Raw genomic sequence first — 55,536 nt, forward strand, 5'->3', positions numbered from 1 at the left:
TCCCGCCTTCGAGCAGATCACGAGCCACCTCGCCAAGCTGCGCAACCGCAGTCGCGGACAGGTCTCGCTCCCCGTCGTCATCCGTATCCCCTACGGCGGCGGCATCGGCGGCGTGGAGCACCACTGCGACTCCTCCGAGACGTACTACGCGCACACTCCTGGCTTGCGCGTCGTCACCCCCAGCTCGCCGGCCGACGCCTACCGACTGCTGCGGCAGTCCATCGACTGCCCGGACCCGGTGATCTTCCTCGAGCCGAAGCGACGGTACTGGGCGACGTCGGACGAGCCGCTGCGCAGCGACGGTCCCGGCCTGGATCGGGCCAGGGTGCTGCGGCAGGGGAGCGACGCGGTGATCATCACCTACGGCGGCACCGTCGCCACCGCGCTGGCGGCCGCCGACGCCGCCGAGGAGGAGGGACGCGACATCGGCGTCGTCGACCTGCGCACGCTGGCTCCGTTCGACGACGAGACCGTCGCGGCCGAGGTGAACCGGACCGGGCGCGCCGTCGTCGTCCACGAGGCTTCGGGCTTCCTCGGCTACGGCGCCGAGGTGGTGGCGCGGCTGACCGAGCAGTGCTTCCACCGGCTCGAGGCGCCGATCAAGCGGGTCACCGGATTCGACGTCCCCTACCCGCCGCCGTCGCTGGAACGTCATCACCTTCCCGGTGTCGACCGCATCCTCGACGTGATCGACACGCTGCAGTGGGACGACAGCCGGGGCGACCATGCCTGACTTCCTGCTGCCGGACCTCGGCGAGGGGCTCGAGTCGGCCGAGGTCGTCTCCTGGCACGTCGCCGTGGGCGACACCGTCGCGGTCGACCAGCCGATCGCCGAGGTCGAGACGGCCAAGGCGGTCGTGGAGGTCCCGGTGCCCTTCGCGGGCACCGTCACCGCGCTGCACGCCGCACCCGGTGAGCGGATCGAGGTCGGCCGTCCGCTGATCTCGGTCGAGGCCGTCGGTCTGCGCGAACCCGGAGCCGTGACGCCCGATGGTGCCGGCCGCAGCGGGAACGTCCTGATCGGTTACGGCACGCCGGCAGACGAGCCGCGCCGTCGTCGTCGCCTCACCTCGGTGCCGACCGCGGCGTCGGGAGCTGCCGCGCCGCCGGTCGCTGCCGCGACGCCGGCCGGGACCTCCCCGTCGACCGCCGCCCCGGTGCGCGCGGCCGGACCCGTCCCGGTGATCTCGCCGCTGGTCCGGCGGATGGCGCGGGAGGCGGGCCTGGACCTGCGCAGCCTGCCGGTCTCCGGCCCGGACGGTCTCGTGCGCCGGGCCGACGTCGAGGCGGCCCTCGCCCTGCGGGTGCGACCGGAGCACTCGATCGAGCCCGAGCCTGCGCCCGCGCCGGAGGGCACCACCCGCACCCCGATGCGCGGCGTCCACGCGGCGATGGCCGAGATGGTGAGCCGCTCCCGGCGGGAGATTCCCGAGGCGACGGTCTGGGTGGACGTCGACGCCACGGCGCTGCTCGCGACCCGTGACGCGCTGCGCGCGCGGCCCGAGACCGGCAGGGTGGGGGTTCTCGCCCTGCTGGCCCGCTTCGTCGTCCTGGGGCTGCGGCGCTACCCGCAGTTGAACGCCAGTGTCGACGGCCGCGACGTCCTCACTCACGACGCCATCGGCGTCGGCTTCGCTGCGCAGACCGAACGTGGCCTCGTCGTGCCAGTCGTACGGGAGGCAGAGGCGCTCTCGCTGCGGGGCCTGGCCGAGGCGCTGGCGGCGAAGACCCTCGCCGCGCGAGAGGGCCGGTTGACCCCTGCCGACCTCAGCGGCGGGACGATCACCGTCAACAACTACGGCGTCTTCGGTGTCGACGGCTCGGCGGCGATCATCAACCACCCCGAGGCGGCCATGATCGGCATCGGCCGTGTCATCGACAAGCCGTGGGTGGTCGCCGGCGAGCTCGCTGTCCGGAAGGTCGCCCAGCTGACCCTCGCCTTCGACCACCGGGTCTGCGACGGGGGAGTGGCGGGCGGCTTCCTGCGCTACGTGGCCGACTGCGTCGAATCGCCGGTGGTCGCCCTCGGCGACGCCTGAGCCGGCCGCTGGTTTGCCGGTTCGGCAGATGCAGGTAGGACACCGGGTATGAGCGGCAGCGACGACGAGAACGACTCCACCGGGCGCCCTCTGCTGCCCGAGGAGGAGCAGGCCGGCAGCGACGACGCCCGCCGGCAGGCCGAGGTCATCCTGGAGGACTCCGAGGCCAGGACCGAAGAACCCGAGCGCGCCCGTCACGAGTCGAGCCAGACGCCCGATCCGGGCGCCGCCTGAGTGACCGGTTACGGTACCGGGCAGCCGCCGATCCGAGGAGCCGTTTCGTGGATGCCTTCGCCACCGCCGTGCTGGACCGCGACCTCGACGCGATGGCCGAGCTGCTCGCCGACGACGTGATCTTCCGCAGTCCGGTGGTCTTCCGGCCGTACGAGGGCAAGGCTGCTGTCCTCACCATCCTCGGCGCGGTGATGCGGGTCTTCGGCGAGTTCCGCTACACGCAGCGGCTCCGCGACGACGAGGGCAGGCATGCGCTCGTCTTCCAGACGTGGGTGGGGGACCGGGCGGTGCACGGCTGCGACTTCCTCACCGTGGACGGCGACGGCAAGATCATCGCTTTCGACGTGATGGTGCGGCCGATGTCCGGTGCGACGGCACTGGCCGAGGCGATGGCGCGCGAACTCGCCTGATTCCCGGTGCAGACCCGCCGCCGGAAGAGCGCGGGATGTGGATTGTCCGAATCGAGCATGCGGCTTGCGGTGAGCGGTCTCAGCGTTTGATAACGAAAAGGTAACGGTAGCTAGTTCTCCTCAGGTGTGACGTCTTGCCAGACGATGCCGCTGGGGACCGCGCCATTCGGCCGGCCCCCCACCCAAGGAGTAGTTGTGTCGCTCATCCCCCGTCTGCGACGTGGCGCCCGCCATGTCGTCATCGCTGGCGTATCCCTGTTAGCGCTGACATCCGCCCTGCTCTTCCTCGTCGCGCCCAGCTCGACTGCCCTGTCCCTGGAGTCGAAGGCCGCCGGTCGCACCGCGAGCAATGTCGCTGTCGTCTACGGCAAGCTCGTCAACGCCTCCGGCAAGCCGGTGAAGAACGCCAAGATCACGCTGTCGGTGAAGAAGGCCGGTCACCGCAAGACCGTCGCCAAGTTCACCACGAACAGCAAGGGCGTCTACCGCAAGGTGCTGCAGAAGCCGAAGAAGGCCACGTACCTCATGTCGGTCTCGGCCAAGGTCGCCGGCAAGGTCTACCGCGCCTCCAAGTCGATCGCGATCAAGCCCGGTAAGTCCTACCGGCTCGACGGTCGTCTGGTGAAGCGCAACCTCTTCAACTTCCTGCCGATCTCGACGTACTGATCGCCTCTCGGGAGCAGCGGACCACCCCATCCGCTGCTCCCGGTGGCCGGTCCGCCGCCCCCCACCAGGTAGGAGCCCCCCATGTCTGCTCTCCCCACGACCACGCAACCGCACGACCTCCGTCCGGCTGCAGCTCTCCCCACCGCATCCCTGCCCGCGGCAGCGCCGTACACGGCTTTCCGTGTCACGGTCCTGGTGGGAACCCGCCCCGAGGCCATCAAGATGGCACCGGTCGTCCGCGCGCTCCGCGCCGTCCACGCCGACGTCCGCCTGCTCGCCACCGGCCAGCACCGCGAGATGGTCGCCGATCTTCTGCCCCGACTCGAGACGCCGGCCGACTGCGACCTGGACGTCATGCGGACCGCGCAGGCCCTGCCGTCGCTGACGGCTCGGGTGCTGGAGTCCGTCGCCGAGGACCTCGCCGTGCACCGTCCCGACGCCGTCCTGGTGCAGGGCGACACGACCACCGCCTTCGCCGGTGCGCTCGCCGCGTTCTACGCCCAGATCCCGGTGGGTCACGTCGAGGCCGGGCTGCGCTCCGGCTCGCTCGTCGACCCCTTCCCCGAGGAGGCCAACCGGCAGCTGGTGGGACGGCTCGCGAACTGGCACTTCGCCCCCACCAGTCGCGCCGCGGCAGCCCTGGTCGCCGAGAACGTGCCTGCTTCCGGCCTGGAGATCACCGGCAACACCGTCATCGACAACCTGCAGTGGGTGGCCGCCCGCGGGCTGGGGACGTCCGCGTTCGCCGGCAGCTCCGACGGCCGTCGTCGAGTCCTGTTGACGATGCACCGGCGCGAGAACCACGGCGCCACCATCGGCAACCTCGCCGCGGCAGTCGGCCGGCTGGCACGTCAGCACGACCTCGACGTGGTCTTCCCCGTCCACCCCAACCCGGCGGTGCGGGCGGCGGTCCTGCCGGCGCTCGGCAACAACCCCGCGGTCCGCCTGCTCGAGCCGCTGGACTACTTCGACTTCTCGGCCACGCTGCGCGACGTCGACCTCGTCCTCACCGACTCCGGCGGCGTGCAGGAGGAGGCCCCCTCCTTCGGCAAGCCGGTCCTCGTCCTGCGGAACACCACCGAACGTCCCGAGGCGGTCGAGGCGGGCTGCGCCCGGCTCATCGGCACCGACCCGGCCGTCCTCGAGGCGACCGTCGATCACCTGCTGACCGACGCCGCCGCGCTGGCCCAGATGTCGCACGTCGCCAACCCGTACGGCGACGGCCACGCCTCCGAGCGCATCGCCGAGCGCCTCTGCGCCGATCTCGTTGGCGCCGACACCACCGACCGCACCACCGAACGCGTCGCGTAGTCGCGCGGCCCGAGGAGACTCACGTGACCATCGATCTGACCTGGGCGGGCTGGTTCACCAGCATCGTCGTCCTCTACTACTTCGCGCTCTTCCTCATCTCGCTGCGCCGCCCGGAGCCCGCGCCGGCGCCCGAGGGCTGGACCGAGCCGCTCATGATCATCGTCGTCCCCGCTCGCAACGAGGAGCAGGTCATCGGTGACACCGTGGCCAACCTTCGCGACCTGGACTACGCCGGCGAGCACCGGGTGCTCATCGTCGACGACGCCTCGACCGACGCGACCGGGCAGATCGTCGCCGCCCACGCGGCGCAGGACCCGCGCGTCCGCCTGCTGTCGCGGACCGCGGCGCAGGGTGGCCGTGGCAAGAGCGACGTGCTCAACCACGCCTACCGCCTGATCCGCGACGCCGCCGCCGACGGCGACCCGTGGCTGGCCGGGCACGGCGCAGACGAGATCGTCTATGCGATCGTCGACGCCGACGGCCGGCTGGAGCGTGACAGCCTGACGGTGGTGGCGCCGTACTTCATCGACGCCAGCGTCGGCTCCACACAGGTCGGCGTGCGTATCTACAACGCCGGCGACAGCGCGCTGGCGCGGATGCAGGACATGGAGTTCGTCGGCTTCACCTACCTGGTGCAGATCGCCCGCGACCGGATCGGGTCGTCCGGTCTGGGCGGCAACGGGCAGTTCACCCGGCTCTCGGCGCTGGTCACCCTCGGCGACTCGCCGTGGAAGATGACGGCCCTCACCGAGGATCTCGACCTGGGGCTGCGGCTCATCGAGGCTGGTTGGCGCACCCGCTTCTGCCACCACACCACGGTGGCGCAGCAGGGCCTCACCAGCTGGAAGCCGCTGCTGCGCCAGCGCACCCGCTGGATCCAGGGCCACTACCAGTGCTGGTCCCACATCCCGAAGCTCTTCCGCGCCAAGGGCGCCAACGTGGCCGGCCGCCTCGACCTGATCACGTACCTGTTCCTGGTCGTCACCGTCGTGGTCATCAGCCTCGGCATGGCGGCCTCGATCGCCAGCAGCCTGGGCCTGATCGACGTCACGTCGTCGTTCCTGTCCTTCGTGCCGGACGGCCTGCCGCTGCGGGTCACCTCGCTGGTGCTGAGCATCCTGCCGCTGGCGACGTTCATGCTGACGTATCAGAAGCACTCGCGTCACCCGTACAAGTGGTGGGAGATCCCGGCCTTCGCGATGACCTTCTCTGCGTACTCGTACGTGTGGATCGTCACCACGCTGCGCGCCTGGACCCGCATGCTGCTGCGTCGCAACGGCTGGGTGAAGACGCCGCGGATCGGCGCGACGCCGACGGCGCCCGAGCCCGCGCTCGCCGGCAGCGCCTCGTAGCGCGCCGCCGCACCGCACCGCCGACTCCTGTCGCCGGCCGTCTCTCGGTCGGCGGCAGGAGTCGGCGTCGTTCGTGGTCAGGTTGCCTACAGGTCCGGTCGGCCAATCTGGGGCCCATGTGTCATGTCACGAGCGAGTCCCACCGGCATCGGCAGCCTCCGGCGGTGATCGGGTGAGCCCGCACCTCACCTGGCTGGAGGCCGGTGTCGTCGGCGCGATGCAGGGTGTGGCCGAGCTCTTCCCGGTCTCCAGCCTCGGCCACAGCGTGCTGCTGCCGGCCGTCGTCGGCGGGTCGTGGTCGCGTGACCTGGACGTCAGTGCCCCGGAGTCGCCGTATCTGGCCTTCATCGTCGGGCTGCACGTCGCCACCGCGTTGGCGCTGATCGTCTACTTCTGGCGGGACTGGGTCCGCATCGTCACCGGGCTGGTCACCAGCATCGCGCGGCGCGAGGTCCGCACTTCGGACCAGCGGCTGGCGTGGCTGCTCGTCCTCGCCACGATCCCGGTGGGGCTGGTCGGTCTGGTGGGGGAGCACTGGTTCCGCACCACGCTGGCCCGGCCGGTGCCGACCGCGCTGTTCCTCGTGGTCAACGGACTGGTGCTGCTGGGCAGTGAACACCTGCGCCGTCGGGAGCCGGCGGAGTCCGACTACGTCGACGAGCGCGTCTCCGGACCGCAGTCGGACGAGCGGCTGGCCACGATGAGCGTCGGACGTGCCGTGGCGATCGGTGCGACACAGATCGCCGCCCTCGCGCCGGGCATCTCCCGCTCGGGCATCGCCACCGTCGCCGGCATGCTGCGTGGCCTCTCCCGCGAGGACGCCGCCCGCTTCTCGTTCCTGCTCGCCACCCCGGTCATCCTCGCCGCCGGCGTCCTCAAGCTCGGCGACCTCAGCGGTCCGCTGGGGGACGGGATCCGGGGACAGGTGCTCTTCGGGTCGCTGCTCTCCGGCGTCGGGGCCTACCTCTCGGTCCGCTTCCTCACCCGCTACCTCGCCCACCGCTCGCTGCGCCCCTTCGGCGTCTACTGCGTCGCCGCCGGGGCGGCCGCTCTGGTCTGGTTCGCGGTCCGGTAGGTGGTGAGTCGGCCGAGCCGCGTCCGGCAGGCGAAGTGGACGGCCTGGTCCAAGCGCGTCCAGCTGACCGATCGGTTGCCCGAGTCCTTCGCTGCGGTGTTGGAAAGGGTGTTCTGTGTGGCAGACCCAGTGCTGGGTGGGGAGTTGGCCGAGGACGCTTGCTGGTCGCCCAGCGATGGGGCATGGCGGCGGCTTGAGCGGGGAGACGCCACGGCCCGCCGTCCTACGCCGGGGTGATGCTGTCGAGGAGCATGACGACGTGGCGGTGGATGACGTCCCGGACCGCCTCCTGTTCGTCCGGAGTCGGCCGTGAGGCCCGGATCAGGTCGAGGTAGACGGTCGCGTAGATGACGTGGGCCATGTCGGACCGACGCTGGTCGTCGAGGTGCGGGTGGGTGAGGGCCAGCACGTCGGCGATGGCGTGCTCGGCGTCGATGATGTCGCGGCCGGGGTCGGCGGAGGCGCCGGCGGCGGGACCGAAGAGCACCTCGCGCTGGAACGTGGCGGTGTTCTGCGGGTGCTGCTCGGTCATGAGCAGCAGCGGCTCGATCTCGGCGAGGATTGCCTCCAGCGCCGAGGCGCCGTCGCCGGCGAGGCGACGGGCCGTGTCGACGCCTTCGGCGAGGGTCGTGCGCATGACGGCGACGAAGAGACTGGCCTTGGTCGGGTAGTGCAGGAAGACCGTTCCCGCCCCGACGTCGGCGGCGTCGGCGATCATCTGCGTGGTGACCCCGTCGAAGCCGTGACGTTGGAACAGCTCACTCGCGGCGGCGAAGATCCGCGCCTGCCGGTCCGCCTTCGCCCGCGCGGTCCGGCTGCCGGCCGGTGCTGTCGTCACGCCGATCACATCCTGTCTCGAAGTTCATGAGTGGACTCAGTTCTGAGTATGCTCAGTTGTGATCCGGGGAGCGAGCCGAGCTCCCTGGCGGCGAAAGGGTGTCCCCGCATGCGCGGTCTTCGAGCTGATCTCAAAGATGCGGTGACGCCGCGCGCCTTCGCCATGGTGGTCGCGGTGTTGTTGCTGCAGTTGGGCTTCATCCTGTCCTACGTGGGTGCCTTCCACGCGCCGAAGCCGCAGCACATCACGGTCGGCATCGTCGCCCCCGCGCAGCAGGCGCCCATGCTGGTCGAGCGACTCAACGGCCTGGACGGATCCCCGCTCTCCGCGCGAGCCGTCGACTCCGCGGCGAGCGCGCAGCGGCAGATCGCCGACGGTGACCTCAGCGCCGCTCTCGTGGTCGACAGTTCCGGTGCCACGGACCGTCTGCTCACCGCCTCGGGTGGGGGAGCCTCCGTGGTCACCGCCGTCGAAGCCGTCTTCGACCAGATCGAGCACGCTCAGAACCGCACCCTCGTCAGCCGGGACATCGTCCCGCTGCAATCCGGTGACTCTCGGGGACTGACGGGCTTCTATCTCGTCGTCGGGTGGATGGTCGGCGGTTACCTCGTGGCGTCGCTGCTCGGCGTCGCCGGCGGGGCACGTCCGGCCACCCCGCGCCGCGCCGCCATCCGGCTGGCCGCCCTCGTGCCCTACGCCGCGGCGTCCGGGCTGGGTGGCGCCATCGTCGTGGGTCCGGTCCTGCACGCGCTCGACGGTCATCTGCTCGCGCTGTGGGGTGTCGGCACCCTCGTCGTCCTCGCCGCCGCGGCCGCCACCACGGCACTGCAGGTGCTCTTCGGGATCATCGGCATCGGCGTGGCCGTGTTGCTCTTCGTGGTGCTCGGCAATCCCAGTGCCGGCGGCGCGTTCCAGCCCGACCTGCTGCCGCCGTTCTGGCGGGCCATCGGCAACGCGTTGCCCAACGGTGCCGGCACCGACCTCGTCCGCCGCATCGCCTACTTCCACGGCAACGGCATCACGGGCCACCTGCTCGTCATCTCGGCCTGGGTGGTGATCGGCGTCGTCGTGGCCCTGGCCGCTTCTCGTCTGCTGCACGACCGCGCTCGGAACGGGCAGCTGTCGGACGAGACAGCGGCCAGCGGATCGACCGGGACGAGCTGACGTCCCGCGACAGAGAGCAACCGGGATTGCGGCTGGCCGGTAACGCCCGCCTTGTGGCCTTTGCGTTCACCAGGCTCGACAATCTGCGCCTTACTCCCGTCTAACGAGCGCGTCGTTGGGGAATCTTCGCAGCGCATGCCACCGTCGGTGGCCATCCCTGAGGGAGATCCGCCATGCAGCTCGCCGGCAGTCTGACCCTGATCGCGCTCGGCGCGATCCTGAAGTTCGCCGTGACCGACAAGGTCAGCGGCATCGACCTCGGCGTCGTCGGCATCATCCTGATGATCGTCGGTGTCATCGCGCTCCTCGCCGAGCTGGCGTACTGGGCGCCGCGTCGGCGCCGCGTCCGCGTCGTCGAGGCCCCTCCCACCGCCGTGGTGCGCGACCCCTACGGCCCTCGCTACTGACCTCTGGACGGACCTGCATCAGTCAATCTGCATCTCACGCCGCTGCCCGGGTGACGATTCGCGACTCGCTCTGCCCTGCGGGGTGGGGGCGGGTCGCGAATCCGATCGGGTAGGCATGGGCGATGGGAGAAGCGCCGCACTGGGTCCGCGAGTTACGACCGTCTCAGCCGGTACCGATGGTGGCACCGGAGCCGGCGGGGCTCGGGACGCTCACGCAGGCGCTGGGCACCGAACCGGTGGCGTGGGCCGTCGAGCTGGGTCAGGGCATGGCGGCTCACATCGCCGACCGGATCCCGGAGCTCGCCGTCGACGGCATCGTGCAGGACGTCCGTCGTGGGTGCGAGACGGTCGCCCTCGGGGTGCTGGGCACGCTCGCCGTGGACGCCGGCTTCGATCCCGGCACGGCGCTGGGTGTGCTCTCCGGACCGCCGGAGCTCGTCGCGCGCGGAGTGGGCAGTGACGTCATGGTGCACAGCCTGCAGCTGGCCCACGGTTTCGCCCACGCCGCCGTGGTCGACGCCGTCGGCCGGCTGGTGCCGCCGGAACAGCGCTTCGACGAGAGCCGCCGGATCGCCGAGGTGCTCTTCGCCGTCGTGGCGGCGGTGTCGGCGGCGATGATCGCCGAGTTCGACCGGGCCAGCTCCCGCTGGCAGGCCAGTGCGTCGGCGGCTCGCATGGAGGTCATCGACCAGCTGCTGCGCGGTGAGGCGGTGGCAGACGACCACGTCGTCGCCGTGTTGGGCTACGACCTGAGCCGGCATCAGACGGCCCTGGTCGTCTGGGCCGACGACGCTGCGGCCGTGGGCCGCGGCGCGCTCGAACGGGCGGCGTCGGAGACTCTCGGTCGACTCGGCTGCGGTGATCTCGTCGTCCAGCCCATCGGGCGCGCTCGGGTCTGGGCCTGGGGCGGCACCGTGCAGCCGGGGACCGATGTCGACCTGGAGCCAGCGATACCGTCCGGCGTCCGGGTGGCTCTCGGCCGGGGCGGGCCGGGGGCGTCCGGATTCCGGGTGAGCCATCGGCGTGCCCTCGACGCCACCCGCCTCGGGCAGCTCTCCGCCCGCCCCGATCGTCGCCTCTTCGCCTATGACGACGTCGATCTGCTGGTGATGCTGGCCGAGCGACCGGAGCTGCTGCGCGCCTTCGTGGAGCGTGAGGTGGGCGGCCTGCTCGATCCCGCCGCCAACGTCGTGGCGCTGCGCGACACGCTCCGCGTCTACCTCGACACCGGCCGCAGCCTGCAGGAGACCGCCGAACAGCTGCACATCGCCCGCAACACCGTCGCATACCGCGTCCGGCGGGCCGAGGAACTGCGCGGCCGACCCATCGCCGAGCATCAGGTGCAGCTGCGGGTGGCGCTCGCGGTCGTCCACGAGCTGGGAGCCGCGCTGGCGGAGCCGACGCCGAGCTGAACTGGATCAGAAACCAATCCGGAGCCGCCGTTGTGGTTCCTGGTCCATGCCGTCGTGGACGTCGAGCCGCTTAGCTCGTGACGTGCGTGTCACCGCGGTCCGCTCTGCCCTGGCCCCCGGCCGTGCCCTGATCACTGGCGCGAGCTCGGGCATCGGCGAGGCTTTCGCTCGCGCGCTGGCCGTGGGCGGGTGGGACCTCGTGCTGGTCGCGCGACGCGAAGAGCGGTTGCGCGCGCTGGCCGACGAGCTGAGCCGGGCCCACGGCGTGCGGTGCTCGATCGTCGGACTGGACCTGAGCGTCGAACGGGCCGGGCGGCGACTGCGGGAACTGGTCGACGGCGAGATCGACCTGGTGATCAACAACGCGGGGTTCGGCACCCAGGGCCCCTTCGTCGAGACCGACGGCGACGCGCTGTCACAGCAGATCGCGGTGGATCTTCGCGCGGTCGTCGACGTCTGCCACGCCTTCCTCCCGGACATGGTCGCCCGTCGCCGCGGCGCCGTCGTCAACGTGTCGAGCACGACCGCGTTCCAACCGGTGCCGACCATGGCGGTCTACGCGGCGGCGAAGTCCTTCGTGGTGAGCTTCACCGAGGCGCTGTGGCAGGAGCTGAGACCCCACGGCGTCACCGTCTTCACCCTCGCGCCGGGGCCGACACGCACCGAGTTCTTCGATGTCGTCGGTGACACCGCCGCCACGGTCGGCGGCGTACAGCGCATGCAGACCGCTGAGCAGGTCGCCGCGACCGGGCTCCGCACGCTGGCGCGGCGTCACCCACCCCCCACAGTCGTCTCCGGCCTCGACAACGCCGCCACCGCGCGGCTGGCGAAGTTCGTGCCCAGGCGGGTCCTGTTGCCGGCCGTGGCCCGGCTGCTGCGACCGATCAGGTCCGCACGATGACCACCGCACGACCGATCAGGAGGCAGCGATGATTCTGGTGACCAGCGCCGCGGGTGGCGTCGGCCGTCCGCTCGTCCGCGCCCTCGCGCAGCAGGGCGAGAAGGTCCGCGCCCTCGTCAAGAACGATGCCCAGGCCGGGCTCTCCCGGCAGGACGGCGCCGCCGACGTCGTCATCGGCGACCTGCGCGCCCCCGGCGACCTCGAGGCCGCTGTCCTCAGCGCGCACGCGGTCTATCACGCCGCCCCGACCCAGCTCATCGATGAGGTCCCGGTCGCCGAGCGGCTCGTCGCCGCAGCCCGGCTGAGCGGCTCGACCCACATCGTCTTCCACTCGGTGATCCATCCCGACATCGAGGCGTTGACGCACCATCATCAGAAGCTGCGGGTGGAGCAGGTGCTGCGGGACTCCGGGCTGCCGGTCACCGTCCTGCGCCCGTCGCACTACATGCAGAACTACCTCGAGGTGTGGGACTTCCTGCTCGCCGGGTTGATGCCCTATCCGGTCTCTCCCGACAGCGTCATGGGTGTCGTCGATGTCGAGGACGTCGCCGCCGCGGCCGCAGCCGTGCTGCTCCGGCTCGACGACCACGTCGGCATGACCTACGACCTGTCGGCGCAGGAGCTGACCCGTCACGAGATGGCCCGCGACTGGGCCGCGGTGCTCGAGCGTGACGTCACCGCCGTCCGGCTGCCGCCGCGCACCCTGCTCAACCCGTTGGCTGCGGCGGGGGCCCTCGGACCCGCCGCCGCGCGGTCACTCATCGCCACCCGGCTGCGGTCGGCGCCCCAGCTCGCCCGCGGTGTGAAGACGGCGCGCAACGCCCGCGACATGGGCAGCTGGCCGGCCGATGCCCGGCAGAACTACATGCGGATGATGAGCTACTACGACCGGCACGGGCTGCCCGCCGGTGACCTCGACACGCTCCCCACGCTGCTTGGCCGACCCGCGACGTCCCACCTCGACTTCGTCAGGCGCACCGCCGCCCGGCTTCTCGACCAGGCTTAGGGAGGGTGGCCGATTCCTCGGGAATGATGTCGTCGTGCCGGAGCGGTCGTCATCGAGGTTCGCCCGTGACGTGGTGACCATCGGTCGTCAGCATGGTCCGAGGACTGCTGCGTTCGCGGCCGATGTGGATGTCGTGCCGGCTCCGCCGCGGGCCCGGTGCTGTTCGTGGCGTTCTGCGTTGGTCGTCGATCCGCGCCGGCTGGGGCTCTGTGCAGGTGGGGCGCGTTGAGCTCCCCGGCACGGACACCGCTGGTCGACGTCCACGCGCACTTCCTGACCGCCGGCTACGTCGATGCCGCGCGGGCAGCGGGGCACGAGCGGCCGGACGGCATGGCCGGCTGGCCGACCTGGAGCGCTGACGACCACCTGCGGCTGATGGACGAGTGGGACGTCGGTCGAGCGGTGCTTTCGATCTCCTCGCCCGGCGTGCACTTAGGTGAGGACCATGCTGCACGCCTGCTGGCCCGGCAGGTGAACGACGCCGGGGCCGCCATCTGCCGCGCCCACCCGGACCGGTTCGGCCAGTTCGCCTCGCTGCCGTTGCCCGATGTCGACGGTGCCCTCGCCGAGCTCACCCGTGCCCTCGACGAGCTGGGTAGCGACGGCGTCACGCTCGAGACCAACGTCGCGGGTGTCTACCTCGGCGATCGACGTTACGAACCGCTCTACGAGGAGCTGGACAGGCGGCAGGCGGTGGTGTTCGTGCACCCGACGTCGCCCCCGCACGCCGAGCAGATCGCGCTCGGCCGACCACGCCCGATGCTGGAATTCATCTTCGACTCGGCCCGCGCTGTCAGTAACTTGGTCTTCAGTGGCGTTCTCACCAGCTACCGCGACATTCGTTGGGTGTTCACCCACGGGGGCGGAGCATTGCCGTTGTTGGCGGAACGTATGGAGCTGTTCCGCTCGGTCTTTCTCGACGACCCCGCTGACGGGCCGACGGTCCCGGACCAGATGTCGCAGCTGTGGTTCGACATGGCCGGAACCCCCTTCCCGCGGCAGGTCCCGATCATGGTCGAGGCCTTCGGCTCTGACCGCTTGCTCTACGGCAGCGACTACTGCTGGACCCCTGTCTCCAGCGCAGCTCGGCAGGTGGCATCCATCGACAGCGCCCCGCAACCGCGCGACGACTCCTGGCGTGCTCTCACCACGCGCAATGCTCGGAAGTTGTTTGCGCACGGTTGAGCAGAAATGGTGTATCAGGCATGCCGCGTCCTGTTGCCCGACTGCGGTGTGAGGTGAGCCGAGTAGCAGACTCGGTTACCCAGCGTTTACAGACGTGACCTGCGGTCGAAACGGGACGGGCAGAGGCTCTCCCACGACCCGCACCAGTGCGGGGCGCGTCTAGGGTTCCGCCACCGCAGGGTGGGTCTGGTCCGAGAGATGCAGGCGAGACGGCCGCAGCGGTGCGGGGCCTCGTTCCACGGCGGGAGAAAAGCCCGGGAGGCCATACTGGCCCGGGCTGTGGATGCGGTACCGGGCACCGATCGTCGGAGGCCGGCATGACCGCAGTGGTCCATCCACCCACCAGCACCGCACCAGCGTCGGATGCAGACGCCAAGGATCTGCACACCTTCGGCTACGCGCAGAACCTGCACCGCAGCATCGGCAGCTTCGGCTCGTTCGCCGCTGGCTTCTCCTTCGTCTCCATCCTCACCACGGTCTTCCAGCTGTTCAGCTTCGGCTTCGGCTTCGGTGGACCGGCCTTCTTCTGGACCTGGCCGATCGTCTTCGTCGGTCAGCTGCTCGTCGCGCTCTGCTTCTCCGAACTCGCCGCCCGGTATCCGATCTCCGGCTGCATCTACCAGTGGGCCACCCGTCTAGGCGGCCGCTTGTGGGGCTGGACCGCGGGCTGGCTGATGCTGGTCGCGCAGGTCGTGACCGTGGCCGCCGCGGCCATCGCGCTGCAGGTCGTCCTGCCCGCCGTCTGGTCGGGCTTCGACCTGGTCGACAACCCCACCGAGAACGCGGTGATCCTGGGCAGCCTGCTGCTGGTCATCACCACGACCATCAACGCCGTCGGGGTCCGGGTGATGTCGATCATCAACAGCGTTGGCGTCAGCTGCGAGCTGGTCGGTGTGGTGCTGCTCGTCATCGCACTCTTCGCCCACTCCGAGCGCGGCCCCGGCATCGTGCTGCACACGGGTGCCGGTGTCGGCCACGGTGCCGGCTACCTCTGGTCGTTCATCATCGCCGGTCTGATGGCCGCCTACGTCATGGTCGGCTTCGACAGCGCCGGTGAATTGTCCGAAGAAACGCGCAATCCCCGTCGTACCGCGCCGCGGACCATCATCCGGGCCCTCGTCGTCTCGGGTCTCGGCGGCGCGCTCATGCTGCTCGCCACCCTGATGGCCGCCCCCAGCGTCACCGACGGCTCGCTCGGTGATCCGGCCAAGGGCCTGCCCTACGTCCTCACCAGCCGTCTCGGCGACACGCTGGGCCGGATCTTCCTACTGGACGTCGCCATCGCCGTCAGCGTCTGCACGCTGGCCATCCAGACCGCCACCACCCGGATGATGTTCTCGATGGCGCGTGATCACGTGCTGCCGTTCTCGACGGGGCTGGCCACGGTGAACCGCCGCACCGGCACACCGATCCGGCCCGCCGTGGTGGTCGGCGTCCTGACCGTCGCGCTGCTCTACGTCAACGTCAAGAACAGCCTCGTCTTCCTGGCGCTGTCGAGCGTCTGCATCATGCTGCTCTACATCGCCTACCTGATGGTCACCATCCCGCTGCTGGTGCGCCGCCTCCAGGGCGCAGTGCGCGCCGAGGCCGGCCTCTTCTCGCTGGGGCGGTGGGGCGTCCCGGTCAACATCGTCGCCGTCGTCTGGGGCCTGTTCATGGCCGTGAACCTCGGGTGGCCGCGTGCCAAGGTCTTCGGCACGGAGTGGTACCTGCGGTTCTTCCCCGAACTCTTCCTCGGCGGGGCCGTCCTCGTCGGCGCCGTCGCCTTCCTCGCGCAGCGGGCGCAGAATCGGCGCGCCGCCGCTGCCCTCGACCCCGCGCCGGGCGCGGAGGTGACCGCATGAGCTCGCTGCTGACCCACGAGATCCCCGGCGGTGCCGCCTGGTCGGTGCTGTTGCGTGCAGGCCGGCTGCTCCGGCTCACCGCGCAGGCCGACGGCGTCAATTGCTCCACCCTGATCTATCCCGCGCACGACACGGTCGACCGGCTCAACGTGCCGGACACGCTGAAGGCGCAGATGAGCGCCCGGATCGCGGCGCCGATGGTGCTGATGTCCGACCGGGGTCTGGGCCTCGCCTCCGTCGTGTCGTCCACGCTGCCGTGGCACGACGCGCTCTGTGGCCACGGCCTGGACGGTCACGCCGCCGCCTTCGGCGAGACCGACTACCAGCAGGACCGCAACGCCTGGCGCCGGTCGGCCCGCTTCGGACTTCACGCGGAGTTGCTCAAACACGGTCGGGATGCCGACGACCTGCACCCGAGCGTCAACTTTTTCAGCAAGGTCGCGACCGATGACGACGGTTCGCTCGCCTGGACCCCCGGCCACGCCAACAGCGGCGACTCCGTCACGCTGCGGGCCGAAGTCGACCTGCTCGTGGTGCTGAGCACCGCGCCGCACCCACTCGATCCGCGCTGGCAACCGGGACCCGTCCTGGCCGAGGTGCTCGTCGGTGCGCCCTACGGCGACGACGACCCGTCCGTTCGACTGCGACCCGAGAGCGCCCGCGCCCTCGCCGCCGCCAAGGAGGTTTTCGTATGACCGCCACCCTGCCCACCGTCGAGAGCCCGCACGTCATCGACGACGCCGACCTCGACGTCACCGTCGGATCGGGCGACGGCTACCTCGGCCGCATCCCTGCGGGCTCCGCCTTCCGGATCGTCGACCTCTTCGGCAATCAGGCGTGCGACACGCTCTTCTACGACGCGCACGACCTCGGCAACCGCTACAGCGCCATGGACACCGTCCGCGAGCAGGGCAACGTGTACCTGCGTGCCGGCTCCCGACTGCTGTCGCAGCACCTCGACGTGCTCGCCACCATCACCGCCGACACCTGCGGTCGGCACGACACCATCGGCGGCGCCTGCGCCCAGGAGTCCAACGTCGTGCGCTACGGCGGGCACACCCGGCACCAGCACGCCTGTCGCGAGACCTTCCTGCGCTACGGCGCCGCCGCGGGCATCGGTCCGCGTCTGCTCGCACCCAACATCAACTTCTTCATGAACGTGCCCGTCACCGCGGCCGGCGGCCTCACCTTCGAGGACGGGCTGTCCGCGCCGGGCAAGTACGTCGAGATGACGGCGCACCGCGATCTTCTCGTCCTCATCAGCAACTGCCCGCAGCTGAACAACCCGTGCAACGGGTGGGACCCGACCCCGATCCGGCTGCTGCGATGGGACGCGTCGTGACCGCCCTCCGCGCCGCTACCCGCACCGTCACCGTCACCGCGGCCGGCGTGCAGACGACGGTCCAGGATCTCACCGGTCGCGGCGGCCTCTGGGACGTCGGCGTGCCGCCGTCCGGGGCGTGGGACGACCTGTCGTTCGCGCTGGCCAACCGCGCTGTCGGCAACGACGAGACCGCGGCGGGGTTGGAGGCGGTGATGACCGGGCCGGTACTGCGCTTTGCCGAGCGGACACTCGTCTGCCTCGCCGGTGCCGTCCCGGCCGCCACCCTCGACGGCCGTCCCGTACGGCCCGGCGTCGTGACCGTCGTCCCCGCGGGGGGTGTGCTCGATGTCGGTCCCTGCGGCGCGCCGGGAATGCGTGCCTACGTAGCTGTGGCCGGTGGCATCGCGGTGCCCGCCGAGCTGGGGTCGCGCTCGACCTTCCTGCTCGGTGGCTTCGGCGGGTTCGACGGCCGGGCCCTCGAAGCCGGTGACGAGTTGATCATCGGCCGCGCCGAGAACCTCCGCGCCCCGCTGGACGTCGCCCCGGTGCTGCCGTCGCTCACCGACGACTGGCAGCTGCGGGTGCTGGCCGGGCCGCACGGGGCGCCCGAGCACCTCACCACCGACGGCGTCGAGGCGCTCTTCGACACCACCTGGGCCGTGGACCACCGCGCCGACCGGACCGGCATCAGGTTGGTGGGTCCGGCGCCGCGCTGGGCCCGCACCGACGGCGGCGAGGCGGGGTTGCACCCGTCGAACATCCACGACAGCGCGTATCCCGTCGGGGGCGTCATGCTCTCCGGCGACACGCCCGTCATCGTCGGCCCGGACGGCCCCAGCCTCGGCGGCTTCGTCGTGCCGTGCGTCGTCGTGCGGGCCGACCGATGGAAGCTGGCCCAGCTGCGTCCCGGCGACACCGTGCGGCTGGTACCGGTGAGCGCGGACGACGCGGCCGCGGCCAACCGCGAGCGCGACACGCTGCTCGCCGACCCGGCCGCCGCGGTGGCGACGGTCTTCGAACGTTCACTCGCCGGCCGGACGTCGCTGCCCGCGCTCCCGCGTCCTTCGGACGACCGTCACACGGTGCTCGCCGCGGCGCCCGCGACGGGGTTCGCGCCGTCGCTGACCGTGCGGCGCGCCGGGGACCACCACGTGCTGCTGGAGGCGGGCGAGCCCGTCCTGGACCTCACCGTCCGCTTCTGGATGCACTTGCTGGCCGAGGAGCTGCGAGCGGTCACCCGTCCCGGCGTGCTGGAGATCGTCGAGGGCGTGCGATCGGTCCTCGTCAAGGTGGACGAGCGGGTGCTGCCGCCGGCAACGCTCGGGCAGCTGCTGCTCGAGCTGGCCGCCGACGTCCCGGACCCGCGTTCGGTGCAGCTCGACGTCCGTGAGGTGACGCTGCCGCTCGCGCTGGACCACCCGGCGGCCCACGAGGCCATGGCGCGCTACGCCCGCTCGGTGCGCCCGGACGCGCCGTGGTGTCCGGACAACGTCGAGTTCATCCGCCGCATCAACGGGCTGCGCGAGCGCTCGGACGTCTTCGACGTCGTCACCGCCGCGACCTACCTCGTCGTGGGCCTCGGGGACGTCTACCTCGGCGCCCCGGTGGCGGTACCGATCGACCCGAGACACCGGCTCGTCACGACCAAGTACGACCCGGCGCGGACCTGGACACCGCAGAACGCGGTGGGCATCGGCGGGGTGTACCTCTGCGTCTACGGCATGGAGGGGCCGGGCGGCTACCAGCTGGTGGGACGGACCGTCCCGGTGTGGCGGCACGTCCCCGGCTCGCCGGAACGGCCATGGCTGCTGCGGCAGTTCGACCGGCTGCGCTTTGTCCCCGTCACCGCCGACGAGCTGGCCGAGCAGCGTGCGGCCGTCAAGGACGGGGCGCCGCTCCACGTTCGTCCGGCGAGCTTCTCCCTCGCCGAGGTGGACGCCCTCGAGGCTGCGCACGCCGAGGAGATCGCGACGTTCCGCACCGGCCGGCGGGCGGCTTTCGACGCCGAGCGCGACGCCTGGAGCGCACGGTGACGGCGACCCGGGCGCGGGTGGCGACCGCGGTCGACCAGCCGACGTTCATCACTCGCCTCGACCCGGCGGCGTTCCGCGCCGGGGAGGGTCCGCTCGCCGGCCTGCGCGTCGCCGTGAAGGACAACATCGACGTCGCCGGTGTGCCGACGACCGCCGGTTGCCCCGCGCTGGACACCCCGGCGACCGCGCACGCCACCGTCGTGGCGCGCCTGCTGTCGGCCGGCGCAGAGCTGGTGGGCAAGACCAACATGGACCAGTTCGCCACCGGCCTGGTCGGGACGCGCTCGCCCTACGGCGCCTGCCACTCGGTCTTCTCCACCGAGCACGTCAGCGGTGGCAGCAGCTCCGGCTCGGCCGTCGCCGTGGCCACCGGGCTCGCCGACGTCGCGCTCGGCACCGACACCGCGGGCAGCGGTCGGGTGCCGGCGGCCTTCAACGGCATCGTCGGGGTCAAGCCGACCCGCGGGCTGCTCCCCACCACCGGGGTAATGCCCGCGTGCCCGTCGCTGGACTGCGTCTCGATCTTCGCCCGGGACGTCGCCACCGCCCGCACCGCCTTCGAGGCGCTGCTCGGTCCGGACCCGGACGACCCGTACTCCCGGCCCATGCCGGTGCAGCTGCCGGCCGGTGTCGCCCGACGGATGCGGGTGATCGCGGTGCCGGCGGCACCGCTGGACCTCGACGACGAGCACGCCGAGGCGTGGGCGGCGGCTCTGCGGCACGCGGACACCCTCGGGCACGTGGTCCCCGTCGACGTCACCGCGTTCCTCGACGCCGCGCAGCTGCTCTACGGCGGCGCGTTCCTCGCCGAGCGGCTCGAGGCCTTCGGTCACCTGCTCCTCCAGGACGGCCCGCAGCTGGATCCCGTGGTCCGGTCGATCGTGTTCTCCGCCGCGGACCTCCCGGCGACGCGGGTCTATGCCGACCTGCGGCGACTGGCCGAGCTCGCCGCGGCGGCCGCGACGGTGTTCCTCGGGGCGGACGCGCTGCTGCTGCCCGTGACGCCGGGCCATCCGACGCTGGCGCAGGTCGCGGCTGATCCCGTCGGGGCCAATGCCCGGCTCGGCAGGTTCACCAACATGGTGAACCTGCTCGACCTCTGCGCCGTCGCCGTGCCGGCCGCCCCACGGCGCGACGGGCTGCCCTTCGGCGTCCAGCTGCTCGCCCCCGCCTTCGCGGACCGGCCGCTGCTGGACCTCGCGTCCCGCTGGACCGGCGAAGCTCAGCCGGAGGTGGCTTCTCGCTCACTGCTCGCGGTGGCCGGCGCGCACCTGTCGGGCCAGCCTCGCAACGTCGACCTCGTGGCGGCGGGGGGCGTCCTGCACTCGCGCACGCGGACGGCCGCCGGGTATCGGATGCATGTCGTGCCGGGGGCGTTCCCCCGGCCGGGACTGGTGCGCGCCGGCGGCCCCGTCGAGGGTGTCGAGGTCGAGGTGTGGGATCTGCCGGCCGACGGGCTGGGCGCCGTCCTGCCCACGGTCGCCCGGCCGCTGTCGCTCGGCGAGGTGGAGCTGGCCGACGGCAGCGTGGTCACTGGTTTCGTGGCCGATCCGACGCAGGTGGGGGAGGACATCACGGGGTACGGTTCCTGGCGCGCCTACCTCGCGCGCGCCCGGTGAGCCGAGCGCGGCGACGCGGAGGTGCGCCTTCGGCTCGCTGCCGCCTTCCTCTGACGAGCGCACACCTCTGGCAGCCTCACGACGTGCTCGCGTGGAGGTCGTCGACCGTCAGGATGTCGACGTGCGGGCCGATCGCCGACAGTCGCACCGCTTCGGCGGCACGGCCGACGTCGGCGGCGAAGAGCACGACGGCCAAGGACTCGCGAGCGCGGGACACGCAGACGTAGAAGAGCCTGCGGGTGCGCTCGATCGTCGAGTCCAGACCCTTCGATTGATTCTCGACGTCTTGTGCGGACGGCTCCTTGAGGCCCAGCAACTTGTCGTAGGAATACTGGAAGTGCCGGCCCTCGTCGTCGTCGAGGACGACGATCACCCGTTCGAACTCCGAGCCCTTCGTGCCGTGCTGCGTGGCGTACGGAGACTCCTGGTTGACGTAGGTGTAGTACCCCTGCAGCTCGGAGACGCCGCATTCGCTCATCGCCTCCAGGACGTCGCGTGTCGTCTCGTCCAGGACCACGTCGCCCTGCTCGCCCTCGGGATACAGAGCGGCGGCCATCCGCGGGTCCAGCTCGAGGAGGCCGTGTTCTGCCGCGAGCCGAAGCACGTCACCCAGCTTTGCGTCGCTCGAATGCCGGGCACGCTGCCGCACCTGCGTAACAGCGTCCTTCGCGGACGCCATAGCGGCCTTAAGCTGTCGAGTGGCTTGGCCGGAGCGCAACAGCGGGCTGTGTGCTCGCAGAACGTCCAGAACCGCAGTCGGCCTCGCCTCGGGTGCGAGACAGAGGGGAACGATGACGTCCCGGAAGGGCGTGAGTGGCCACGCGTGACCATCGTCGAAGGCCTGCGCCAGGCTGGCAGACTTGTGGTCATGGAAGGCGGAGTACAGGCCTTCGAATCCGAGCCGCTTCGCGGCCATGCGATGCACGATCATGAGGATCTTGGCGCCACCGTCGTGGTCGCCGCGCGACCAGTTCCCCGCCTGGCTGTGCTCGTCCAACCAGGCGCGTACCAACTCCAATCGCTCGCCACGCTGGTCATCGGCGGGAAGGACGAAACAGAAGGCCTCGCCCTCGGTCTGTTCGTCGAGCCCGGTCTGCTGCTGCAACGAATCGCCTTCGCCACGTACGGCGTTGACACAGGCGAGCACGCGACGCGACGAACGGAAGTTCTCGGGCTTGGCGACCACGCGCCAGCCGGGCTCCCGGGACACCGAGACAACGCCCTGTGGGTAGATCTGCTGCATCGGGTCACCGAAGAATCCCAGGCACATCTTCCCGCCCGCGAGGGACCAGACATGTTTGAGGGACCGCACCACCTCGGGAAAGGTGTCCTGACTCTCGTCCACGAGGATGAAAGGGAACTGGCGCGCGACCAGACGTGCCAGCAGCGGACGTTCGAGGATCAGTTCCGGCGTCATCGTCATGATGTCGTGATGGCCGACGACGCCGCGGCTGTAGTCCGCGCCGATCCCGTAGGTCCAGGCTGTCACGTGCTCGACGGCCGCCCGCTGTCGTCGGCGCTTGGCCAGATCAGCCAGGTCCTTGTCCTTCGTCGTCTCGCGCGTCCGTGGCGAGTAACCGGCCCGCTTCTGCTCGAGCTGCGCGATCAGCTCGTCGACATGTGTCTCCACCCACGCGCCAATATCCCGCTGGAACGGCTTCATCAGCATCCAGAGAAAGCTGTGGATCGTGGAGACCACCGCGAGCGGATCGTTTCCGATCTCGTCATGAATCTCGCGGGCGCCGATCTCGGTGTAGGTAATGCACGCGACGCGCTGCGTCTTGGCCAGCAGGGACGGCCCGCGGGTATGCGTGATGTGGGCCAGTGCCTTCACCAGCGATGTGGTCTTTCCTGAACCGGCGCCGGCGACCACGGTGAACCCGGCAAGTTCATCACCATCCAGGATCTGCCGTATCTCCTCGTCGGCGGCAGTGTCCGGTGTGGCGAGTCTCGACGTCATGGCGCGTCAGACCCCTCGGCCAGCGAGGCGGCGAGTTCTGCCGGTGCGAGGAGTTCGAGCTTCGCCTGCAGCCACCGGAGTCCCTCTGCCATGTACCCCGGGGCCTGCCAATCCTGCCCGGCGGCGGCGATCACTCCCAGCGCAAACGCGGTCTTGTCGAAGCCGGAGTCCCGGACGCGCAGGAAGAGCGCGCGATGGAGGTCGTCGATCGAGAGCTCGGCGGCCTCGGCGATGCGGAGGCCCAGCGACGCGCCCTCGGTGCTCTGCGTCCAAGCGAGGTTCTGCAGAGCAAAAGCTTCCTCCAGAGTCCTCCCCGCCCGTTCCTCGGTCGCGCCTTTCCACGTCACAGGTTCGCGGGTCTGGTAGGCGACGCGAACGAGACCGGCCGTTCCGTCCGCGCGGGGCGGCGCCTTCGCCTCGGGTGGTGCCGCCAGCAGGCCACCGATGCTGTTGATCTTCGGTAGCCACTGCTTCAACGTCGCATTGGAGGTCACGGCCCCCGGTGTCTCGACCTCGCAGGCCGACGATGCGCCCGGCTTGGTGGCAACGACATCCGTCGTCGCATCGGCGACCGCCTTCGTAGCCACGCTGTCCAGGTCGGTGATCACGAGTGTGGGCAGCTCGAGAAAATCGACGAGCTTTGCGAACTTGTGCGCGAACGCACCTCCCACTTCCAGAATGGTGAGGTGGCACGACCGGAGTTCCTGCGCTGACCGCTCTATGACGAGCGGTAGCAAGAGTCGTTCAACGTTGCCCTCGACCAGAACCACGGCGTCGGCGAAGAACAGGTCGCAGTGAGTGAGCTTGAGGTACTGCTGCAAGAACTCCCGGGTCGCAACTTCCTCGTTGTCGTAGAAGGTCGACAGGTTCTTGACGTCGCTGCACTGAAGGCCATCAGGGCCGGCCGATCGGCAGAAGTAGCGGATCGGTGTGAAGCTGCTCTCGTAGATGATGTGGGGCGAGTGCGTCGTGACCACCAGCTGTGTCTGGAAGTCTGCCTCGGCCTCGGGCAAGATCTCGATGATCTTCCGGATGAACACCTGCTGCAGCTGAGCATGCAGATGGGCCTCGGGTTCTTCGATGATGACCAGGTGAATCGGCGGTCGATCCTTTTCGGCCTCGGCCCACGCATAGTGGAAGTCCAGCACCTCCACCACCATGTAGATGAGGTTCTTGAAGCCGAGGCCGTTGTACTGGTCGGGGAGCGTCTGCTCGATCGCCGTGCCCCCGTCGGCTGTCGGCAATGCGTAGTGAACCTTGGCGCCGGTGGTGAGAATGTCATAGGCGTCGAAGGACGCCTTGACGACCAGGCCGGGGTTTGCGACACCGGGATACCCGACCTCGCCGAGGCGGTCCAGGGTGGGGCCGAAGACGTCTGCGAAGTGCCGGGTGAGCTTCTCCTCCGACTCGGCGATCGCGCCGAGGGCATCCAGGTCACTGTCGAGCTTTTGCAGGTTGCGCTCGTAGAACCGACTCAGCCGCTTCGACAGATCCTCACTTCTCCCGTGCGAGTCGAGATCCGAGAGGTGTCGCTGCGCATTGAGGAAGTCGATGCGGATGAGGGAGTCGAGGATGTTGGCCGCCCCGCTGGTGTGGGTGCCGAGGGAGAAGGCGTGCCGGTCATCGGTGAGCACCAGGTCGGCGTCACATTGCGTGGCGTCGAGCGCGAAATACTTGATCTCGTACTCCCGCTGGAGCTGCTTGGTGAGGTAGTCAACCATCGATTGGGGCCACGGCTTGTAGGCAGACTGTGCGTCGCCCACGGCCACCTCGGCCTTGGCGCGCGCCTCCTTGTAGTTGGTCACGAGGCTGGCGCCGTCTCTCGGCGCGTAGACCATGCGTACGCCGACGGGTTCGTCCGCCCAGTCGAGGCTTGTCAGAAGCGGAAGCACGCGATGAAGGTTGTCCTCGTCGACGTCGAACCACAGGTCGAGCGTGATCCGCGGGAGGTCGGCGTCGGCGTCACCGCTCTCGGTGTCGAAGGCGTTGAACGCTGCCCAGCAGTCTGCGGTGAAGTCGTAGATCTGGAATGGTGCCCGTGGCTGCCGGGAGAGGAACAGCTGGAGCAGATGAGTCGCAGACGTCTTGCCGCTGTTGTTGGCACCGACGAAGATCGTTCGGCCCGGATCGAGATCAATCCGTGCATTCTTCAATCGTCGGAAGTTCTCGACGCGAAAACATTTGATGCGCATGACGCCCCCGTAGCCGAAACAGAAAATTGGTGTTCTCCCGCGCCCGTAAGAAGGTGCCCGCCATGTCGGTGGTCACCATGTCCGGCGTCGTCGTCAGGGTCGTGGCCAGTGCACCGCTCTGCCTGAATGAATCGGTGAGGAGCCTATCGTTCGGCGCCGGGTAGCTCTCGTCGAGTGTGCACCAAGCGCATCGCGCTGTTGGGGTGCGCTCCACGTATTCGAGAATGCAGTGGCGTAAGCGGTCGGCGAGGTGGTCTATACCGATTGCTCCGGTCTCGCAGATTCCTCGTGTCAGGGCGCGTGCCTCGGGCTCGCTCACATCTTAATGGGCCAATACCGCCAAGGCGACGCGACAGATCTTCTGCTGTGTAGGAGTGAACGCGTGCTGCAGCTGATCAAGGTGCTGCGGATTCGGGGCGACCAGATCGAGATCGAACCGGCACCACGGGAAGGAGTCGTCGGCGCTCGCAATCGGCTCCACGCTGCGAAGGTCGACGCGTCCTCTGCAGCGCGGCGGCAGCTCGCACGACCGGACCTGTGACCGCGTGGGGAGCGGACGTAAAGGCGGCGTCGGAACCTTGCTCGACCGCGCGCGAGATCGCTGACACCGCTGGTCACCGAGCCGTCGCCGTGTCGTCGTGGGTGAAGCCGGTGGTGGCGGTGCGGAGTTGTGTGGACGTCCGGGCGAGTCGTCGATGGCAATGCGGGTTTGGGACAGTGCAGTGGTGGTGGAGTCGGGGGCGGTGGCGATGGTGAGTTGGTAGTCGCTGATCTGGCGGATGACCTCGCTGAGGCGAGCAATCGCCTCGACGGCGGTGCCGGTCTCGGCCCGGATGGTCTGAACGCGGGTGGCGTTGTCCTCGGTGGCTCGCGCGGTTTCTTGGGCGGGGCGTGCGGTCCGATCACCTCGCTGTACGCAGTTGATCCCGACGGCAATCTGGTCGAGGTTGCCCACTACGCGTGACAACGGCGGAGCGCTGAGCCGCTACGGCTCCTCTCGACGTCCGATCGCATATCCGATGATCCACCCGGAAACGGTCGCGCCGTCTGTCGTCCAAAGGTTGAACACCCGCCGCTTCGCGCACGCTGAACCATGGCCCCACGACGGGCCATCCCGGCGTTCAGACAGGAGCGGCGATGATCAGTTCGGCCAGCCACCGGCCGTCAGCGGCGACGACGGCGTTGCGCGCGGCGCGGGACCATCTGCTCGACGTCCGGACGAGCTACGACGAGGCGGTCGCCACCTTCTCGTGGCCCGAGGTCGGAGAGTCGTTCAACTTCGCCCATGACTGGTTCGACGTCATCGCCCGCGACAACCTCGCGCCGGCGTTGACGATCGTCGAGGAGGACGGCTCCCGCCGGTCCTACTCGTTCGACGAGCTCTCGCGGCGCTCGGACCGTGCCGCCACCCTGCTGCTCGGCCTCGGTGTCGGCCGTGGCGACAGCGTGATGGTGATGCTCGGCAACCAGGTCGAGCTGTGGGTCGCCATGCTGGCCGTCATCAAGGTCGGCGCCGTCGTCATGCCGACGACGACGGCGGTCGGGACGGCCGAACTGGTCGACCGGGCCGAGCGTGGCGTGGCGAAGGCCGTCATCTGCAACCCGGTCGAGACCGACAAGTTCGGCGAGGTTCCCGGCGTTCCGGTCCGGCTCGTCACCGGCGCGGGGCCGCCGCCCGCGGGGTGGCAATCGCTCGCAGCGGCGGACGAGCTGGACGTCGCCCCGCTCGCGCATCCGGGGAACCGCAGCGGCGACCGGTTGCTGCTCTACTTCACGTCGGGCACGACGAGCCGGCCGAAGCTGGTGGAGCACACGCACCGCTCCTATCCCGTCGGGCACCTCAGCACCATGTACTGGCTCGGCCTGCAACCGGGCGATGTGCACCTCAACATCTCCAGCCCCGGCTGGGCCAAGCATGCGTGGTCCAACTTCTTCGCGCCGTGGCTGGCCGAGGCGTGCGTCTTCGTCTACAACTACGGCCGCTTCGACCCCGAGCGGTTGCTGGAGGAGCTCCGTCGGGAGCGGGTGACGTCGTTCTGCGCGCCGCCCACGGTGTGGCGCATGCTGATCAACGCCGATCTCTCCGGCGGCGCCGGCACGCTGCGTGAGGCGATCGCAGCCGGTGAACCCCTCAATCCCGAGGTGATCCACCAGGTGCAGCAGCACTGGGGGCTCACGATCCGGGACGGCTTCGGCCAGACGGAGTGCACCGCGAGCATCGCCAACTCGCCGGGCCAGGAGGTGAAGCCAGGATCGATGGGTCGGCCCCTGCCCGGTGTGCCCGTCGTCCTGGTCGATCCCGTCACCAACGCCGTGGTCGACGGCATCGGCGAGGGGGAGATCTGTCTGGACCTCGACCCGACACCGCTGACGCTGATGACCGGCTACCAGGGCGATCCGGAGCGTCAGGCCGAGGCCACCGCGGGCGGGTACTACCACACCGGGGACGTCGCCTCGCGCGACGAGGACGGCTACCTCACCTACATCGGCCGTACCGACGACGTCTTCAAGGCATCGGACTACAAGGTCAGCCCCTTCGAGCTCGAGTCGGTGCTCATCGAGCACCCCGCCGTCGCCGAGGCCGCCGTCGTGCCGGCACCCGACCCGGTGCGACTGGCCGTCCCCAAGGCCTACGTCACGCTCGTGCCGGGGCACAGCGCGGACGCCGAGACGGCACGCTCGGTGCTGGCCTACGCGCGCGAGCACCTGCCGCCCTATCTGCGCGTCAGGCGGCTGGAGTTCGCTGGCCTGCCCAAGACGATCTCGGGAAAGATCCGGCGGGTGGAACTGCGCAACCGTGAGGTGGAGGTGGCCGGCAGCAGACCGAGCGGGGAGTTCCGCGACGACGACTTCCCCGAGCTGCGGTCCCGCTGAGGTCGTCGGCAGGCTGTCGCTGGAGGTCGACTTCCGGTCCCTCGTCTCGATGGCGGAGCCCATCGCAGCTGCCATGATCGCGAACCGATGACACCCACACCGTTGCGCACCGAGATAGCCGATTCCTGGCGGCGAGTGGACCTCGCTGGCGTCGACCCGGTGGCCCCCTTCCCCTCCCCGGCTGCGGGACCGCCCGATCCGAACTCGGCGCTGCTGCTCAGTGCCGTTCCGCTGCTGGACCAGCTGGAGGAGTCACTGCGCGGCAGCGACCTCTGCACCCTGCTCGTCGACCGAGACTGTCGACTCGTCCGTCGCTGGTTCGACGACAAGCGGGTCCACGACTCCTTCGACCTGCTCCACCTGCGCGAAGGGGCCAGCCTGCTCGAGGAGTCGATCGGGACGAACGCGCTGGGCACCGCACTCGAGACGCGTCAGAGCAGCACCATCAACGGACCGGAGCACTTCGCCGAGGCACTTCGCGCCTTCAGCTGCTTCGGCGAGCCCATCCGCCATCCCCTGACGCGACGGATAGAGGGAGTGCTGGGGGTCTCGGTCCTGCAGCGACGCGCCAGCCCGCTGCTGTCGCCGCTCATCTCCCGGACCGTCCGCGACATCGAACAGCGGCTGCTCGACAGCAGCCGCAGTCATGAGCGGAGCCTGCTGGCGGCGTTCCAGGTCGCGAACGGGCTGCACCGTCGGGCCGTCGTGGCGATCGGGGAGAATCTGGTCCTCTCCAACCAGCTGGCCTCCGACCTGCTCAGCGCCTCCGACGTCGCGATGTTGCGCGTCCTGGCCGAGGACCCCGCCTGTCACCGCGCCGCCGCCGTCGACCTGGTGCTCACCTCCGGTGAGGACGTCACCGTGGCGGTGGTGGGGCAGGCCGGGGACCGGGGTGCCGTCCTGCGGGTCGAACCGCGGACCGCGAGCCCGACCGGCGTGACCAGTCCGACCCGACGCACCGGCCGGACCGGGCAGTTCGGTTCGGCGCTGGTCTCCGGCGAGCCGGGCAGCGGTCGCAGTCATCGGGCGCGCGAGATCGGCGGCGAGCGCCCGACCACGCATCTCGGAGCGGGGGCCGCCCTGCTGGACGGCATCGACGTCTGGGCCCGCGCTTTCACGAGCAGCCGTGAGCGGCTGGGCGCCGTGGTCTGCGTCGACGGCATCGACCTGCTGCCGGATCCGCTGGTGGAACTGATCATCGACAGTCTGGAGTCGGCGCAGGCGGATCGCGGCCGCCCCGCGGCGTCACTGGTGCTGACCTCCGGACCCTACGACGAGCTGACCGGCCGAGCCGCCACCCTGGCGGCACTCTGCGATGTCCGCGAGCAGCTGGAGCCGCTGCGCAACCGCAGGTCGGAGATCCCCGAGATCGCCAGGCTCATGCTGGCCGAGGTCGCCCGAGATCCCTCCGTCCACCTCACCCCGGCCGCCGAGCAGGCGCTGGCCGTCCAACTCTGGCCCGGCAACCTGCGCGAGCTCCGTGCCGTGATCCGGCAGGCAGCGTCGGCCGTGGCCTCCGGGGGCGTGGCCCTGACCGACCTCCCGGCCGAATACCGCTCACTGGGCAGCGTCCGCCCGCTGTCGCCGCGGGACCGGGCCGAGCGGGACGTCATCGTGATGGCGCTGCGGCGGGCCGGCGGCAACAAGCTGCAGGCAGCCCGCGAACTCGAGATGTCGCGGACGACCCTCTACGCCCGACTCCGGCAGCTGCGGATCACCAGCTACTGATCGCGGGACGCCGCGGTGGTGCGCCTGTCCAGAGGCTGAACAGCGAGCCGTCGCTGCGACGCCGAGGCTGGGCCACAGCTCGATGAGCAGTCCCCATCACCTGCGGAGGTTGTCTTGACCATCACCCATGAGCTGCCCGAGGCAGTAGCGCAGTTCCTCGACAGGCCCGTGCACCACCACATCGACGGCGAGGACGTCGCCGCCGAGACGGCGGAGTCCTTCGAGAGCATCGACCCGGGCACCGGCGAATCGCTCGCGACCGTGGCCCGGGGCACCGCTCGGGACGTCGACCGGGCCGTCGCCGCTGCCCGGCGGGCCCTGGACGGCCCCTGGTCCACGATGGGCCCGTCCGCGCGCGGCCGACTGCTGTGGAAGCTGGCGGATCTCATCGAGTCCCGAGCCACCGAGTTCGCGGTACTGGAGTCGCTGGACACCGGCAAGCCGGTGGTCTACGCCGAGGTCGTCGACGTCGCGCTGACCACGGACTGGTTCCGCTACTTCGCGGGGTGGACCACCAAGATCCAGGGCTCGACGGTCCCGGTGAGCGCGGTGGCGACCCCTGGCGACTACTTCGCGTACACCAGTCGCGAACCGGTCGGTGTCGTCGGCGCCATCATCGCCTGGAACTTCCCCCTCATGCTCGCCGCGTGGAAGCTCGCGCCGGCGCTGGCCGCAGGAAACACGGTGGTGCTCAAACCGGCCGAGCAGACGCCGCTCACCGCTGCGCTGCTGGCCGAGGTCATCCGCGACGCCGGCTTCCCCGACGGCGTCGTCAACGTCGTCCAGGGTGACGGGGAGACGGTCGGCGCCGCGCTCGCCGAGCACCCCGGCGTGGACAAGATCTCCTTCACCGGGTCGACCGAGGTCGGGAAGCACATCATCCGGGCCTCGGCCGGCAACCTGAAGAAGGTCACGCTCGAACTCGGCGGCAAGTCGCCCAACATCGTCTTCGACGACGCCGATCTCGCGGCCGCCATCCCCGGCGCCGCCGCCGCGATCTTCTTCAACCAGGGTGAGGCCTGCACCGCGGGTTCCCGGCTCTTCGTCCAGGCCGGGGTCTACGACGAGGTCGTGGCGGGTCTCGCCGCAGCCGCGGGACAGCTGAAGGTCGGCTACGGCCTGGACCCGACCTCGCAGATCGGTCCGCTCGTCTCCGACAAGCAGCTGCAGACGGTGCTGGGCTACCTGGCCTCCGGCCGGGAGGAGGGAGCCGAGGCCGTCGTCGGCGGCGGCCGCGCCGGCGACTCCGGCTTCTACGTCGAACCGACGGTCCTGGTGAAGACCCGTCCCGGGATGAAGGTCGTCGACGAGGAGATCTTCGGACCGGTGCTGACGGTGCAGCGATTCGTCGACGAGGCCGAGGTGGTAGCTGCAGCGAACGACTCGATCTACGGCCTGGCCGCGGGCATCTGGACCACGAACGTCAGTCGGGCGCTGCGCGTCTCGAGCAAGCTCCGCGCCGGCTCGGTGTGGGTCAACAGCTACAACGTCCTCGACCCCGCACTGCCGTTCGGCGGCTACAAGCAGTCGGGCTGGGGTCGCGAACACGGCGCTGCCGTCTTCGATGCCTACACCGAGACCAAGACCACGGTCATCCCTCGCAGCTGATCGTTCGCGGGTCGGGCCGTCGTCCGCGGCGACCCGACCCGCGCTAGCTCCGCCGACGGCTGCTGCCGTCAGCGGTCGTCACGCCGCATGGTCTCGGCGTAGTGGGCGATCGACAGCCCGAAGTGGCGACGCGACACCCGGTTGAGGTGCGAGAGGTCGCTGAAACCCCACCTGGTGGCGAGCTCGGTGAGGGTGAGTCCGTCCGTCCTGCTCGCCAGGTCCTGCGCGCACTGCTCGACGCGGATGCGCATGACCGTGTTCGCGAACGTCGACGGGCTGCCCTCGTAGAGCTTGTGCAGCGTTCGGACGGAGATGCCGAACTGTGCGGCGACCGACGCCGGCGAGGTCTCACCCGTGCGCAGGACACGCGCGACGTAGTGCTCGATGCGTCGTCGCTGCCGGGCCGCGCTGCCACCGACCTCTGCCGCCGCGGGCGGGCGCTCTCCCAGGGCGTGGATCACGGTGGTGAGGGCGTCGCCGACGGAGCAGGCCTGCTCGTCGTCGAGCTCCTCGGCTGCGCTCCAGGCGTTGCGCATGATGTCCGCGACGATGGCCCCGACGCCGTCGCGTGCCGAGAACGACCGCGCCGTCAGCGCATCGGCGAACGGCTCACGCAGCGAGGCCTTCGGAACCCGGAACGAGATGGCGCGCCACGGATCGAGGTAGTCCAGGCTGAACGGCCGCGTGGCATCGACGATGCTGAAGCTGCCCGCGGCCGACAGGCTCGTGACGCCGTCCTGCCGGACGACGCAGCGCCCCCGCACCATGAGATTGACGAAGAGGACCTCGTCGCTGACCCGGCTGACCTCTCGCGGGCCGTGATGGATGGTCTGTTCGCAGGTTGCCAGCTCCGCGCCGTTGGCGTCACCGAACGCGCGGCTCGTCACCCAGCCGGGGAGACCGGGGCGGTGCCACGTGTCGCGCTGTCCTCGCTCGGCGGGCCGCAACGGTGTGAATGCCTCGCAGACCACTTCACGCCAGTAGGCGTACTGCTCTCCGGGACGCCGGTCTGCGGTTGTCCAGCGACGCACTACGACCTCCTGCCCGGCCTTGCCGACCTGCCGTCGAGAATCGAGCCCTTCCTGACACGGCGCCGTCTCCCACGCAAGACGTGGAAGCCGCAGCGTTGTCGAGGCTCAAGGATGCCCCGGGAACCCACCCGATGGGGCTCGGGTTCGATGGCGCGCGCTGTCGTCCCGGGCGTCGTGCGTGGTCGTCCTAGTCGTCACTCCGGCGAGCGGTCGACCCTGTGGTCACCCGACAGACCTCTCGCGTCAGGAGCGTGACATGGCCATCGATTTCACTCTTTCCGAGGAGCAGCTGGGACTGCGCAAGCAGGCTCGCGAGTTCGCGGACACCGTGCTGAGCGGCGTGGCGGCCGCCATCGAACCGCTCAGCAATCCGCTCGACCGCTTCCGCGCCTTGCAGCCCTTCTACCAGCAGATGGTCGACGCCGGCTTCGTCAAGGGACTCATCCCGGTCGAGGACGGCGGCGCCAAGTTCAGCAACCTGCAGTTCGCGCTCGCGTGCGAGGAACTGGCTCGGGTCGACGTCAACACGCCGACGATCGTGCTCGGCTGTGGGCTCGGGCTCTTCCCGATCGTCAACGGCGGTACTGCGGAGCAGAAGCAGCGATTCCTCGCCCCGTTCCTGGACGGCAGCCCGGCGCTCGCCGCCATCGCCTTCAGCGAGGCCGCCGGCGCGGCGAACTTCGACAACCCCGACCCGGCCCACGGCGTGCAGACCTTCGCGACCCGAGACGGGGACTCGTGGGTGCTGAACGGCCGGAAGGCATACACGACCAACGCCTCCGGCTGGGACGACGCCGGGGCGGACCTGATCAGCGTGGTGTGCCGTACCGATCCGTCGGCACCGCCGGCCGAGTCGCTGGCCATCATCGTGGTCGAGAAGGGCACGCCGGGGGTGACGTTCAGCGGTGTCATCGACACGATGGGGCACCGGGCGACCAACTCACCGCTGGTCGAGTTCCACGACGTGCGGGTGCCGATCGAGAACATGATCGGCGGACCCGGCGACGGGATGCGACTGACGAAGGCCGCCTTCTCGTGGACCTGTTCCAGCATCGCCGCGGCGTGCGTGGGCCGGATGCGGGCGGCCTTCGACCTTGCCTACGAGTTCCTCAAGACCGAGACCCGCGGTGGCAGCGTCAGGGTCATCGAGCACCAGAACGCGGGGTACATGCTCGCCGACATCAAGACCCGCATCGAGGTGGGCCGCTACTTCGCGTGGAAGGCCGCCGACCACTTCGACAAGACCGGCGGGCTCGACCGCGAGCTGTCGAACATGTCCAAGATCTACAACTCGGAGCTCTCCGTCCAAGTCGTCTACGACGCCATGCGCCTCGTCGGGGTCGACTCCTACGGCGATCGCAGCGAGATCGGCGCGATCATGCAGGACGTGCTCTGCTTCCCCGTCTACGACGGCGGCAACATGGGGGTGCGCCGGCGTCACCTGCACGAGATGTTCCGGGACCCGTCCTACGACCCCGACGCCGCGGCGGAGAACCGCAACTCGACGATGGTCTGAGGCCTTTCCCCGGGTCCCGGGCTCAGCGGCTCCGACGCCGCCGTCCGGGACCCTGGCCCGCCATGACGTGCGAGACGACCTCGCGCCATCGCGCGTCGCTGGTGACGTTGCGGAACCAGCGTGGCCGCTGGCCGCCCGCGCGCTGAGCGCGGGACGGGATGACGACGACGACATTGGCGTCGTCGCAGGGTCCCAGGCAGTCGCTCACCCGGACGTGGGCGACGTCGCCGACGGCGTCGCGGAGTCGCTCCAGGTCCCCGTCGTGGTCTCGTCCGGGCACTCTGCGCGTGGTGCCGCAGCAGCAACCCCGGCAGACCACGACGGTGGGTCTCGCGCTCACCACCGGTCCGGGTGCAGGGCCCGGGCAATGGCCTCGACGGCGGCGGCGTTGTCCGGTCCGGGGGTGAGCTGCGCGTAGTCGAGCCGGATGAAGCACCTGTCCCGGACCGCGGGCAGGTCCTTGGTGAGGGCGCTGGTCTCGAGGAATCTGACCTTGTCGGCGTAGCTGGGGCGGCCGTACTCGTTGACGATGATGCACTCGGGCGTGGTCGCCACGGCTTGCTCCCACGACACCGAGGTCCAGGTCTGCTTCAGGGCGTGCAGCGCGTTCCGACCGCCGCCGAGAGTGATCAGCGCGTCGGGCATGGCCAGGCCGGGGGCGGTGAAGGGTGCGTCGGTGCCGCTGTCGTAGAGGAAGACGGTCTTGGGCGTGGCGCCGGCGATCTTCGCCGCGACTGCGGCGATGCGCTGCTTCATCCCGGCGATGACCCGTCGGGCGCGCTCCTCGACGCCGAAGATGCGGCCGAGGTTGGTCAGGTCGGTGTAGGTGTCGACGATGGTGACGGCTCGCTTCGTGGCCTGCACGTGTGCGCAGGACTCGGTGAGCGCCAGGGTCTGAATGCCGTACCTGGCGAGGTTGTCCGGCGTGAGCGTGGAACCGACCTTGAGGCCGTAGTTCCACCCGGCGAAGAGGAAGTCCGGCCTGAGCCCGACCAGGGGCTCGAGGGCGACCGCGTCGGGGGAGACGGCGTCGACCCTGGCGTAGGCGGCGGCGTCGCGCGCCGGGACGTTGCCCTTACCGTCGCGGCCGTAGCCACGGATGCCGAAGGTGCCGACCATGCGAGGTCCCAGACCGAGCGCGGCCATGTCCTCGAAGGTGTTGATGTCGTTGGTGACGGCCCGGCGAGGTGCCTTGTCGAAGGTCAGCGTCGTCCCGCAGTTGCTGATGGTGACGGGATAGCCGCCCGCCGTCGCGACGGCGGTCGAGGCGGACGGGTTCGCGGGGCTGCCGGCGGACGAGCAAGCGGTAAGGAGGGTGACGAGGGCGAGGCCGGCGACCGGGACGAGGCGGCGGGATCGAGGGGTCATGGGGTGCCTTTCGTCGGCGTCGGTGGGGTACTGCGGCGGGCGAGCACCCAGGGCGTCGCCGCTTCGGGATGGGGCAGGACGAGCACGTCCGCGCCGTAGGCGTCGGCGACCGTGCCGCTGGTGATCACGTCGGCGGGTGGGCCGGCGGCGATGACCCTGCCCGCGGCCATGAGGTGGACGGTGTCGCAGTAGAGGCCGGCCAGGCTGAGGTCGTGCAGCGCCGCGAGCACGCTGACGCCCAACCGGGTGACGATGTCGAGCACCTCGATCTGGAACCGGATGTCCAGGTGGTTGGTCGGCTCGTCGAGGACGAGATGATCGCAGCCCTGAGCCAACGCGCGGGCGATGAAGACCCGCTGCCGCTCGCCGCCGGAGAGGGAGTGCACGCTGCGGTGGGCCAGGTCCGCGCAGCCGACGCGCTCCAGCGAGGCCATCACCGCGTCGCGGTCCGTGCGACTCTCCCGACCGAGGCCACGCTGGTGCGGGGTGCGCCCGATCATGACGATCTCGGCCACCGTGGCGTCGAACTCGACGCCGACGTCCTGGGTCAGCACCGCGACCCGGCGGGCGACCTCGCGGCGCGACAGGGTGGCGAGGTCGACGCCGTCGAGCCTGATCGAACCGGTGGCCGGCCGGCGGCCGCGGAACAGCGTCGACAGCAGTGTCGACTTGCCGCTGCCGTTCGGTCCGAGGAGCCCTGCGATCTGACCGTCGGGCACGCTCAGCGAGACATGGTCGACGATGCGGCGCCGCCCGATGTCCACGCTGACGTCGTCGATCTCGATCATCGGTCAGCCCCGTGGCGGTGGGGTCGACGCCGCATCAGCCAGATCAGCATCGGCGCGCCGATGAAGGCGGTGACGACACCCATCGGCATCTCCTGCGGCGCGACGATGAGGCGGGCGAGCAGATCGCCGAGCACGGTGAAGGCCGCGCCGACCAGGACGGCAGCCGGCAGCACGCGTCGATGGTCCGATCCCACGAGCAGGCGGACGACGTGCGGCACCACCAGGCCGATGAAGCCGATGACCCCGCTGACCGCGACGCACGCTCCGGTCACCAGCGAGGTCAGCACGAACAGCTCGCGACGCAGGCCGGCGACATCGACGCCGACGGACGCCGCGACGTCCGATCCCAGCGCGAGCGCGTTCATGCCCCGGCTGCGTGCCACGAGCACCACGACGGCCGCGGTCAGCACGACAGCAGGGACGGGCAGCTGCCGCCACGTCGCCGAACCGAACGAGCCCAGCAACCAGAAGAGCACGGTCTGCGTCGCCTGCGGGTTGGCCCGGAACAGCAGGAAGCTGGTCACGGCGGCGAACATCGCCGACAGCACGACACCGGCCAGCAACAGCTGGGTCGGGGCCAGCTCGCCCCGCTGCTGCGTCACGAGAAAGACGATCACCATGGCAGCGAGGGCACCCAGCACGGCGCCGCCGGACAGCGCCCAGACGCCGAGCGAGGTCAGCGCGCCGAAGAGCAGCACGCCGGTGGCACCGACGCTGGCGCCGGAGGACACCCCGAGCAGGTACGGGTCGGCCAGCCCGTTGCGGACGAGCGTCTGTACGACGCACCCGGCGACGCTGAGCGCCGCCCCCACGACCGCGGCGAGCAGTACCCGTGGCAACCGGATCTGCCAGACGATGCTGTCGGCGACGCCGGTCTGCGGTGAACCGGTCAGGCGAGCGGCGACGACGGTCCACACCTGATCGGCGGAGAGCTTCACCGAACCCAGCGCGACGCCCAGCGTCATCACGGCGACCAGGGCGACGGCGGAGACGACGAGAACGAGCGGCAGCGGTACGCGCGAGCCTCGCGTCATCCGTCGTCCTCCGAGCAGGCAGGAGGAAACGGAAGCCGCGATGCGGCCACGGCGCCAAGCCCTTCCTCCGAAGGCCCGGTCGTCGACACTCCGTCAGGCGACCGGGCTCGTCCTGCCGTCAGCCTCGACGACAGGCATCTCCGTTGCGGGACAGCGCCGGGATCTCACCGGACTTCGCTGAGCAGGATGCCGCCCGGCACAGGACCGGGCTCGGTGACGGTAGCGGACCAGCTGACGTCAGGGCCACGACGGGTGACCCATGACATCGGATCGGCGTGCCCAGTGGGCCGAGTTGTCGACGAGGGGGTCGGCGACGAGGGCGTTGGTGGCGACCCCGATGCCGTCGATTCGGGTCTCGACGACGGAGCCGGGTCGTAGCGAGATGTCCCCGTCGCCGACGGTGCCGGGAGTCCCGGTGAGCAGGAGATCGCCGGGGGAGAGGGTCAGGAACATGCTGCAGTAGGAGACGAGCTCGGCGGGGCTGAAGATCATGTCGCTGGTCGATCCGGCCCGTCGCACCTCCCCGTCGACGACGAGTTCGAGATGGGCGTCGCGGACGTCGAGCTCGTCGGTGGTGACCAGCACCGGGCCGACGGGTGTCGACCGGTCGAAGACCTTGCCCTGGAGGGCTTCGCTGGTGCGGTGCTGCCAGTCGCGCAGGGAGAGATCGTTGGCGACGGTGAACCCGGCGATCGCCGTCCCGGCGGTGTCCGCTCCTTCGCGGTGGACGGTACGTCCGATGACCAGCGCCAGCTCCACCTCGCCGTCGACGTGTCGACTCACCGCGGGCAGCGTGATCTCGTCCCGGGCTCCGGTGAGGGTGCTCGGGTACTTGGCGAACAGGGCGGGGAAGTCGGGCAGCGGATGGCCGAGTTCGGCGGTGTGGGAGCGATAGTTCAGGCCGACGCAGATGACGTGGGCCGGTGCGGGGGAGAGCGGGGCGAGGTCGACCTCGTCGAAGGCCAGCCTCGTCTTCTCGGTGAGGGTGTCGCGGCGGCGGAAGGCGTCGAGGGCGTCGGTGGCGTCGACCGCGATCACGGTGTCACCGGAGACCACGGCCCCGGTGACACCGCCGCCGTGCCGCAGGGTGGCGAAACGCACGGCCGCCGCCTCAGACGTCGATCGAGGTGCCGGCGGGCAGCAAGGTGAGCGGCGTGCGCCCGAGCATCTCCGGTCCGACGAACATCGCCGTCGAGCGCTGCCCGATCTCGCTGAGCATGAGCTCGTGGATCTGCACGAGGGTGTTCGGGGCGACGGCCCGCACGTAGTCGACGGCCTCGGCGAGATGCGTCCAGGGCCCGCTGGTGGGTAGCAGCAGCGTCGACACCTCCGCCTGCGGAACGTGGTAGGCGTCGCCGGGGTGGTAGATCGAATCCGCCACCAGGTAGCCGACATTGGCGACCTGCGGGATGTCGCGATGGATGGCGGCGTGCCATTCGCCGTGCACCGCCACCTCGATGGCGTCGGCGGTGAAGGTGTCGCCATGTCGCACCGCGTGCACGCGATCCGGGTACTGCGCAGCCCAGCGGTCGGTCACTGCCGACGGTCCCCACACCGTGAGGTCGGTGCGAGTGCGCAGGGCGGCCTCCATGACCTCGACATCCAGGTGGTCGATGTGCTCGTGCGTCAGCAGTACTGCGGTGTTGCGGGCGACCAGGTCGGCAGCCTCCGGGGTGAACGTCCCCGGATCGATGAGCAGTTGTCCCCGCCCGTCGGAGATCTCGACGCAGGCATGGGTGTGTTTGACGATCTTCATCGGCTCTCCTCGATGCACGGACTGAAATATACAGTTCAAACTGTACAGTCCTTACTGTATGATCGAGCCATGTCGTCGCGCAGACCACCCTCGACCGAGGCCTCCCACGGTGGGGCTGACGTGGCACGCCGGCTCCGCTCGTCGGTCGGTGAGCTCGTCCGGTCGACCCGGTCGGCCGATCGCATGTCACCGGTCTCGGCCGGAGTGCTGGATCTGCTGCGCCGCCACGGGCCGATGACCACGGCGGAGCTGGCCGAGCGGCGCCGGGTGAGACATCAGACGATGGCCACGACCGTGGCCGACCTCGTGCGATCAGGGCTCGTCGGTGTCAGCGCGCACCCGGTCGACGGCCGCAAGAAGCTCAACGCGCTGACGGCGGCGGGGCGAGCCGCCCTGGACGACGACGCCACTCAGCGCGAGGCGATGCTGACCAGCGCTGTGTCGCGCGCGCTCTCCCACGACGAGCTCGAGGCCTTGACGAAGGGCCTCGACGCCCTCGAGCTGGTGATCGCGGAACTCCGGCGCCACGATGACGGCGGCGGACAGTTCGTCTCGGGGCACTGGTGACCTCGGCGGACGCGCGTTCGCGGCCGCCTCAGTCGTGGCGCGCGGCGAGTCGTCCGGAGTAGTCGGCGATCTTGCCGTCGATGACCTGCAGGGAGCGGGCGATGCGTCGTTGGTCGGCCCGTACCCGGTCCCGGTGCTCGGTGAGCAGCGCGAGGCGTTCCGGCACGCCGTCGGGGTCTCGTGCCACCTCGGCGGTGAAGCGGGCGATGTCGGACAGGGGCATGCCGGTGTCGCGCAGGTGGAGCAGCACCTCCAGCAGGTGGACGTCGGCGTCGGTGTAGGCGCGTCGACCCGCGGCGTCGCGCGCCGGGCGTGGGGCGATGCCGCGCCGCTCGAACCAGCGCAGGGTGTCGGCGTCCAGGCCGAGGTGGGCGGCGACCTCTCCGATGGGGCGGTTCATCTCGCGGCGTCCAGGGCGGCGAGGTCGTCTGCGTCGAGTCTCGTCGCGACGGCTGCGACGGCCGAGGTGAGCTGTCCGGGTCGGGAGATGCCGACGACGGGGACGATGGGCTGGTCGCGTTGCCCCATCCAGGCCAGGACGGTCTGGCCGGCGTCGAGGCCGTGGCGGGCCGCGACGTCTCGCAGGGTGTCCAGGGCTGCTCCGGTGGCGGGGTAGCCGTCCGGCATCGGGCGGTCGGTGCGGGTGTACGCCCCGCCCAGCAGGCTGGCGTAGCCGACGAGCAGGACGTTCGCGTCGCCTGCGACGGTGGCGACGTCGTCGTCGAGCAGCACATGCGGGCCGAGGTCGGCCGCCGGTGCCGGCCGGAGGTAGCTGAAACGGTTCTGCAGCGCGGAATAGCCGCCGACGGTCACGGCGTCCCGCAGCCGGTCGGCGGTGAGGTTGCTCGCGGCGATGGCCCGGGTGAGGCCTGCCTGTTGCAACTCCTGCAGCCCGCCGATGACCTCGGCCATCGGCACCGCGGTGTCGTCCACGTGGGCGTAGAGCAGGTCGACGTGGTCGGTTCGCAACCGGCGCAGGCTGTTCTCGAGCTGGGCGCGGGCGGCGTCCGGGGCCAGCCCGAGGGTGTCGCGGAGGTCCCCACCGGGCACGCGGGGACGGGCTCCGATCTTCGTCGCCAGCGTCACCGCAGTTCGGTCATGCGTGGCCAGCCAGCCACTGAGCACGGTCTCGGACTCGTCGCCCGTCCCGCCGTCACGCCAGAACGCGTAGTTGTTCGCGGTGTCGAGGAAGGTCGCACCCAGATCGACGGCGCGGTCGAGCAGGTCGTGTGCGGTCGCCTCGTCGACATCGGTTCCCCAGTACATCGTCCCGATGGCGAGCGCCGGAACGACGATGTCGGTGTCGGGCACGGAGAGCGTGGTGAGCGACGTCATGACCCCACCCTGCTAGCTGGACCATGGTCCAGGTCAAGGCCGACCTGCACACCACCGTGCCGGGAGGCGTCTGGGCGGCGAGCGGGCCCACCCGTAGCGCGGCCGGATCCGGCCATCATGCCGATCCGGTACCCGGACCCCTCAGTCGAGTCCCGCCAGTATCGCGTCCGCCAGAGCGCGCGCCGCTGGCTTCGGCGTTCTGTTCCCCGGCAGCACCAGGCGGACCACGAAGGATGGCGCCGGGATGGGCCGGATGGCGATAACGCCGTCAAGCGGTGGCGCGGACGAGGGCGCGATCATGGCAACGCCCAGCCCGACGCGGACCAGATCGAGGACTGTGGCTACGTCGCCGATCTCGATCTCGACACGCCGGTTGATGCCGTGGTCGTCGAAGACCTCGTCAGTGCTGGCTCGACTGCCCCAACCGGGCGGCACATCGATGAACGTCTCCTCGGCCAGCTCGGCCAGTCGGACCGTTCTGCGGTGGGACAGTCGGTGTCCCGGGGCGCAGACGAAGATCATCGGCTCGGAGCTGACGACGCTGGTGACCACGCCCGCGGTCGGGCCCGGCGACACGGCCGCGATCGCCAGATCGAGCTCGTTGTCGACGACCGCCCGAACGAGTCCGGCGGAGCCCTTGTCGTGGGTTCGGGGTCGCAGGCGGACCTGCGGCCGGTCGCGATGGAATTCGGCCAGGGCGCGGGCGACATGGGGCGCCAGTAGCGAGTGCATGATCCCGATCCGTAGCGTTCCGCTGAGTCCCGCGTTCGCCGTTGCCACGGCCTCCTTGGCGCGCTCCGTGGCGTCAAGGATCTGCTGCGCATGGCGCAGCAGGTCTGCTCCGGGTTCGGTGAGCGTCACCCTGCGGGTCGACCGATCGAACAAGACGACCCCCAGCTCGCGTTCGAGCGCCGCGACCGTGGCCGACAGCCCGGACTGCACTACGTGCACCCGGCTCGCCGCTCGGGTGAAGGACTCATCCTCCGCGACCGCGACGAACTGGGCGAGCTGACGCAGTTCCATCCGGTCAATCTATCTCCCACCGCGATCAATCAGAGCTCAAGACATCGTTGGACCCGCTCGAACGTCCTGGCGGACAGTGGACGCATCCGCCGCGGCTGCGGCCTGCGCACGACGAGAACACGAGGAGAAGGAGACGACTGTGCCGGCACACCTCCATGCCGTCCGGACTGGCCCGCGGGACGCGACCGCGCCGGTGGTCCTGCTGCATTCGGCGGGGCTGGACCTGACCTACTGGGACGCTCAGATCGCGGATCTCAGCCGCGAGCACGACGTGATCGCCGTCGACCTGCCTGGTCACGGGGCGAGCCACGCGTCCGCGGACGCGATCACCCTCGACCAGGTGGCCGGATCGGTCGCATCGGCGATCGCCGCACTCGATGCCGGCCCCGTCATCCTCGTCGGCCTGTCGGTGGGTGGCCTCGTCGCGCAGTACCTCGCGCTCACCGCCCCCGCGCTGGTCGGCGGGTTGGCCCTGCTGGACACCGCGGCCAGGTTCGCGCCCGCCGGGCAGTCGGCGATGAGGACCAGGGCCACGGTGGTGCGTCAGCAGGGGATGCCGGCGATACTCGACGAGCTCTTCGACCACTGGTTCCTGGCCGAGACCCGTCGGCGGCGGCCGGATCTCGTCGACCGCGCCACCAAGACCCTGCTCACCGATGACGTCGACGTCCACGCCGCGTTGTGGGAGCTCATCGCCGACTTCGACGTGCTCTCCCGCCTCGGCACGATCGACGCTCCGACGCTCGTGCTGGTCGGCGAGCACGATTCGAGCTCCCCGGTCTCCTCGGCCCGCGAGCTGCGCGACGGCATCCGCGGCGCGCAGCTGCAGGTGATAGCCGGTGCTGCTCACCTGTCCCCGATCGAACAGCCGGATGTGGTGACCGCGCACCTGGAGGCATTCCTGCACCGGCTCGCGTCACGGACGACACGCTGATGCCGCGCATTCCGCTCGTCGATCCGACCATGCTCACCGGCGAGCGCAAGGCGCAGTACGACCGGTTCCCTTCGAACCTCACCCGCGCGCTGCTGCTGCTGGATGACAGGTTGGCCCGGCAGTTACCGCAGACCGCCAACGCCCTCCGCAGCTCAGCACTCGATCCGGCGTGGCGCGAAGGAATCATCCTCAGGGTTGCCGCGCTGCAGCGCAGCCCCTACGAGAGATTTCAGCACCTCGACCAGGCGAGACGACACGGCTGGACACCCGCCGAGATCGCCGCCATCGAGGATCCCCACCCCGAGGCCGCCGGCGTCCTGCCCCCGGATTTCGTCACGGTCCTGCGATTCGTCGACGAGGTCGTGAGCGGCCCCGCCGTCTCCGACGCGACCTTCCACAAGGCTCGAGGCGTTCTGGGCGACCGTGACGTGATCACCGTCGTCGTCCTCGTCGGCCACTACATGATTGTCGCGCGCATCGTGGGCGTCCTGCAGTTGCCCCTGGACGAGCAACCCGACACCTGGCTGGGCGAGCACTGACCTCGTGCGCTCACCGGTTCACGGCGGGTGCCGGTACATGTGCTTTCAGAAAGGCGAGCTGGTCGGCGATGACCTCGGCGAAGAGGGGCTCGACGTAGGGATCGAAGTGGCCGCCCTCGTAGACCCGCACCGTGGCGCGGGGCATGCGTGCGGCAGCCGCCTCCGCGACGTGACGCGGGGTGATGGCGTCCGCGTCGACGAGCTGCACCAGCGCGGGACATTGAACTCCCGCTGCCCACCGCTTCGGTGAGTAGAGACCGATCGTGAGGACGATGCGAGCGGCGACATCGGTGCGGTAGCGGTCGGGTGCGAGTCCCGATTCCTCGACGAGTCTGTCCTGGCCGGCGACCGCATCCGGTGAGGTCATCACGGCGGTCTGGCCGGGCGCGCCGGTGGCGGCGACGTAGACCGGCTGCCGTCCGGTCCAGGCGCCGAGCTGGTCGAGTATCCCGAAGCGGGCCACCCGGAGACTGGGCACCAGGCCGGTGGATTTGACGGCCGCGGGGCCACTGACGTGGGGTACCTGCGCGATGACGGCAGCGAGCTCCTCGCCGCGTCCGGCGAGGGTGATGACGTGCCCGCCGGCGAACGACGTCCCCCACGCCACCACCTTCGACGTGTCGACGCCGTCGAGCGTGCGGGCGAAGGAGAGCGCGGCCTTCCAGTCCTGATGCTGCATGGCGACGTCGAGGAGCTGCCGTGGTGTGCCGTCGCTGTCGCCGAACCCTCGGTAGTCGAAGGTGAGGACGACGTATCCGGCGGTGGCGAACCGTTCGGCATAGGCGGGCAGACGTAACGCGCGTATGCCACCGAAACCGTGAGCCATGACGACGACGGGCCGCAGGGTTCCGGTATCGCCGCTGGGCCGGTAGACGGTCGCGGCGCAGGCGACTCCCTGCGAACGGAAGGAGACGGTCTCGGTGATGACGCCCGGAGAATCGGTGGACATGACGTTCCTTCGCTCTCGGCAGGATCGCGGGCTGGCAGGGGGAGGCGAGGGGCTGCGGTGATCAGCCGGAGAGCGGGTTGGCTCGCCGGCCGAGCTGGTACTGCGAGGACCGGGGAATCGGCTGCCCCGCCTATTCTTGACTGACGTTCAAGAGACTAGGACGCTTCTTGAACGCCAGTCAAGATAGGCTGGGGGTGTGCCACGTAACAGGCGGCCTCTCGACCGCGAGGAGAAGCGTCGCGAGATCGTGAGCGCTGCCGTCGCACTGTTCTCCGAGGACGGCTTCGAGCGGACCTCGATGGCACGCGTCGCCGCCGCTGCCGGGGTCACGCCGAACACGATCTACTGGTACGTCGAGGACAAGGACGCGCTGCTGGTCGCCGCGCTCGATCAGCTGCTCACCGAGGCGCTGCAGGACTTCGGCGATCGCGCAAGCCTGCCGCTGGCCGACCAGGTCATGTGGGTGCTGGAACGTCTGCAGCGGCATCGCGCCCTGATCTCCGTGGTCCATGCCCGCAGCGAACGCGCCACGGTCGTCGCGCAGTGGCACGACCAGTTCCATGCCTTCATGGACGGGATCGTCACCGAGCACCTCGCCGCTCAGGGCGTCTGCGACCCGGAACGGGATGCCCGGGTGAAGCTCACCACCTTCGCGGTGGAAGGCCTGTTGGCCCATCCGAGCGATGCCGCGAGTTGCCGGGCCATCCTGGATCTGGTCGTGACCCCATCGGACGCCGGCGGCTGACCCGACATGGTGCGCAGTCCCGCTTGCGCGGGGTGACGGTCAGAACGGCCACCCGGTTCACGAGACATGGCGCCGCTGCTCGCCGGTGGTGTGGCCGCCACCGGCGGAGCCTGAGCGAACGCCGGGACGATCATCGGATTCTCCGCGACCGGCGGGCAGGCTCGCGACATCGTGGTCGGGAACTGAGGAGTCCGGGATGAACCTGACGGTGAGTCGGCGCGAGGCGCTGGTCGGCGCGGGGGCGGTGCTGACGGCCGCCATGGCCGGATGCGCGTCGGACGCCCGAGCCGTGACGGTGACGGCCCCGGTGGGCTCGCTGCTGATGATCATCCGGCACGCCGAGAAGCCGACCGGCGATGGCGCGCCCTACGGCGTCACCGCGGCGGGGGAGCGCAACGACGAGTCGCTCGACGTCCGCGGATGGACGCGCGCCGGGGCACTGGTCGGTCTCTTCGCGCCCGCCTCCGGCGAGCCGCGAGCCGGCCTGGAGCGCCCGACGCGCATCGTGGCGGCCGACCCCGGTCACGGCAGCAGGCGTCCGGCGCAGACGGTGACGCCGCTGGCCGAGCGTCTCGGCCAGCGGGTCGTCACCACGTGGCGCAAGGGGCAGGAGTCCGACCTCGCCCGCGCCCTCGACGGGTACCACGGCGCGACGCTGGTCGCGTGGGAGCACAAGAGCATCCGGCACATCGTCGCCGGACTCGGCCCGGTCTCGCCGGCCCCGCCGTCGTCCTGGCCGGACGACCGCTTCGACATGGTGTGGACCTTCCGACGCGCGGCCGGCCGCTGGGCCTTCGCCTCGGTGCCGCAGCTGCTGCTCGCCGGCGACTCGTCCCGCCCGGCCTGAGCCTCCCCGTCACCGGCGAGCAGAACCGTCCCCGGTTCGTTCGCGGACGGGCATGCCGCGGACGAGCACGTCGAGGAAGAGGTCGAAGCGGGGCGCCTCGGCACCGGCGTGCAGTGACTGCTCCTCGACGGCGAGCCAACCGATCAGCGCCACGATGACGCCGTGCCAGCTCTCGTCGGCCAGGTCCGGTGACGCACCGGCCGCGACGAAGATCGCGGCGCCGGCCTCGCGCAGCCGGTCGGCCGAGCGCTGGTGATGCGGATGCGGGCGAGCCAGCTGTGAGGCGTAACCGGGGACGGCGCTGAACTCGTCGTGGATCGCGTGACCGAGGCAGCGGAGCCGGTTGCGCCAGCCCCGTGCCGGGTTGTCGGCGACGGTGGCGAGGACGCGGTCGACGACGACGTCGCCGATGAGGTCGAAGAGCTCGTCCCGCCCCGAGACCCAGCGGTAGAGCGCACCGTGACTGACCCCGAGTCGGGCGGCCAGCTCCCGCATGGTGACGTCCTCGACGCTGGCGAAGCCGGCCGCCGCCTCGACGATCAGCTCCCGGCTCAATCGGGCGGGGCGGCCCCGTGCCGCTGTCCCACCGCTGTCTGCTGCCACGGCGTCGACCGTACGACATCCCCACCGCGACGCGTGTCCGTCGACACCTTTAGTGACCATTGGTCACTAAAGGCGTACCGTGGGGACGTCAGCAATCGCAGTCGAAAAGGAGACACGATGACCGACGTCGCCGTACACGGCACCGTCGCCGACGGCTTCGAGGCCGTGCGCGATGCCTTCGCCGAGCTCGTGATGGTCGAGGGGGACGAGCTCACCGCGCAGGTCGCCGCCTTCCATCGTGGTGAGCCCGTGGTCGACCTCTGGTCGGGCCCGAGCGAGGACCGCGACGCCCTGCTGGGGATCTACTCGGCCAGCAAGGGGTTGACGCACATCGTGCTGGCCCTGCTGGTCGACGACGGTGAGATCGACCTCGACCGACCCGTCGCCCACTACTGGCCGGAGTTCGCCGCCGCCGGGAAGGCCCGGCTGCTCGTCCGGGAGCTGGCCTCACATCAGGCTGGTCTCGTCGGGGCCCGGGATGGCTTCGCCATGGCCGAGCTGATCGACGACGCCGCCGTGGCGTCCCGGCTCGCCGGGCAGGTGCCGTTCTGGCGGCCTGGGGTCTGCTCGGGCTACCACGCGCTGGTGATGGGTGCGCTCACCGCCGAGGTGATTCGCCGGGTCAGCGGCGCGACGGTCCAGCAGCTCTTCGCCGAGCGACTCCGCGACCCGCTGGGCCTCGACCTCTTCCTCGGCCTCCCCGCCACGGCGGAGCACCGCTTCCGACAGGCCCTGCCGATGACAGTCACGCCGGAGCGCGCCCGGGCCGCGGCCGCCACCGCGACGGCTCCGGAGAGCCTGGCGGGCATCGCCTTCAATCGACATGCCCCCGGCAACCGTGACGTCTGGGAGCTGCCGAACCTGCCCGAGGTGCGCGCCGCGGGTACCGCCTCGCTCGGCGGTGTCGGCACCGCTTGCGGCTTGGCCGAGCTCTACGCCTCGCTCGTCGGGCCGGTCGCCGGACGTGACCCGCTGCTGTCGCCGGCCACGGTCGCGGCGGTCGGCCAGGTGCAGCGCGTCGGACTGGATCTCGTGCTGGGCATCTCGAAGGCCTGGGGCGTCGGATTCCACACCTACGGCGGGGTCTTTCCGATGCTCGGCGCCGGCGCCTTCGGGCACAGCGGCTTCGGTGGCCAGCAGGCCCTTGTCGACCCGCGGCGCGAGCTGTCGTACGCCTTCCTGCGGCGCCGCGCGGTGCTCCCCGAGCAGGCCGACGCCGATCATGGGCGCCTGCTGCGGACGCTCTGCGCGGCTGCGGATCGGCAACCCGGCAGCGGCTCGCACCTCGTTGTATACTGACGATATACAAAAGAGAGGAGTCAACAATGCCACGCCCCACTCCCTATGCGACCGAGGTGTCGGTACCGCTGCCGGACGAGCAGGCGATCCGAGCTGTCATCGGCGCGGACTACGACCCCGAGCGGACGCTGCACGTGGTGCAGATGTTCGCCGGCACCGAGGAGTTCTTCCCGGCGCTCGTCGGCATGGTCCAGGCCGTCTTCGGCACCGAGGACATCGACGCCCGGCACCGCGAGGTGATCATCCTGCGGGCCGCCGCGATCCTGAACGTGCCCTACGAGTGGCAGGCCAACGAGCAGATGGCGCGCAACGCCGGCCTCACCGCCGCCGAGATCGATGCGATCGCGGCGGACGGACCCGTCTCCGGCCTCGACGGCGAGTACGTGCTGCTCGCCGCCGCCACGGACGAGATGCTGACCGCGGGCACGCTCACCGACGCCACCCTGCAGGCGCTGCTCGACACCTTCGGGACGGTGGTGACGCGCAAATACATCGCGACCATCGCTTGGTTCAGCCTGCTCAGCCTCTTCCTCAACGCCACCCGCGTCCCGCTGGAGACCACCGACAAGATCGGTGACCGCGTGAGCCCGCTGGGTTAGCGTTCGGCCATGTCCTCACGCCGGGTCGACGTGTACGCGACGCTGCTCGCCGACATCACGTCCTGGCAGGCGTCGCCGGGCAGCCCGCTGCGGGAGGAGGAGCTGGCCGCACGCCTCGGGGTCTCCCGCACCCCGGTGCGCGAGGCGATCGCCCGGCTGCGTCTCGACGGTCTCGTCGAACAGCGACCCGGTCAGATCGCCCGGGTCACGGCGGTGGGCGTCGACGGTGCGGTGGCGGTGTACCAGGCGCGCGACGCGCTGGAGTCCTACGCCGTCCAGCTGGCTGCCGCCTCCTCGCAGCGGTCGCTCTTCGCGCCGCTGGCCGCGTCCTACCGGGAGCTGGGCGAGACTGCGCAGCCCGACGCCGCATCGATGGAGCAGATCTACGCGCTCACCGACGACTTCGACGAGACGCTGCTGACCGCGGTGCCGAACCCCTATCTGCTGGGACCGCTGCGCTCCACCCGCGCCGCGCTGCTGCGACTGCGCCGCCTGGCCGCGCTCAGCCCGGAGCGGCTCAGCGCGGCGGCGGGGCAGCGCGCCGAGGTGTGTCGTGCTGTCGCCGACGGCGACGCGGCGACGGCCGGCCGGGTCAGTCACGAGCGGATCCAGGCCTCACTGGCTCACGTGGTGTCGGCCCTGCTCGACGGTCGCCAGACTCGGGTGGTTCCGGCGATCCAGGGCTGACTCACCGTCACGCCCGGGTGGCTCGACGGGCCGTCCGGGACGCGTCACGTGAGGAGCGTGCTGATCTCCCTCCGCGCGCGGAATCTACGGTTGCGATGGCCAGCGGGCGTGCTGCACCGGCGAGACGGCGCCGCGTCTTAGTGGAGTTCGGCGGCCGATCGGTTCAGGACGAATCCGTGCCCGCCGGCGTGGCACTCGAGCGCGGTTTCCTTGCTCAGGCAGGAGACGGGGCCGACGGTAAGGCGGTAGCCGTACGGCAGCACCCGGCTGTTGTCGAGCACAACCGAGTTGGTCGCGCACAGGCCCTGAGCGACGCCATGGATGCTGAGGCTGATGTTCGAGCCGAGCCAGTTGAGCGTGCAGCTGCTCGGCCCGGGCGCTGCGACGAAACTGTGTTTGATGATGGTGCAATTCAGGCTCTGTCGATCGAGCAGCGTGCAGCGCACGTTTCGGCTCGGCGTCTGAAATGACACCGCATCGGGATCTCGGGTCCCGCGTTCTCCGGCCGCCGCACGGCCGAGGTGCTAGTCGGCTGGGTCTGCCAGCGCAGCCGTCGAACCGGGCGTGGTGGACCCCGTGGCGACAGCCGTCGAGCCGGCCGAGAGCGCGGATGCAGGGCGGGAAGTCGCGACTGAGGCACTCCCGGTCGCCGACGGTATTAACCGGGTAGCGGACGACGCGACGGCATGATTGACATGCGACGTCGTGCACGCGGTGAGAGCGCACACCGCGATGACACCGATCGCAGCAAGTCTGTGAGGTGCTGGTAGGGCGTCGGGCATGACGATTCTCCCGGGTTCTTGGCACGCCGGACCGGTGGGGTCATGATTCGGTCACGTCGATAAAACGCGACCGACCAGGCGAAGGTTGCGCCGGTTCGACCGTGGTCGCCCGTGGACCGCCGACGCGGTCGAATAGCCCCTGGGCTGGCAAGGTAATTGACAAGGGTGTCCCGTCCCCATTGACCTACGGACACGTAGCTGCGTAGCTTTCGCTGTGCACAGAATGTGCGCAAGGTAAGAGTTGTGTAGGTTGTCAACCCTTACATTGCATCGTCCAAGGAGGAGGGCTTACGTGAAATTCAAGAGGATCGCCGCTCTGGTCTGCGCGGTCGGAGCGGCCAGCTCGATCGGGATGACCTCGGCGTCGGCTGCTGGTACTGGCACCATTACTCCGCACGTCCAGCAGCGTGAGTCTGGGTCGTCATTCATCTGGACCATCACGTGGTCAGGCGGTTCCAGTGCGAAATTCGCTTACGACGATGCCAATCCGAATGCCGGTAGCACTAGCGTCGTCAGCGGCCGTTCCTACGCGCATACGTTCTGTGACGTCACGCCCAAGAGTCACGAGGATCGACTGGACGTGCTGAGCCAGACCGGGCTATCGACGTTCCACACGGTTTCGTACGCGCAGACGACGACCGACTGCTGAGATCGACCTTCGCGGCCCGGGCTGGCACCGCAATGTTCGACCGGGTCGCGTTGCGCCTGCCACGGGGGTCGGGAATGTCAGCCAGGAGGGGGGTGGCGAGCAGTGTGGATGTTTGCGACCCGCAGACGCCTCGGACGGGCGGCGCTGCTGGTCGTGATTTCTGCGCTAGTTCTGACTGGCTGCAGCCAGGATGGCCGGGTGGCGCAGGTGCAAAGCGCGGCGAGCGAGTCTTTCTCGCGCACGGCTCCGGGTGTGACAAGAGTAGATCTCGGGCGTGGTGTGGGTCAGATCCGCTACGCCGCGCTGGCCCCGGCGGGATCGGTCTATGTCGCGGACGGGCGCGCTGCCGGCCACGTATTACGTCTTGAGGCGGGCGTGGTGGCGACGCGGACTCAGCTCGGTGCTGTCGTGGACTCGATGGCCTACAGCGCGGCGACCAACTCGGTCTTGGTCGCGACATCGGAGCCGGGCTCCACGCTGCATGTTCTCGAGCCGGGGTCGCTGAGGGAACGAGGGCGGATCGCTCTGCCGTTCAGAGCGCTGTCGATGGTGTCCGGTGCACGAGGGACACTCGTAGGCGGACTTGGCAAACTCGCTGTCGTGGACCCACGCACCTTCGTGGTCCAGCGTCAAATGACCCTGCGGTCGGTGGGTGCGATTGGCCCTTTCCTTCAGGCTGAGACCGGAGGCAACGGCGAGCTTGGGTACGTCGCAGATGCCTCCGGATCGGCCGTACGCCTGGCGCAGGTGTCCTACGGGACAAGTCCGATGGTCGCCTTGATGGGGCCGAAGTTGCGAGGATCAGTCTCCAGCATCGTCACGGGGTCGGCGATGTGGACGGTCAACAGTGACCCGACCGCCCGAGTGTCGAGCCTGATCCGGACGCCGGCGATCGGTGGTCGGGTCGCTGCTCGGATATCCCTCACCTCGAGTGCAGCAGTGTGGTCGGGCGGGAAGTCCTATTTCTGGCTATATCGGGTCGGCACCTCCCGGTTGCAGTGTCTGGCCATTCGCGACGGGACGGTTCGCGGCGAGGTGCCGACCGATCGGCTTCGAAGCGGTCCGGGCCTCTACGCCGGACCGGTCACTGACGTGGATGGGCAGGTATACGTGCAGACCAACACGTCGTTCGAGACCTTCGCGGCGCCTGCCCGCTGTTCAGCCTGAGACCGGGAGCTTGGAGAAGGCGACCTCCTGCTAGCACACGCCAGACCCCATCCCGCGATCTTGGCCCTCGTCATCATCGGAATCGTCACCGTCGTCCCAGCAGCAAAGCGCAAGGCATCAGGCTCCTCATCCTCGCCGCGGGGCTGGACGACCTGCGACCTTGGCCAGCGAAGGGACACGCCCCGCCCCGGTTGACGCCGTGGCCTGCGATGAGCGCACGCACCTACGTAGCGACCGACTGGTCGCCCACTGTGGGCGAATGGGTGCGCCTGCTGCTCCCCGCCGCCGTGGCGGGGGCGCTTGTCGGGCTTGTCATCTTCGGGGTCGTCGTCTTGGCCCGGCGGCGGGGCACCCGGTAGGTCCACGGTCAGGCATGGCGCTCGGGATCCTCACCCGGCACCCCATCGCGACTCGCGACATGAGCGTGTGGCCGCTGCGCGACCGCGGCGGCCGGCGTGTACCTCAGCAGGAGTGCGTAGGTGCCTCAGCCGGTGGGGCGGAGATGTCGAGTTCCCATGACTTGCCGTCGGGGTAGAGGAGGGCAACAGAGTCGAAGGGGTCGTGGCCCTGACGCCTGTACTGATGCTGGTCAGCAGGTAGCTGTACCGGCTGTGGTTCTCCCTGTGGCTGTGGACCATCGCGATACGCCGTCCAGCCCGCGCGCAGGATCGCGCGTTCGGACGCGGCCAGACTGACGCCAGTGAAGGTGAGGTCGATCTCGGCGTTTGTCCAGCCGGCGGCGCCGCCGTCGCATCCGTCGTGATCCCAGCGGAATCCTGACGTCGTCTTGTGCACGACGGTGGCATCAGCAGGCAGCGATTTCTCCGACACCTGATGCAAGAAGGTCATGCGGCGCCCACCGGGATCCGGCTGGCCGTGTGGGTTATTCACATAGCGGTGATGCAGCCATGACCCCACGCCCGCTGCGAGCAGGGTCGCCAAGGCCCCGGCCACGAGGATCACGCGTGACCGCGATCGCAGACCTGCAAGAAGACGAACCCGCGGGGCGTCACCCGAGCCTGCGTAGACCACGTGCTGGTCCAGCTCGTCGCCGTTGTTGCGTCGCCCCATCGAACACCCTCCCGCGCACCCTTCACACGTCCCGGAATGATCGCACTGGTCGTATAAGCGCGCCGTTCGACGCAACGTCGAACAGTGCGAATCAACTTGTGCCACGCGCTCCGGTCCGGCTCACGGTGCCGCACGCAGATCGGCATGAGCGGCGTGAGGCGTCGGTTAGAGCACGCCCTCTGCCGAGCCCGGGCGCACCCGCCGCACGCTGGATTCATGGATGCTGCGGAGATCTTCGTGCGGCGGGCCGAGATGATCGTCCAGATGCAAGCTCTACGGATTGAGTTCGGCGTCGGCGAGCCCCCTCAGTGTCGCTTGCCCGACCGGCCTCGGTGAACGAGGTAGGTCGCGAACGAGGAACAGGACGGTGAGGACGGGCAGTAGGGCACCCTCCGAAGGACCTTCGACCCCGATTATCCGAGTTGTGACCGTTTCCTAGGTTGGGCGCTATACAGTCCGGTTCGTTGCGGCTATCCGATTGCCGCGTGACGGGGAGGGTCATATGCCCGCGGACAAGCCGCTCGACCGCCACCAGGTCAAAGAGGCTCAGGAGCTCAACCAGAGGTCGCTGAAGGGCGCCCCCAACGGCGGCACCTTGGAGTACGTCGCGGCCCCGATCGCTGTTGACGGGAAGCAGCAGCTCGTGGTCCTCATCGGCCATCGGCACAAGCAGGATATCGAGCGCCCCGTCACGGCCCAGGCTGGCAAGTTCAAGGGCACCATCGACGTCGGCAAGGGCGGCTTCCTCGCTCCGGGCGACCTGACTGTCACGAAGGTGCCTGGCGCTCAGGCCGCAGCGTTCAAGAAGGTCATAGCCGAGTTCTCGAAGAAAAAGATCATCTTCAAGTAGCTCCGCATCGCGCGTCAGGGTGGCCTCAGGCGCTGGCGCGTTCGTTGCCGAAGGCGGCGGTCGGGCCGTGTCGTCCAGGGGGCGTCACCGTCTTTGACAGGCTTTCCTGCCTACGCTCCGCTCCGGCGGACATGAGCGGCGCTCGCCGTAAATCGGCATGAGCGGTCGGTTGAGCCGTCGAAAGACGCCGCTGCACGAGTAGGTCACCGATCGGCGCGCTGCCCGTTAGCCGGCGGTCTGCGGACATCGTTGTGAGACGCGCGGCGAAGCGCCGGTTCGACTGGGTGATCGTCAGTCATTGCTCCGGGGAACTCCCTGGAGATGTCGAGGGGTCGAGGCGGGTCGGACTCCGGCGAGTTGGCACAGGTCTGGCCAGCGGTCGGCCTGCTCTTGGCGTCTGGGCAGTTGCCGACCCCTACGGCGCTGCCTGGCTGATCGAGTCCACGGCTGAGGGCCTTGGTGTTCGACCAGGTGATGTGGCGGCGTTTGTCGAGTGGGTCGGAACGCTGCCGGTCTGACGCCGCTCGGGCCGTGCCGCACGGTCTGTCTCAGAACCCACCCGGTTACGGACGAAGTTGTGAGACACCTACAGCGACGACGCGGCGGTCCCGGTCGTCTCATATTCGACCGTTTGTGGAACGAGGCAGCGTTCCAACCACCGATCGCGCAGCGCGTAGGTTGCCCTGGCGTCGGGCCTGCACTGGATAGGTTCTGACCATGCGTCGACAACGGCTGGTGGTCAGCGCGGCAGGACTTGGCTTCGTCGCGTGGGGTGAATGGTTGAACTGGCGTTGGTCCAGGACGCTGGTGCACGATCGGCGAGATGGCCCGATCGCGGTCGTCGTGCCCGGCTTCCGCAACGGGGGCGCGTCGGCTAACGCCATCAACCGTTGGCGGACGCGCATCGGGCTGAGATCGGTGAGCAGCGACGACCCGACAGCGACACTGATCTTCAGCGGGGGGCCAGTGGGCGGCGGCCGGTCCGAGGCTGATCTGATGGCTGACTACGCGGCTTCGGTGACCACCTTCGCCGGTCGAGTTCTTCTCGAGGACCAGAGTCGAACCAGCTGGGAGAACGTGACGAACGCGCTCCCGCTGGCCGAGTGTGCGCAGCGAATAGTCATCGCGTCGCAGCCGGCCCACGCACTTAAGGTCAGGGCATACGTCCTGCGACAACGCCCCGATCTCGCCGAGCGTCTGACGCGCGGTAAGGACTACCGCCTCGGCGAGTGGGGGCCACTGAAGCCATTCCTCGCGGTCTACGGGCTGTGGACCCTTCGAGGCATCGGGCCCACCGAGCGACGCATCGGCCGAACGCACCCAGAACCGAGTCAGAGGGTTGCGGCGGCGGCCACGTGCTTGCAGGCCCACTTGTGAGCACCAGGTGACACGGGGGCTGCGCTCCGGCGTTGCAATTGCCGAGTTCCGGCAACGCTGTTTCACGTCTCGCTATCGACCGGTTGCGGACACCCTGCGGTGGGCCTCGTCGTAGGCCCTCGGTGGCGCTCACCACCGGCGCCCGAATCTCTGTTTCGATATCGGCGCGGGTAGTCGATAGTGCGACACCTCGACCGTGGCCGCTCAAGCGGGAACCCACCCCGACTCGTTGAGCTGCCCGATCGCCTCACCACCGCGGCGGCTGCCATGATTGGAGCCGGCAGCCAGGTGCCCGTCGGGCGGCGCGCGGTCCCGTCGTCTTCGTCTTCGAGGTCTCGTCCCTGCCCCTGCAGGAGCGGTGGGGACTGGCTGGCTGGGGTCGCCAGCGATGCGACGACGGCGCGTCGGCACATCCTCACACTGCGATTCGGTTTGCTCGGTCCGAATCGCTGTGGTCGGCCTCGTTGAGTTCGCTGCCCTGCTGGCGAGCGCCCGCGTAGGGAGCGTGCTGACCGCTACCGGGCACCCTGGGCTCACCGTGGAGTGCATGTAAAAGCTCCTGCCGAGCCCGAATCTCTTCGGGCCCGGCGGGAGCCAAGTGGTAGCGGGGGCCCGATGCGAGCACTGGCTCCTCCTGCCCCGGTGTCGGTCTCGGCGGTGCTGGCTCTGTCCTGAGTGCCGGGCCTGTGTCGTGTTGCTCGTTCATGCCGAACTGGGAGCGTTAGCCGCTCATGATGTGTGCTTGACGATGGTGGGGCCGTTCCTGCCGGTCGGGTTGCCTCTGTTGTTGAGGTCCGACACGGATCCGTCTGTGCACGGGATCAGGCATTGGGTGACA

At 69.8% G+C, this 55,536-nt stretch carries 54 protein-coding genes and 1 riboswitch (1 of these 55 cut by a window edge); of the genes, 36 read left to right on the plus strand and 18 right to left on the minus strand.

All coding sequences use genetic code 11. The features are described from left to right. The 8 genes from AC0NZQ_RS08575 to AC0NZQ_RS08610 form a co-directional block, all read left to right on the plus strand. Positions 1-733: the 3' portion of an alpha-ketoacid dehydrogenase subunit beta gene (locus tag AC0NZQ_RS08575; protein ID WP_474529289.1), read on the plus strand. 284 nt of this gene lie to the left of the window's left edge; 733 of the gene's 1,017 nt are visible here — the last part of the coding sequence; its start codon lies off the left edge, out of view; its stop codon occupies positions 731-733. Further along, the gene (locus tag AC0NZQ_RS08580; protein WP_474529290.1) at positions 726-2,039 is read left to right on the plus strand and encodes a dihydrolipoamide acetyltransferase family protein; all 1,314 of its coding nucleotides are present in this window, start codon (positions 726-728) and stop codon (positions 2,037-2,039) included. The genes AC0NZQ_RS08575 and AC0NZQ_RS08580 overlap by 8 nt, the downstream gene beginning before the upstream one ends. 48 nt (positions 2,040-2,087) lie before the next feature. After that, entirely contained in the window at positions 2,088-2,273 is a 186-nt protein-coding gene (locus AC0NZQ_RS08585) for a hypothetical protein (RefSeq protein WP_474529292.1), read from the plus strand. 47 nt (positions 2,274-2,320) lie between these two features. Beyond that, a complete protein-coding gene (locus AC0NZQ_RS08590; protein WP_474529293.1) occupies positions 2,321-2,683 on the plus strand; it encodes a nuclear transport factor 2 family protein in 363 nt (120 codons plus the stop codon). A gap of 195 nt (positions 2,684-2,878) precedes the next feature. Next, positions 2,879-3,349, plus strand: coding sequence for a carboxypeptidase-like regulatory domain-containing protein (locus AC0NZQ_RS08595; protein ID WP_474529294.1), 471 nt, complete (start codon positions 2,879-2,881; stop codon positions 3,347-3,349). An 81-nt stretch (positions 3,350-3,430) separates the two neighbouring features. After that, positions 3,431-4,660 carry a non-hydrolyzing UDP-N-acetylglucosamine 2-epimerase gene (wecB, locus tag AC0NZQ_RS08600; protein WP_474529295.1) on the plus strand — a complete coding sequence of 410 codons (1,230 nt, stop codon included), beginning with the start codon at positions 3,431-3,433 and terminating at the stop codon, positions 4,658-4,660. Between the two features lie 23 nt (positions 4,661-4,683). Further along, complete coding sequence (locus tag AC0NZQ_RS08605) at positions 4,684-6,012, plus strand: glycosyltransferase (protein ID WP_474529296.1); 1,329 nt, start codon at positions 4,684-4,686, stop codon at positions 6,010-6,012. A gap of 172 nt (positions 6,013-6,184) precedes the next feature. Further along, positions 6,185-7,087 (plus strand): undecaprenyl-diphosphate phosphatase, encoded by a 903-nt coding sequence (locus AC0NZQ_RS08610; RefSeq protein WP_474529298.1) that lies wholly within the window; start codon positions 6,185-6,187, stop codon positions 7,085-7,087. Between the two features lie 223 nt (positions 7,088-7,310). On the opposite strand, the gene AC0NZQ_RS08615 is transcribed toward AC0NZQ_RS08610, so the two are convergent. Beyond that, a complete protein-coding gene (locus AC0NZQ_RS08615) occupies positions 7,311-7,925 on the minus strand; it encodes a TetR/AcrR family transcriptional regulator (RefSeq protein ID WP_474529299.1) in 615 nt (204 codons plus the stop codon). A 108-nt stretch (positions 7,926-8,033) separates the two neighbouring features. Here AC0NZQ_RS08615 and AC0NZQ_RS08620 point away from each other — a divergent pair, with 108 nt between their 5' ends. From AC0NZQ_RS08620 to atzF, 11 genes are all read left to right on the plus strand, one after another. Beyond that, positions 8,034-9,089: a DUF3533 domain-containing protein gene (locus AC0NZQ_RS08620; RefSeq protein WP_474529300.1), complete on the plus strand. Its 1,056-nt coding sequence runs from the start codon at positions 8,034-8,036 to the stop codon at positions 9,087-9,089. A gap of 173 nt (positions 9,090-9,262) precedes the next feature. Beyond that, on the plus strand, positions 9,263-9,496 hold the full coding sequence (locus AC0NZQ_RS08625; protein WP_474529301.1) for a DUF6458 family protein: 234 nt from the start codon (positions 9,263-9,265) through the stop codon (positions 9,494-9,496). A gap of 176 nt (positions 9,497-9,672) precedes the next feature. Beyond that, positions 9,673-10,908, plus strand: coding sequence for a PucR family transcriptional regulator (locus AC0NZQ_RS08630; protein WP_474529302.1), 1,236 nt, complete (start codon positions 9,673-9,675; stop codon positions 10,906-10,908). 82 nt (positions 10,909-10,990) lie between these two features. Then, positions 10,991-11,809, plus strand: a complete 819-nt coding sequence (locus AC0NZQ_RS08635) for an SDR family NAD(P)-dependent oxidoreductase (RefSeq protein WP_474529303.1) — start codon at positions 10,991-10,993, stop codon at positions 11,807-11,809. Between the two features lie 28 nt (positions 11,810-11,837). After that, complete coding sequence (locus AC0NZQ_RS08640; protein WP_474529304.1) at positions 11,838-12,815, plus strand: SDR family oxidoreductase; 978 nt, start codon at positions 11,838-11,840, stop codon at positions 12,813-12,815. A 207-nt stretch (positions 12,816-13,022) separates the two neighbouring features. Next, positions 13,023-14,000 (plus strand): amidohydrolase family protein, encoded by a 978-nt coding sequence (locus AC0NZQ_RS08645; protein ID WP_474529448.1) that lies wholly within the window; start codon positions 13,023-13,025, stop codon positions 13,998-14,000. A gap of 148 nt (positions 14,001-14,148) precedes the next feature. Continuing rightward, positions 14,149-14,263, plus strand: a riboswitch (guanidine-I (ykkC/yxkD leader). A gap of 54 nt (positions 14,264-14,317) precedes the next feature. Continuing rightward, on the plus strand, positions 14,318-15,844 hold the full coding sequence (locus AC0NZQ_RS08650) for an amino acid permease (protein ID WP_474529305.1): 1,527 nt from the start codon (positions 14,318-14,320) through the stop codon (positions 15,842-15,844). After that, positions 15,841-16,539: an urea amidolyase associated protein UAAP1 gene (locus AC0NZQ_RS08655; protein ID WP_474529307.1), complete on the plus strand. Its 699-nt coding sequence runs from the start codon at positions 15,841-15,843 to the stop codon at positions 16,537-16,539. The genes AC0NZQ_RS08650 and AC0NZQ_RS08655 overlap by 4 nt, the downstream gene beginning before the upstream one ends. Then, on the plus strand, positions 16,536-17,186 hold the full coding sequence (locus AC0NZQ_RS08660) for an urea amidolyase associated protein UAAP2 (protein WP_474529308.1): 651 nt from the start codon (positions 16,536-16,538) through the stop codon (positions 17,184-17,186). Before AC0NZQ_RS08655 ends, AC0NZQ_RS08660 begins: the two co-directional genes overlap by 4 nt. Continuing rightward, on the plus strand, positions 17,183-19,201 hold the full coding sequence (locus AC0NZQ_RS08665) for a 5-oxoprolinase/urea amidolyase family protein (RefSeq protein WP_474529309.1): 2,019 nt from the start codon (positions 17,183-17,185) through the stop codon (positions 19,199-19,201). Before AC0NZQ_RS08660 ends, AC0NZQ_RS08665 begins: the two co-directional genes overlap by 4 nt. Then, positions 19,198-20,820 carry an allophanate hydrolase gene (gene atzF / locus AC0NZQ_RS08670; RefSeq protein ID WP_474529310.1) on the plus strand — a complete coding sequence of 541 codons (1,623 nt, stop codon included), beginning with the start codon at positions 19,198-19,200 and terminating at the stop codon, positions 20,818-20,820. The genes AC0NZQ_RS08665 and atzF overlap by 4 nt, the downstream gene beginning before the upstream one ends. 76 nt (positions 20,821-20,896) lie before the next feature. On the opposite strand, the gene AC0NZQ_RS08675 is transcribed toward atzF, so the two are convergent. From AC0NZQ_RS08675 to AC0NZQ_RS08685, 3 genes are all read right to left on the minus strand, one after another. Further along, complete coding sequence (locus AC0NZQ_RS08675; RefSeq protein ID WP_474529311.1) at positions 20,897-22,780, minus strand: UvrD-helicase domain-containing protein; 1,884 nt, start codon at positions 22,778-22,780, stop codon at positions 20,897-20,899. Further along, a complete protein-coding gene (locus AC0NZQ_RS08680; protein WP_474529312.1) occupies positions 22,777-24,972 on the minus strand; it encodes an ATP-dependent nuclease in 2,196 nt (731 codons plus the stop codon). Before AC0NZQ_RS08680 ends, AC0NZQ_RS08675 begins: the two co-directional genes overlap by 4 nt. A gap of 322 nt (positions 24,973-25,294) precedes the next feature. After that, positions 25,295-25,927, minus strand: coding sequence for a hypothetical protein (locus AC0NZQ_RS08685; RefSeq protein WP_474529313.1), 633 nt, complete (start codon positions 25,925-25,927; stop codon positions 25,295-25,297). 182 nt (positions 25,928-26,109) lie between these two features. Between AC0NZQ_RS08685 and AC0NZQ_RS08690 the strand changes: the two genes are divergently transcribed. From AC0NZQ_RS08690 to AC0NZQ_RS08700, 3 genes are all read left to right on the plus strand, one after another. Continuing rightward, the gene (locus AC0NZQ_RS08690; RefSeq protein ID WP_474529314.1) at positions 26,110-27,846 is read left to right on the plus strand and encodes an AMP-binding protein; all 1,737 of its coding nucleotides are present in this window, start codon (positions 26,110-26,112) and stop codon (positions 27,844-27,846) included. Positions 27,847-27,933: 87 nt separating this feature from the next. Further along, on the plus strand, positions 27,934-29,574 hold the full coding sequence (locus AC0NZQ_RS08695) for a sigma-54-dependent Fis family transcriptional regulator (RefSeq protein ID WP_474529315.1): 1,641 nt from the start codon (positions 27,934-27,936) through the stop codon (positions 29,572-29,574). Between the two features lie 114 nt (positions 29,575-29,688). Next, positions 29,689-31,182 (plus strand): aldehyde dehydrogenase family protein, encoded by a 1,494-nt coding sequence (locus AC0NZQ_RS08700; protein ID WP_474529316.1) that lies wholly within the window; start codon positions 29,689-29,691, stop codon positions 31,180-31,182. Positions 31,183-31,250: 68 nt separating this feature from the next. Here AC0NZQ_RS08700 and AC0NZQ_RS08705 read toward each other — a convergent pair whose 3' ends face one another. Then, positions 31,251-32,213, minus strand: a complete 963-nt coding sequence (locus AC0NZQ_RS08705) for an AraC-like ligand-binding domain-containing protein (protein ID WP_474529317.1) — start codon at positions 32,211-32,213, stop codon at positions 31,251-31,253. Positions 32,214-32,469: 256 nt separating this feature from the next. Here AC0NZQ_RS08705 and AC0NZQ_RS08710 point away from each other — a divergent pair, with 256 nt between their 5' ends. Then, positions 32,470-33,729: an acyl-CoA dehydrogenase family protein gene (locus AC0NZQ_RS08710; protein ID WP_474529318.1), complete on the plus strand. Its 1,260-nt coding sequence runs from the start codon at positions 32,470-32,472 to the stop codon at positions 33,727-33,729. A gap of 22 nt (positions 33,730-33,751) precedes the next feature. Here the strand turns inward: AC0NZQ_RS08710 and AC0NZQ_RS08715 are convergent, their stop codons facing one another. The 6 genes from AC0NZQ_RS08715 to AC0NZQ_RS08740 all read right to left on the minus strand — a co-directional run bounded on the left by AC0NZQ_RS08715 (position 33,752) and on the right by AC0NZQ_RS08740 (position 38,675). After that, positions 33,752-34,009, minus strand: coding sequence for a hypothetical protein (locus AC0NZQ_RS08715; RefSeq protein WP_474529319.1), 258 nt, complete (start codon positions 34,007-34,009; stop codon positions 33,752-33,754). A gap of 56 nt (positions 34,010-34,065) precedes the next feature. Beyond that, positions 34,066-35,097, minus strand: coding sequence for an ABC transporter substrate-binding protein (locus AC0NZQ_RS08720; RefSeq protein ID WP_474529320.1), 1,032 nt, complete (start codon positions 35,095-35,097; stop codon positions 34,066-34,068). Then, positions 35,094-35,885, minus strand: coding sequence for an ABC transporter ATP-binding protein (locus AC0NZQ_RS08725; RefSeq protein WP_474529322.1), 792 nt, complete (start codon positions 35,883-35,885; stop codon positions 35,094-35,096). Before AC0NZQ_RS08725 ends, AC0NZQ_RS08720 begins: the two co-directional genes overlap by 4 nt. Continuing rightward, the gene (locus AC0NZQ_RS08730; RefSeq protein ID WP_474529323.1) at positions 35,882-36,919 is read right to left on the minus strand and encodes a FecCD family ABC transporter permease; all 1,038 of its coding nucleotides are present in this window, start codon (positions 36,917-36,919) and stop codon (positions 35,882-35,884) included. Before AC0NZQ_RS08730 ends, AC0NZQ_RS08725 begins: the two co-directional genes overlap by 4 nt. 237 nt (positions 36,920-37,156) lie before the next feature. Further along, complete coding sequence (locus AC0NZQ_RS08735; RefSeq protein WP_474529324.1) at positions 37,157-38,020, minus strand: fumarylacetoacetate hydrolase family protein; 864 nt, start codon at positions 38,018-38,020, stop codon at positions 37,157-37,159. 10 nt (positions 38,021-38,030) lie between these two features. After that, positions 38,031-38,675 carry an MBL fold metallo-hydrolase gene (locus tag AC0NZQ_RS08740; RefSeq protein WP_474529326.1) on the minus strand — a complete coding sequence of 215 codons (645 nt, stop codon included), beginning with the start codon at positions 38,673-38,675 and terminating at the stop codon, positions 38,031-38,033. A gap of 69 nt (positions 38,676-38,744) precedes the next feature. Between AC0NZQ_RS08740 and AC0NZQ_RS08745 the strand changes: the two genes are divergently transcribed. After that, a complete protein-coding gene (locus tag AC0NZQ_RS08745; RefSeq protein WP_474529327.1) occupies positions 38,745-39,242 on the plus strand; it encodes a MarR family winged helix-turn-helix transcriptional regulator in 498 nt (165 codons plus the stop codon). Positions 39,243-39,270: 28 nt separating this feature from the next. Here the strand turns inward: AC0NZQ_RS08745 and AC0NZQ_RS08750 are convergent, their stop codons facing one another. From AC0NZQ_RS08750 to AC0NZQ_RS08760, 3 genes are all read right to left on the minus strand, one after another. Continuing rightward, positions 39,271-39,642 carry a MerR family transcriptional regulator gene (locus AC0NZQ_RS08750; RefSeq protein ID WP_474529328.1) on the minus strand — a complete coding sequence of 124 codons (372 nt, stop codon included), beginning with the start codon at positions 39,640-39,642 and terminating at the stop codon, positions 39,271-39,273. Then, entirely contained in the window at positions 39,639-40,577 is a 939-nt protein-coding gene (locus tag AC0NZQ_RS08755) for an aldo/keto reductase (RefSeq protein ID WP_474529330.1), read from the minus strand. Before AC0NZQ_RS08755 ends, AC0NZQ_RS08750 begins: the two co-directional genes overlap by 4 nt. A 141-nt stretch (positions 40,578-40,718) precedes the next feature. Beyond that, positions 40,719-41,600, minus strand: a complete 882-nt coding sequence (locus tag AC0NZQ_RS08760) for a LysR family transcriptional regulator (RefSeq protein WP_474529331.1) — start codon at positions 41,598-41,600, stop codon at positions 40,719-40,721. Positions 41,601-41,739: 139 nt separating this feature from the next. Between AC0NZQ_RS08760 and AC0NZQ_RS08765 the strand changes: the two genes are divergently transcribed. After that, a complete protein-coding gene (locus tag AC0NZQ_RS08765) occupies positions 41,740-42,534 on the plus strand; it encodes an alpha/beta fold hydrolase (protein WP_474529332.1) in 795 nt (264 codons plus the stop codon). Then, positions 42,534-43,073, plus strand: coding sequence for a carboxymuconolactone decarboxylase family protein (locus AC0NZQ_RS08770; protein WP_474529333.1), 540 nt, complete (start codon positions 42,534-42,536; stop codon positions 43,071-43,073). The genes AC0NZQ_RS08765 and AC0NZQ_RS08770 overlap by 1 nt, the downstream gene beginning before the upstream one ends. A 10-nt stretch (positions 43,074-43,083) precedes the next feature. Here the strand turns inward: AC0NZQ_RS08770 and AC0NZQ_RS08775 are convergent, their stop codons facing one another. After that, positions 43,084-44,022, minus strand: a complete 939-nt coding sequence (locus AC0NZQ_RS08775; protein WP_474529334.1) for an alpha/beta hydrolase — start codon at positions 44,020-44,022, stop codon at positions 43,084-43,086. A gap of 196 nt (positions 44,023-44,218) precedes the next feature. Here AC0NZQ_RS08775 and AC0NZQ_RS08780 point away from each other — a divergent pair, with 196 nt between their 5' ends. Both AC0NZQ_RS08780 and AC0NZQ_RS08785 read left to right on the plus strand, forming a co-directional pair. Continuing rightward, entirely contained in the window at positions 44,219-44,767 is a 549-nt protein-coding gene (locus tag AC0NZQ_RS08780; protein WP_474529335.1) for a TetR/AcrR family transcriptional regulator, read from the plus strand. A 196-nt stretch (positions 44,768-44,963) separates the two neighbouring features. Further along, positions 44,964-45,614 carry a hypothetical protein gene (locus AC0NZQ_RS08785; RefSeq protein WP_474529336.1) on the plus strand — a complete coding sequence of 217 codons (651 nt, stop codon included), beginning with the start codon at positions 44,964-44,966 and terminating at the stop codon, positions 45,612-45,614. A gap of 9 nt (positions 45,615-45,623) precedes the next feature. Here AC0NZQ_RS08785 and AC0NZQ_RS08790 read toward each other — a convergent pair whose 3' ends face one another. Then, complete coding sequence (locus AC0NZQ_RS08790; RefSeq protein WP_474529337.1) at positions 45,624-46,217, minus strand: TetR/AcrR family transcriptional regulator; 594 nt, start codon at positions 46,215-46,217, stop codon at positions 45,624-45,626. Between the two features lie 117 nt (positions 46,218-46,334). On the opposite strand from AC0NZQ_RS08790, the gene AC0NZQ_RS08795 reads away from it, so the two are divergent. From AC0NZQ_RS08795 to AC0NZQ_RS08805, 3 genes are read left to right on the plus strand one after another with little or no spacing between them, the layout of a single operon-like run. Continuing rightward, on the plus strand, positions 46,335-47,516 hold the full coding sequence (locus AC0NZQ_RS08795) for a serine hydrolase domain-containing protein (RefSeq protein ID WP_474529338.1): 1,182 nt from the start codon (positions 46,335-46,337) through the stop codon (positions 47,514-47,516). A gap of 26 nt (positions 47,517-47,542) precedes the next feature. Continuing rightward, positions 47,543-48,115, plus strand: a complete 573-nt coding sequence (locus tag AC0NZQ_RS08800) for a carboxymuconolactone decarboxylase family protein (protein ID WP_474529340.1) — start codon at positions 47,543-47,545, stop codon at positions 48,113-48,115. A 9-nt stretch (positions 48,116-48,124) separates the two neighbouring features. After that, positions 48,125-48,802, plus strand: a complete 678-nt coding sequence (locus AC0NZQ_RS08805; RefSeq protein WP_474529341.1) for a GntR family transcriptional regulator — start codon at positions 48,125-48,127, stop codon at positions 48,800-48,802. 137 nt (positions 48,803-48,939) lie between these two features. Here AC0NZQ_RS08805 and AC0NZQ_RS08810 read toward each other — a convergent pair whose 3' ends face one another. Beyond that, positions 48,940-49,248: a hypothetical protein gene (locus AC0NZQ_RS08810; protein WP_474529342.1), complete on the minus strand. Its 309-nt coding sequence runs from the start codon at positions 49,246-49,248 to the stop codon at positions 48,940-48,942. A 628-nt stretch (positions 49,249-49,876) separates the two neighbouring features. Between AC0NZQ_RS08810 and AC0NZQ_RS08815 the strand changes: the two genes are divergently transcribed. The 3 genes from AC0NZQ_RS08815 (at position 49,877) to AC0NZQ_RS08825 (ending at position 51,759) form a co-directional block, all read left to right on the plus strand. Then, the gene (locus AC0NZQ_RS08815) at positions 49,877-50,233 is read left to right on the plus strand and encodes a hypothetical protein (RefSeq protein WP_474529344.1); all 357 of its coding nucleotides are present in this window, start codon (positions 49,877-49,879) and stop codon (positions 50,231-50,233) included. A gap of 198 nt (positions 50,234-50,431) precedes the next feature. Beyond that, a complete protein-coding gene (locus tag AC0NZQ_RS08820; protein ID WP_474529345.1) occupies positions 50,432-51,400 on the plus strand; it encodes a hypothetical protein in 969 nt (322 codons plus the stop codon). A gap of 209 nt (positions 51,401-51,609) precedes the next feature. Next, the gene (locus AC0NZQ_RS08825; protein ID WP_474529346.1) at positions 51,610-51,759 is read left to right on the plus strand and encodes a hypothetical protein; all 150 of its coding nucleotides are present in this window, start codon (positions 51,610-51,612) and stop codon (positions 51,757-51,759) included. 103 nt (positions 51,760-51,862) lie between these two features. On the opposite strand, the gene AC0NZQ_RS08830 is transcribed toward AC0NZQ_RS08825, so the two are convergent. Next, positions 51,863-52,471: a hypothetical protein gene (locus AC0NZQ_RS08830; protein WP_474529347.1), complete on the minus strand. Its 609-nt coding sequence runs from the start codon at positions 52,469-52,471 to the stop codon at positions 51,863-51,865. Positions 52,472-52,973: 502 nt separating this feature from the next. Between AC0NZQ_RS08830 and AC0NZQ_RS08835 the strand changes: the two genes are divergently transcribed. Both AC0NZQ_RS08835 and AC0NZQ_RS08840 read left to right on the plus strand, forming a co-directional pair. Next, positions 52,974-53,321, plus strand: a complete 348-nt coding sequence (locus tag AC0NZQ_RS08835) for a hypothetical protein (protein ID WP_474529348.1) — start codon at positions 52,974-52,976, stop codon at positions 53,319-53,321. Positions 53,322-54,038: 717 nt separating this feature from the next. After that, entirely contained in the window at positions 54,039-54,698 is a 660-nt protein-coding gene (locus AC0NZQ_RS08840) for a YdcF family protein (protein ID WP_474529349.1), read from the plus strand. The last annotated feature ends 838 nt before the right edge of the window (positions 54,699-55,536 follow it).

It is taken from the genome of Jatrophihabitans sp. sgz311053 (assembly GCF_056135305.1).

What these genes read in the sequence shown, in the direction of transcription:
- AC0NZQ_RS08580 (WP_474529290.1), top strand. Translation starts at nt 726, where the DNA reads ATGCCTGACTTCCTGCTGCCGGACCTCGGCGAGGGGCTCGAGTCGGCC.
- AC0NZQ_RS08585 (WP_474529292.1), top strand. Translation starts at nt 2,088, where the DNA reads ATGAGCGGCAGCGACGACGAGAACGACTCCACCGGGCGCCCTCTGCTG.
- wecB (WP_474529295.1), top strand. Translation starts at nt 3,431, where the DNA reads ATGTCTGCTCTCCCCACGACCACGCAACCGCACGACCTCCGTCCGGCT.
- AC0NZQ_RS08620 (WP_474529300.1), top strand. Translation starts at nt 8,034, where the DNA reads ATGCGCGGTCTTCGAGCTGATCTCAAAGATGCGGTGACGCCGCGCGCC.
- AC0NZQ_RS08625 (WP_474529301.1), top strand. Translation starts at nt 9,263, where the DNA reads ATGCAGCTCGCCGGCAGTCTGACCCTGATCGCGCTCGGCGCGATCCTG.
- AC0NZQ_RS08630 (WP_474529302.1), top strand. Translation starts at nt 9,673, where the DNA reads ATGGTGGCACCGGAGCCGGCGGGGCTCGGGACGCTCACGCAGGCGCTG.
- AC0NZQ_RS08640 (WP_474529304.1), top strand. Translation starts at nt 11,838, where the DNA reads ATGATTCTGGTGACCAGCGCCGCGGGTGGCGTCGGCCGTCCGCTCGTC.
- AC0NZQ_RS08650 (WP_474529305.1), top strand. Translation starts at nt 14,318, where the DNA reads ATGACCGCAGTGGTCCATCCACCCACCAGCACCGCACCAGCGTCGGAT.
- AC0NZQ_RS08655 (WP_474529307.1), top strand. Translation starts at nt 15,841, where the DNA reads ATGAGCTCGCTGCTGACCCACGAGATCCCCGGCGGTGCCGCCTGGTCG.
- AC0NZQ_RS08660 (WP_474529308.1), top strand. Translation starts at nt 16,536, where the DNA reads ATGACCGCCACCCTGCCCACCGTCGAGAGCCCGCACGTCATCGACGAC.
- AC0NZQ_RS08675 (WP_474529311.1), bottom strand. Translation starts at nt 22,780, where the DNA reads ATGACGTCGAGACTCGCCACACCGGACACTGCCGCCGACGAGGAGATA.
- AC0NZQ_RS08680 (WP_474529312.1), bottom strand. Translation starts at nt 24,972, where the DNA reads ATGCGCATCAAATGTTTTCGCGTCGAGAACTTCCGACGATTGAAGAAT.
- AC0NZQ_RS08690 (WP_474529314.1), top strand. Translation starts at nt 26,110, where the DNA reads ATGATCAGTTCGGCCAGCCACCGGCCGTCAGCGGCGACGACGGCGTTG.
- AC0NZQ_RS08695 (WP_474529315.1), top strand. Translation starts at nt 27,934, where the DNA reads ATGACACCCACACCGTTGCGCACCGAGATAGCCGATTCCTGGCGGCGA.
- AC0NZQ_RS08710 (WP_474529318.1), top strand. Translation starts at nt 32,470, where the DNA reads ATGGCCATCGATTTCACTCTTTCCGAGGAGCAGCTGGGACTGCGCAAG.
- AC0NZQ_RS08720 (WP_474529320.1), bottom strand. Translation starts at nt 35,097, where the DNA reads ATGACCCCTCGATCCCGCCGCCTCGTCCCGGTCGCCGGCCTCGCCCTC.
- AC0NZQ_RS08725 (WP_474529322.1), bottom strand. Translation starts at nt 35,885, where the DNA reads ATGATCGAGATCGACGACGTCAGCGTGGACATCGGGCGGCGCCGCATC.
- AC0NZQ_RS08730 (WP_474529323.1), bottom strand. Translation starts at nt 36,919, where the DNA reads ATGACGCGAGGCTCGCGCGTACCGCTGCCGCTCGTTCTCGTCGTCTCC.
- AC0NZQ_RS08740 (WP_474529326.1), bottom strand. Translation starts at nt 38,675, where the DNA reads ATGAAGATCGTCAAACACACCCATGCCTGCGTCGAGATCTCCGACGGG.
- AC0NZQ_RS08745 (WP_474529327.1), top strand. Translation starts at nt 38,745, where the DNA reads ATGTCGTCGCGCAGACCACCCTCGACCGAGGCCTCCCACGGTGGGGCT.
- AC0NZQ_RS08750 (WP_474529328.1), bottom strand. Translation starts at nt 39,642, where the DNA reads ATGAACCGCCCCATCGGAGAGGTCGCCGCCCACCTCGGCCTGGACGCC.
- AC0NZQ_RS08755 (WP_474529330.1), bottom strand. Translation starts at nt 40,577, where the DNA reads ATGACGTCGCTCACCACGCTCTCCGTGCCCGACACCGACATCGTCGTT.
- AC0NZQ_RS08760 (WP_474529331.1), bottom strand. Translation starts at nt 41,600, where the DNA reads ATGGAACTGCGTCAGCTCGCCCAGTTCGTCGCGGTCGCGGAGGATGAG.
- AC0NZQ_RS08770 (WP_474529333.1), top strand. Translation starts at nt 42,534, where the DNA reads ATGCCGCGCATTCCGCTCGTCGATCCGACCATGCTCACCGGCGAGCGC.
- AC0NZQ_RS08775 (WP_474529334.1), bottom strand. Translation starts at nt 44,022, where the DNA reads ATGTCCACCGATTCTCCGGGCGTCATCACCGAGACCGTCTCCTTCCGT.
- AC0NZQ_RS08785 (WP_474529336.1), top strand. Translation starts at nt 44,964, where the DNA reads ATGAACCTGACGGTGAGTCGGCGCGAGGCGCTGGTCGGCGCGGGGGCG.
- AC0NZQ_RS08795 (WP_474529338.1), top strand. Translation starts at nt 46,335, where the DNA reads ATGACCGACGTCGCCGTACACGGCACCGTCGCCGACGGCTTCGAGGCC.
- AC0NZQ_RS08800 (WP_474529340.1), top strand. Translation starts at nt 47,543, where the DNA reads ATGCCACGCCCCACTCCCTATGCGACCGAGGTGTCGGTACCGCTGCCG.
- AC0NZQ_RS08805 (WP_474529341.1), top strand. Translation starts at nt 48,125, where the DNA reads ATGTCCTCACGCCGGGTCGACGTGTACGCGACGCTGCTCGCCGACATC.
- AC0NZQ_RS08825 (WP_474529346.1), top strand. Translation starts at nt 51,610, where the DNA reads ATGAGCGCACGCACCTACGTAGCGACCGACTGGTCGCCCACTGTGGGC.
- AC0NZQ_RS08830 (WP_474529347.1), bottom strand. Translation starts at nt 52,471, where the DNA reads ATGGGGCGACGCAACAACGGCGACGAGCTGGACCAGCACGTGGTCTAC.
- AC0NZQ_RS08835 (WP_474529348.1), top strand. Translation starts at nt 52,974, where the DNA reads ATGCCCGCGGACAAGCCGCTCGACCGCCACCAGGTCAAAGAGGCTCAG.
- AC0NZQ_RS08840 (WP_474529349.1), top strand. Translation starts at nt 54,039, where the DNA reads ATGCGTCGACAACGGCTGGTGGTCAGCGCGGCAGGACTTGGCTTCGTC.